53 protein-coding genes, 3 tRNA genes and 2 riboswitches (2 of these 58 running past the window's edge) are annotated in these 57020 nt (G+C 58.9%); of the genes, 25 read left to right on the forward strand and 31 right to left on the reverse strand.

Annotated features, from left to right (window positions below; translation table 11 throughout):
• Window positions 1-345: the 3' portion of a TonB-dependent receptor family protein gene (locus tag ACVVH8_RS16640; protein WP_475224978.1), read on the forward strand. It extends 1785 nt beyond the left edge of the window; 345 of the gene's 2130 nt are visible here — the last part of the coding sequence; its start codon lies beyond the left edge, outside the window; it ends in the stop codon at window positions 343-345.
• Window positions 346-420: 75 nt separating this feature from the next.
• Here ACVVH8_RS16640 and ACVVH8_RS16645 read toward each other — a convergent pair whose 3' ends face one another.
• A complete protein-coding gene (locus ACVVH8_RS16645) occupies window positions 421-936 on the reverse strand; it encodes a hypothetical protein (protein ID WP_212809120.1) in 516 nt (171 codons plus the stop codon).
• Between the two features lie 168 nt (window positions 937-1104).
• A complete protein-coding gene (locus tag ACVVH8_RS16650; RefSeq protein ID WP_212809121.1) occupies window positions 1105-1404 on the reverse strand; it encodes a hypothetical protein in 300 nt (99 codons plus the stop codon).
• A 177-nt stretch (window positions 1405-1581) separates the two neighbouring features.
• On the opposite strand from ACVVH8_RS16650, the gene sseB reads away from it, so the two are divergent.
• Window positions 1582-2382, forward strand: coding sequence for an enhanced serine sensitivity protein SseB (sseB, locus tag ACVVH8_RS16655; protein WP_475224980.1), 801 nt, complete (start codon window positions 1582-1584; stop codon window positions 2380-2382).
• Window positions 2383-2418: 36 nt separating this feature from the next.
• On the opposite strand, the gene ACVVH8_RS16660 is transcribed toward sseB, so the two are convergent.
• The gene (locus tag ACVVH8_RS16660; protein WP_475224983.1) at window positions 2419-2814 is read right to left on the reverse strand and encodes a GFA family protein; all 396 of its coding nucleotides are present in this window, start codon (window positions 2812-2814) and stop codon (window positions 2419-2421) included.
• Between the two features lie 59 nt (window positions 2815-2873).
• On the opposite strand from ACVVH8_RS16660, the gene ACVVH8_RS16665 reads away from it, so the two are divergent.
• Complete coding sequence (locus tag ACVVH8_RS16665) at window positions 2874-3089, forward strand: hypothetical protein (protein WP_475224986.1); 216 nt, start codon at window positions 2874-2876, stop codon at window positions 3087-3089.
• A 401-nt stretch (window positions 3090-3490) separates the two neighbouring features.
• Window positions 3491-3808, forward strand: coding sequence for a hypothetical protein (locus tag ACVVH8_RS16670; RefSeq protein ID WP_475224988.1), 318 nt, complete (start codon window positions 3491-3493; stop codon window positions 3806-3808).
• Window positions 3809-4065: 257 nt separating this feature from the next.
• Here ACVVH8_RS16670 and ACVVH8_RS16675 read toward each other — a convergent pair.
• From ACVVH8_RS16675 to ACVVH8_RS16710, 8 genes are all read right to left on the reverse strand, one after another.
• A tRNA-Leu gene (locus ACVVH8_RS16675) sits at window positions 4066-4152 on the reverse strand.
• 194 nt (window positions 4153-4346) lie between these two features.
• A tRNA-Cys gene (locus tag ACVVH8_RS16680) sits at window positions 4347-4420 on the reverse strand.
• Between the two features lie 46 nt (window positions 4421-4466).
• Window positions 4467-4542: transfer RNA gene (locus ACVVH8_RS16685), tRNA-Gly, on the reverse strand.
• 60 nt (window positions 4543-4602) lie between these two features.
• Window positions 4603-5163 (reverse strand): CDP-diacylglycerol--glycerol-3-phosphate 3-phosphatidyltransferase, encoded by a 561-nt coding sequence (gene pgsA, locus ACVVH8_RS16690; protein WP_008080159.1) that lies wholly within the window; start codon window positions 5161-5163, stop codon window positions 4603-4605.
• A gap of 32 nt (window positions 5164-5195) precedes the next feature.
• A complete protein-coding gene (gene uvrC / locus ACVVH8_RS16695) occupies window positions 5196-7019 on the reverse strand; it encodes an excinuclease ABC subunit UvrC (RefSeq protein ID WP_212809125.1) in 1824 nt (607 codons plus the stop codon).
• A 2-nt stretch (window positions 7020-7021) separates the two neighbouring features.
• Entirely contained in the window at window positions 7022-7663 is a 642-nt protein-coding gene (gene gacA, locus ACVVH8_RS16700) for a response regulator transcription factor GacA (RefSeq protein ID WP_016984198.1), read from the reverse strand.
• Between the two features lie 127 nt (window positions 7664-7790).
• Window positions 7791-8234, reverse strand: a complete 444-nt coding sequence (locus ACVVH8_RS16705; RefSeq protein ID WP_475224991.1) for a GNAT family N-acetyltransferase — start codon at window positions 8232-8234, stop codon at window positions 7791-7793.
• Window positions 8235-8993 (reverse strand): carbon-nitrogen hydrolase family protein, encoded by a 759-nt coding sequence (locus ACVVH8_RS16710; RefSeq protein ID WP_475224994.1) that lies wholly within the window; start codon window positions 8991-8993, stop codon window positions 8235-8237.
• A 153-nt stretch (window positions 8994-9146) separates the two neighbouring features.
• On the opposite strand from ACVVH8_RS16710, the gene ACVVH8_RS16715 reads away from it, so the two are divergent.
• The gene (locus ACVVH8_RS16715) at window positions 9147-9275 is read left to right on the forward strand and encodes a hypothetical protein (RefSeq protein WP_401297111.1); all 129 of its coding nucleotides are present in this window, start codon (window positions 9147-9149) and stop codon (window positions 9273-9275) included.
• 337 nt (window positions 9276-9612) lie between these two features.
• Window positions 9613-10689, forward strand: coding sequence for a 3-deoxy-7-phosphoheptulonate synthase (locus ACVVH8_RS16720; RefSeq protein ID WP_475224996.1), 1077 nt, complete (start codon window positions 9613-9615; stop codon window positions 10687-10689).
• A gap of 55 nt (window positions 10690-10744) precedes the next feature.
• Here ACVVH8_RS16720 and ACVVH8_RS16725 read toward each other — a convergent pair whose 3' ends face one another.
• Window positions 10745-11824 carry a hypothetical protein gene (locus ACVVH8_RS16725; RefSeq protein WP_475224998.1) on the reverse strand — a complete coding sequence of 360 codons (1080 nt, stop codon included), beginning with the start codon at window positions 11822-11824 and terminating at the stop codon, window positions 10745-10747.
• 335 nt (window positions 11825-12159) lie between these two features.
• On the opposite strand from ACVVH8_RS16725, the gene ACVVH8_RS16730 reads away from it, so the two are divergent.
• The 10 genes from ACVVH8_RS16730 to ACVVH8_RS16775 all read left to right on the forward strand — a co-directional run bounded on the left by ACVVH8_RS16730 (window position 12160) and on the right by ACVVH8_RS16775 (window position 25125).
• Window positions 12160-13029, forward strand: a complete 870-nt coding sequence (locus tag ACVVH8_RS16730) for an esterase/lipase family protein (protein ID WP_103302469.1) — start codon at window positions 12160-12162, stop codon at window positions 13027-13029.
• A gap of 96 nt (window positions 13030-13125) precedes the next feature.
• The gene (locus tag ACVVH8_RS16735) at window positions 13126-13407 is read left to right on the forward strand and encodes a peptidylprolyl isomerase (protein WP_007912303.1); all 282 of its coding nucleotides are present in this window, start codon (window positions 13126-13128) and stop codon (window positions 13405-13407) included.
• Between the two features lie 133 nt (window positions 13408-13540).
• A complete protein-coding gene (locus ACVVH8_RS16740; RefSeq protein ID WP_475225000.1) occupies window positions 13541-15409 on the forward strand; it encodes an extracellular solute-binding protein in 1869 nt (622 codons plus the stop codon).
• Window positions 15409-16470 carry a microcin C ABC transporter permease YejB gene (locus ACVVH8_RS16745; RefSeq protein WP_475225003.1) on the forward strand — a complete coding sequence of 354 codons (1062 nt, stop codon included), beginning with the start codon at window positions 15409-15411 and terminating at the stop codon, window positions 16468-16470. Before ACVVH8_RS16740 ends, ACVVH8_RS16745 begins: the two co-directional genes overlap by 1 nt.
• Entirely contained in the window at window positions 16470-17492 is a 1023-nt protein-coding gene (locus ACVVH8_RS16750; RefSeq protein ID WP_103302334.1) for an ABC transporter permease, read from the forward strand. Before ACVVH8_RS16745 ends, ACVVH8_RS16750 begins: the two co-directional genes overlap by 1 nt.
• 9 nt (window positions 17493-17501) lie before the next feature.
• On the forward strand, window positions 17502-19076 hold the full coding sequence (locus ACVVH8_RS16755) for an ABC transporter ATP-binding protein (protein ID WP_212809132.1): 1575 nt from the start codon (window positions 17502-17504) through the stop codon (window positions 19074-19076).
• 166 nt (window positions 19077-19242) lie between these two features.
• The gene (locus ACVVH8_RS16760; RefSeq protein WP_475225005.1) at window positions 19243-20649 is read left to right on the forward strand and encodes a sigma-54 interaction domain-containing protein; all 1407 of its coding nucleotides are present in this window, start codon (window positions 19243-19245) and stop codon (window positions 20647-20649) included.
• Window positions 20650-20934: 285 nt separating this feature from the next.
• Window positions 20935-22326, forward strand: a complete 1392-nt coding sequence (locus tag ACVVH8_RS16765; protein WP_077573126.1) for a GntP family permease — start codon at window positions 20935-20937, stop codon at window positions 22324-22326.
• A gap of 7 nt (window positions 22327-22333) precedes the next feature.
• The gene (gene hbdH / locus ACVVH8_RS16770; protein WP_103302337.1) at window positions 22334-23107 is read left to right on the forward strand and encodes a 3-hydroxybutyrate dehydrogenase; all 774 of its coding nucleotides are present in this window, start codon (window positions 22334-22336) and stop codon (window positions 23105-23107) included.
• 62 nt (window positions 23108-23169) lie between these two features.
• Window positions 23170-25125, forward strand: a complete 1956-nt coding sequence (locus tag ACVVH8_RS16775) for an acetoacetate--CoA ligase (protein ID WP_475225007.1) — start codon at window positions 23170-23172, stop codon at window positions 25123-25125.
• A gap of 4 nt (window positions 25126-25129) precedes the next feature.
• Here ACVVH8_RS16775 and ACVVH8_RS16780 read toward each other — a convergent pair whose 3' ends face one another.
• The gene (locus ACVVH8_RS16780) at window positions 25130-26242 is read right to left on the reverse strand and encodes a PilT/PilU family type 4a pilus ATPase (RefSeq protein WP_475225010.1); all 1113 of its coding nucleotides are present in this window, start codon (window positions 26240-26242) and stop codon (window positions 25130-25132) included.
• A 128-nt stretch (window positions 26243-26370) separates the two neighbouring features.
• On the opposite strand from ACVVH8_RS16780, the gene ACVVH8_RS16785 reads away from it, so the two are divergent.
• Together ACVVH8_RS16785 and ACVVH8_RS16790 are read left to right on the forward strand one after the other, a co-directional pair.
• Entirely contained in the window at window positions 26371-28908 is a 2538-nt protein-coding gene (locus tag ACVVH8_RS16785; protein ID WP_315448133.1) for a PAS domain-containing hybrid sensor histidine kinase/response regulator, read from the forward strand.
• Between the two features lie 51 nt (window positions 28909-28959).
• Window positions 28960-29235 carry a peptidylprolyl isomerase gene (locus ACVVH8_RS16790; protein ID WP_025112520.1) on the forward strand — a complete coding sequence of 92 codons (276 nt, stop codon included), beginning with the start codon at window positions 28960-28962 and terminating at the stop codon, window positions 29233-29235.
• Window positions 29236-29347: 112 nt separating this feature from the next.
• On the opposite strand, the gene ACVVH8_RS16795 is transcribed toward ACVVH8_RS16790, so the two are convergent.
• The 8 genes from ACVVH8_RS16795 to ACVVH8_RS16830 all read right to left on the reverse strand — a co-directional run bounded on the left by ACVVH8_RS16795 (window position 29348) and on the right by ACVVH8_RS16830 (window position 36117).
• Window positions 29348-30280, reverse strand: a complete 933-nt coding sequence (locus tag ACVVH8_RS16795; RefSeq protein ID WP_475225012.1) for a sugar kinase — start codon at window positions 30278-30280, stop codon at window positions 29348-29350.
• A gap of 154 nt (window positions 30281-30434) precedes the next feature.
• Window positions 30435-31649, reverse strand: a complete 1215-nt coding sequence (locus ACVVH8_RS16800; protein WP_475225014.1) for an amino acid deaminase — start codon at window positions 31647-31649, stop codon at window positions 30435-30437.
• A gap of 43 nt (window positions 31650-31692) precedes the next feature.
• Window positions 31693-32457 (reverse strand): IclR family transcriptional regulator, encoded by a 765-nt coding sequence (locus tag ACVVH8_RS16805; protein WP_103302343.1) that lies wholly within the window; start codon window positions 32455-32457, stop codon window positions 31693-31695.
• 212 nt (window positions 32458-32669) lie between these two features.
• A complete protein-coding gene (locus tag ACVVH8_RS16810; RefSeq protein WP_007912330.1) occupies window positions 32670-33059 on the reverse strand; it encodes a RidA family protein in 390 nt (129 codons plus the stop codon).
• A 30-nt stretch (window positions 33060-33089) separates the two neighbouring features.
• On the reverse strand, window positions 33090-33887 hold the full coding sequence (locus tag ACVVH8_RS16815; RefSeq protein ID WP_475225017.1) for an amino acid ABC transporter ATP-binding protein: 798 nt from the start codon (window positions 33885-33887) through the stop codon (window positions 33090-33092).
• Window positions 33884-34546 carry an amino acid ABC transporter permease gene (locus ACVVH8_RS16820; RefSeq protein ID WP_103302346.1) on the reverse strand — a complete coding sequence of 221 codons (663 nt, stop codon included), beginning with the start codon at window positions 34544-34546 and terminating at the stop codon, window positions 33884-33886. The genes ACVVH8_RS16815 and ACVVH8_RS16820 overlap by 4 nt, the downstream gene beginning before the upstream one ends.
• A 9-nt stretch (window positions 34547-34555) precedes the next feature.
• Window positions 34556-35218, reverse strand: a complete 663-nt coding sequence (locus ACVVH8_RS16825; RefSeq protein WP_059405928.1) for an amino acid ABC transporter permease — start codon at window positions 35216-35218, stop codon at window positions 34556-34558.
• A gap of 50 nt (window positions 35219-35268) precedes the next feature.
• Window positions 35269-36117 (reverse strand): transporter substrate-binding domain-containing protein, encoded by an 849-nt coding sequence (locus ACVVH8_RS16830; protein ID WP_475225020.1) that lies wholly within the window; start codon window positions 36115-36117, stop codon window positions 35269-35271.
• Window positions 36118-36533: 416 nt separating this feature from the next.
• On the opposite strand from ACVVH8_RS16830, the gene ACVVH8_RS16835 reads away from it, so the two are divergent.
• The 3 genes from ACVVH8_RS16835 (at window position 36534) to ACVVH8_RS16845 (ending at window position 37955) form a co-directional block, all read left to right on the forward strand.
• Entirely contained in the window at window positions 36534-36938 is a 405-nt protein-coding gene (locus ACVVH8_RS16835; protein ID WP_475225023.1) for a hypothetical protein, read from the forward strand.
• 94 nt (window positions 36939-37032) lie between these two features.
• Complete coding sequence (locus ACVVH8_RS16840; RefSeq protein WP_475225025.1) at window positions 37033-37461, forward strand: thioredoxin family protein; 429 nt, start codon at window positions 37033-37035, stop codon at window positions 37459-37461.
• Window positions 37462-37529: 68 nt separating this feature from the next.
• Window positions 37530-37955, forward strand: coding sequence for a hypothetical protein (locus ACVVH8_RS16845; protein WP_103302350.1), 426 nt, complete (start codon window positions 37530-37532; stop codon window positions 37953-37955).
• A gap of 181 nt (window positions 37956-38136) precedes the next feature.
• On the opposite strand, the gene ACVVH8_RS16850 is transcribed toward ACVVH8_RS16845, so the two are convergent.
• The 7 genes from ACVVH8_RS16850 to cobW form a co-directional block, all read right to left on the reverse strand.
• A complete protein-coding gene (locus ACVVH8_RS16850; RefSeq protein WP_475225028.1) occupies window positions 38137-39696 on the reverse strand; it encodes a TerC family protein in 1560 nt (519 codons plus the stop codon).
• Between the two features lie 331 nt (window positions 39697-40027).
• The gene (locus tag ACVVH8_RS16855) at window positions 40028-41674 is read right to left on the reverse strand and encodes a phospholipase D-like domain-containing protein (RefSeq protein WP_475225030.1); all 1647 of its coding nucleotides are present in this window, start codon (window positions 41672-41674) and stop codon (window positions 40028-40030) included.
• A gap of 202 nt (window positions 41675-41876) precedes the next feature.
• The gene (locus ACVVH8_RS16860; protein WP_475225032.1) at window positions 41877-42479 is read right to left on the reverse strand and encodes a vWA domain-containing protein; all 603 of its coding nucleotides are present in this window, start codon (window positions 42477-42479) and stop codon (window positions 41877-41879) included.
• 53 nt (window positions 42480-42532) lie between these two features.
• The gene (locus ACVVH8_RS16865) at window positions 42533-43546 is read right to left on the reverse strand and encodes a magnesium chelatase ATPase subunit I (protein WP_475225034.1); all 1014 of its coding nucleotides are present in this window, start codon (window positions 43544-43546) and stop codon (window positions 42533-42535) included.
• Window positions 43547-44046: 500 nt separating this feature from the next.
• Window positions 44047-45189 (reverse strand): IS481 family transposase, encoded by a 1143-nt coding sequence (locus ACVVH8_RS16870; protein WP_213026430.1) that lies wholly within the window; start codon window positions 45187-45189, stop codon window positions 44047-44049.
• Between the two features lie 134 nt (window positions 45190-45323).
• Window positions 45324-49172 (reverse strand): cobaltochelatase subunit CobN, encoded by a 3849-nt coding sequence (gene cobN / locus ACVVH8_RS16875; RefSeq protein WP_475225037.1) that lies wholly within the window; start codon window positions 49170-49172, stop codon window positions 45324-45326.
• A gap of 3 nt (window positions 49173-49175) precedes the next feature.
• Window positions 49176-50249: a cobalamin biosynthesis protein CobW gene (gene cobW / locus ACVVH8_RS16880; RefSeq protein WP_475225039.1), complete on the reverse strand. Its 1074-nt coding sequence runs from the start codon at window positions 50247-50249 to the stop codon at window positions 49176-49178.
• A 97-nt stretch (window positions 50250-50346) separates the two neighbouring features.
• Window positions 50347-50558: riboswitch (cobalamin riboswitch) on the reverse strand.
• A 1039-nt stretch (window positions 50559-51597) separates the two neighbouring features.
• Window positions 51598-51820, forward strand: a riboswitch (cobalamin riboswitch).
• A gap of 124 nt (window positions 51821-51944) precedes the next feature.
• Here cobW and ACVVH8_RS16885 point away from each other — a divergent pair.
• From ACVVH8_RS16885 to cobM, 4 genes are all read left to right on the forward strand, one after another.
• Window positions 51945-52139: a CbtB domain-containing protein gene (locus ACVVH8_RS16885; protein ID WP_475225041.1), complete on the forward strand. Its 195-nt coding sequence runs from the start codon at window positions 51945-51947 to the stop codon at window positions 52137-52139.
• 11 nt (window positions 52140-52150) lie between these two features.
• Entirely contained in the window at window positions 52151-52852 is a 702-nt protein-coding gene (locus ACVVH8_RS16890; RefSeq protein ID WP_475225044.1) for a CbtA family protein, read from the forward strand.
• Complete coding sequence (locus ACVVH8_RS16895) at window positions 52849-53262, forward strand: cobalamin biosynthesis protein (RefSeq protein ID WP_475225046.1); 414 nt, start codon at window positions 52849-52851, stop codon at window positions 53260-53262. Before ACVVH8_RS16890 ends, ACVVH8_RS16895 begins: the two co-directional genes overlap by 4 nt.
• Before the next feature lie 80 nt (window positions 53263-53342).
• On the forward strand, window positions 53343-54089 hold the full coding sequence (gene cobM / locus ACVVH8_RS16900) for a precorrin-4 C(11)-methyltransferase (RefSeq protein WP_475225048.1): 747 nt from the start codon (window positions 53343-53345) through the stop codon (window positions 54087-54089).
• Window positions 54090-54309: 220 nt separating this feature from the next.
• Here the strand turns inward: cobM and nfuA are convergent, their stop codons facing one another.
• From nfuA to ACVVH8_RS16915, 3 genes are all read right to left on the reverse strand, one after another.
• Window positions 54310-54894 carry a Fe-S biogenesis protein NfuA gene (nfuA, locus tag ACVVH8_RS16905; RefSeq protein ID WP_003225494.1) on the reverse strand — a complete coding sequence of 195 codons (585 nt, stop codon included), beginning with the start codon at window positions 54892-54894 and terminating at the stop codon, window positions 54310-54312.
• A 58-nt stretch (window positions 54895-54952) separates the two neighbouring features.
• On the reverse strand, window positions 54953-55966 hold the full coding sequence (locus ACVVH8_RS16910) for an acyltransferase family protein (protein WP_475225051.1): 1014 nt from the start codon (window positions 55964-55966) through the stop codon (window positions 54953-54955).
• A 181-nt stretch (window positions 55967-56147) separates the two neighbouring features.
• On the reverse strand, window positions 56148-57020 hold the 3' end of the coding sequence (locus tag ACVVH8_RS16915; RefSeq protein ID WP_475225054.1) for a fatty acid cis/trans isomerase. It continues 1422 nt past the right edge of the window; the window shows 873 of its 2295 coding nt (coding positions 1423-2295); the start codon falls outside the window, past its right edge; its stop codon occupies window positions 56148-56150.

Consider the following 57020-nt stretch of genomic DNA (forward strand, 5'->3'; position numbering starts at 1 on the left):
GATAACCGCCTGCCGGGATTGCCGATGCACTACTACCAGGGGGAATTACGCTACGACTGGCCGCAAGGATTCTTTGCGGCGATGAATACCCAATTGGTGTCGAAAGTTGCCGTGGATTACGCCAATAGTTACTACGCCGATCCGTACGCGCTATTTGGCGCGACGCTGGGTTACAACGCACCGAAGGGCGACTGGCAGACCTGGCTGGACCTGCGCAACCTGACCAACAAGCACTACGCAGCAACGGTGACGCCGGGGTATGACGACAAAGGGCTGGATGCCGCGCGGTCTACGCCGGGTGAGGGAATGGGGGTGTATGTCGGGGTGTCGTGGAGTTTGCTCTGAGGGCACTGCTCGGCGCGGTATCCATGCCGACGCTGCGATTTTTGAGAAGATCGCAGTCGCCCAGAAACGTTTAACTCAGCGAAACATTCGTTCCTGCATCAGCGTGCTCGGGATCAGCAGCGTCTGGGTGTAATAAGCCTTGTAGCCATACGCCGTAATACGCACTTTGCACGGAATAAAAGACTGCTTGATCAGTAAAGGCCTGATGGCTTCGTAGTCATTCAGATCGTGTTGAGTTCCGTCGGGTCTGACATTATAGAAAAGAAGCTCAGTGGTGAATTCATAGCCGGATGGATTCTCGCTGTTTTCCTCGACACGACCTTCGGCTTTTACGTTGATAGCGTGTTCTGATGAGAACTCCATATCTCCGTCTAATGAACAGATCAATGTCGGATTGAGTTGATTGGATCTTTCGTAATGATTGAAAGCAATCAACAAATTCACGGTCGAGCTGAAATTCACAATAAAAGAATTATTGGCGCTTTTCTCGAAAGACAACAGCGCAAGTTCGGCTGGAGGTATGACAGGTGTTTTGGCGCACCCGGCGCAGAGCAGCATCAAGAAGACACTAACGCAATGAGAGGAATTCATGGATCAGACCCGCTTTCAAGGTCGCGGCGCCCGATAGATCAGGGTCACGGGGAGAAATTCTGCCACCGCTGAGTTCATTAAGCGATCAGGGAAACCCTGACAGGGACGATCGCAAAAGAGCGCGTGGCCGTCATGAAAGACCACGCGCATCCTGTTTACCTTTTGTACTTAGTGCAGGTTGAGCAAGGCGAACAGCCCAACGATAACCATCAGCACCGACATGTACTGCATCGGCACGAAGAACAACGTGTGCTTTTTGCGGAAAACGACTTCGCCACCAGTGGCGGGGTCAATGTAGGTTTTGCCCGGTGCGTTATTCAGCTTGTGACCAATAAAGGCATTAGCTGCAGCGGCAACCAGTAAGCCAACACCGACACCCAGCCCATTTGGAAGTCCGGCGAAAGAAATCAGACCCACCAATGGAATCAGAATAGAAAGAATGCCCCAGCCTTGCCAGATAAGAAACATAACGCGTCCCTGTTAATTTTTGAGGCGCGCAATCTAACAAACAACTATGCGTTGCGGCAACAACTAGTAATATCTTTGTCCAGCCGATGACGGTACGTTTTTTTTGTGAGCGATGACAGGCAGAATGAAGCGCCCTTGTTGCCTTCCCGTTCATGTCTGATTTCAGGGAGTAGTCGAATGGACATCACGAATCACCCACAAGAGAACTCACTGGAGCAATCGCTCAGACTGGCCGCCGACGAGCCTGCCCATCGGCCCGAGTTCTTCCGGATTTTGCTGAACTCCACTGTCTACGTTCTCGGTTCGACGGACGCTGAGGACGGCACAGTGGATCTGGAGGCCGGCAGCAAAGTCAGCATCGCGCATTGGGAAAAACCGGACGGTACTTCTGTCATCCCGTTTTTTTCCTCGCTGCAAACGCTACAGAAATCGATAGACAGCGAGGAGTCCTACCTCGAGCTCCCGGCCAGATCCTTGTTCGAGATGACGCAAGGCACCCACCTCTTCCTGAATCCGAAATCGCCTTATGGAAAAGAGTTCTTCCCGGAAGAGGTACGCAATCTGCTATCTGACCAAGTCGGCCAAAAGGCGACAGTCCGCACGGTAGAAAAAGAAACCAAAGTGCTGCTCGGGCAACCGGCCAAGTACCCGTCGAAGATGGTGCAGTCGCTGACGCAACTACTGGCCAGCCACCGCAACGTGAAGCGTGCATTTCTTGCGCTGATGCACGACACCTCGGTGGACGAAAAACCGCACCTGATCATCGGCATCGAGGCTGACGGCGACATTGAACTGGTCTTGCGCGAGGCAGGCAATGTCGCGGGAGATACCGCTCCTGACGGTGAGCCGGTCGACCTCTATCGCGTGTCTGAAAGCGAGTCAGGGCTTAGCGATTACTTCCTTAAACAGACGACGCCGTTCTACGAACGCAAACAATCGAGCAAGTGGCGTTCGATATTTGGTTTTGGCAGGGGCTGATAGAATCCGCGCACCCCGGTCCCGGTAAAGTCACCATTACCGGCCGGGCTGCCACTGGGAATACTTGGGGAGCCCTTCCCCATCCAGCCAGGCGGCGTCATGCTCGGTCCAGATGTGATATTCAGCCCTGGCACGAGGATCTTCGTCCAACGTGGCAACTCGCACGATCATTGCAGCTGAGCCGACTCGCTCAGCCACGAGATGCGATCCGCAGCTGGAGCAGAAGTGTCGGATCTTCCCCGGAGACGATTCGAAAGCCTTCAGTGCCGCCAGGCCCTGAGTCCATCTGAAATGCTCCCTTAGAACTCCAGCCGTAGAGACATACGCCGCTGCATGGGTCTTGCGGCAAGTCATGCAATGACAATGGCTGATCGGCATATCAATGCTGTCGATCTCATAACCTACAGCCCCACAGGCGCAGCTTCCTTTCATCCATCCTCCGACTGAAGTGTTCGTTTAATATGCAATCAAATCGTTGCAGCGAGCCACTTATGCAGACCATTCTCACTGGAACAATCATGACGGGTGAGCAGACGGGCTGGAAGGTCAATATTAAAGATGACAGCGCGGGCGAAACAGGAGGATTTTTCCTCTACTTGATACTCGACCGGCACCACGGGATCGATTCCTGGTTTGAAACACTGGAGCAGTTGAAGCGCGAAATATCCGAACTCGAAATCCGCTGGGACTCATCACAGAGACTTTGACCATTTTGATGAAACCCGACTGACCGCTTTAGACCAGAAACAGACGATTGATCCAGCTCGTTCGTCCCCTGACATCCTCACGCATGGACGCATGCATGGTCGAATCCTCTAAACTCGTATGCAGCTCTATCAATCTCAGGTTTGATTTTGCTTTCCAACGCGGACTCCATTGATGATGAGTATTCGGAGGATCCTGCGACGCGGATAATACCGGCGCAAGGTGCGTCGATCTCGGTGACCGCGTTGGCCGACAGGCGCCATTCGACTAGCCGCTATCGGCCGTATTATTGAGGCGACATCGGTACCAGCGGATCGCGCGGGCAGTGCTTGAATGGGTGGGGGGGGGTTACGGGTATTTCCCAAGCCATATCACATCGCTAACAGTAGCCCTGGAGAAAGGGATGAAAACTGTCGCACTGATCGGTTTGCTGTTATTCATTTCGTTCTGTTTGTTTATCAAGATTCGCCAAGTGCGGCAATGGAAGCTAGACGTTGCAACGGATTTCGAAGCAGCTCTTGCGAGCATGCAGATCACCGCTTACGACCTACTTGTGAGCCGAAGCAAAGCACCCACCAGGCAGCAACCAGCTGAGATTTATCGAATCCTGCGCGACCAGCATGGCCGCTACTTTCTGTACCTGCACTCAGGCGTAAACCCAGGGATCTTCCAGCCGCTTACAGAGGATCGTGCGCTCTCGGCGGCCAAGGTTAATGGCTAACCTTGCCCTCACCAGCTCCGCCCTGGACAACTTCCCCGGCAACGCATAGAGAACGGCGAGTGCCTGCCCAGATGCCAACGGCAAGGAAGCTACAAGCACGAAGGAAGGCTACACCCGAAGTAGCTCGCCAGCCTTGGGTGCTGGCTAACGGAAGCAAAAACTGACGGTCAGGTGAATTGCGGATCAAGTCCAAAATTGCGAGCCGAAAACAAACAAGGGTTTGCATCAGCTTTCGCCCGCAAACCCTTGATTTAAGATGGTGCCCGAAGCCGGAATCGAACCGGCACGCCCTTACGAGCGGGGGATTTTAAGTCCCATGCGTCTACCAGTTTCGCCATTCGGGCGGTAGCGCGGTGTTGCTCTGTTCAACTGCCGAGTCGTAATCCTAAAGGATCAGGCTCTAGCGGCAGTGCGGGAAATATATACATCACTCCCCAGTGAAGCAAGTTCGCAATGGCCGATTTTCAAGACTAAATCTTGCAGCACACTGGAAATAAAAAAGCTCCGTAAATCATGGATCTACGGAGCTTGTTTATAGTGGAGGCCGAGGTCGGAATCGAACCGGCGTAGGTGGATTTGCAATCCACTGCATAACCATTTTGCTACTCGGCCTCAAAGCATTTGCTGTCAGTAGCACAACAACAAACACTGTACAAATTGGAGCGGGAAACGAGACTCGAACTCGCGACCCCGACCTTGGCAAGGTCGTGCTCTACCAACTGAGCTATTCCCGCTTGGTGTGGCGCATTCTATAGATTTCAGAAGCCCCGTCAACCCTTTGATTCAAAAAAGTTTTATTTCTTTTCAACATCGGTTTTCAGATGTGGCCAGGCGGCACGAAGGTATTGAACCATCGACCACAAAGTCAGGCCGGCCGACACCATCAGCAAGGCATAACCCAACACAACCCAGAAGCTGAAATCCCTTGGATTGGCCAAGAGAATCACCAGCGCGAGCATCTGCGCAGCGGTTTTCCACTTTCCGAGATTTGAAACGGCCACATGAGCACGAGCGCCGAGCTCGGCCATCCACTCGCGCAATGCCGATACGACAATCTCGCGACCGATGATGACGGCAGCTGGCAACGTAAGCCAGAGATTGCCGTGCTCTTGCACCAGCAGTACCAGCGCAACCGCAACCATGAGCTTGTCGGCGACCGGATCAAGGAACGCTCCGAAAGGAGTGCTTTGTTCGAGACGGCGGGCGAGATAACCATCCAGCCAATCCGTGGCTGCCGCAAAGGCAAACACCGAGGCGGAGGCCATGTAGCTCCACTGATAAGGCAGATAGAACAGCAAAATGAAGATCGGGATGAGCAGAACGCGTAGAACGGTAATCAGATTAGGGATATTCATCGGCACAACTGGCTACGAGGTGAAGGGGCATTCTACTCGCTATGCAGGTTTGCATAAATCGACTCTGCGAGCTTTTTACTGATCCCCGGGGCTTTGGCGATCTCTTCGATGCTTGCACGAGACAGCTCCTGCAATCCACCGAAATGTTTCAACAAGTCGCGACGACGGGTTGGGCCGACGCCGGCAACGCCCTCCAGGGTTGACGTTCGGCGGGTTTTGCCGCGACGGGCTCGGTGTCCGGTAATTGCAAAACGGTGGGCCTCATCGCGAATCTGCTGGATCAGATGCAGCGCCGGGGAGTCACCGCGCAAGGTGAACTCGTGCGCCGCATCATTCAGATACAAAGTTTCAAAACCAGCTTTGCGGGTCGCGCCCTTGGCGACACCCAGCAAGATCAGGTCCGGCACGGCCAGTTCGTTGAGAACATCACGGGCCATCGATAGCTGCCCCTTGCCGCCGTCGACCAGCAAGATATCCGGCAACTTGCCCTCGCCGTCCTTGAGTTTGCTGAAACGCCGCGTCAAGGCCTGATGCATGGCGGCATAGTCATCCCCCGCCGTGACACCCTCGATGTTATAGCGACGGTAGTCCGACTTGATTGCACCTTCCGGACCAAACACCACGCAGGACGCGACCGTCGCCTCACCACTGGAGTGACTGATGTCATAGCATTCCAAGCGCTGCGGAGGCTCATCCAGCTTCAGTACTTCAGCCAAGGCCTCAAAGCGTGCCGCGGTGTGCTGACGATTTGCCAGCCGCGCGCCCAACGCCTGCTCCGCATTGGTGACAGCGAGTTGCTGCCAACGCGCTCGCGTGCCCCGCACCCGATGACTGATGGCCAGTTCCCGGCCACGCAATTCATGAATCGCTTCGATCAGCGTCGGGAAATCCTCGTGTACGACGTTGACAATCAGTTCACTCGGCAAGTCGCGTTCCGGACTGCTGATGAAGTATTGGCCGAGGAACGCGGCCATGACTTCCGACACGTCCTCTTCGATACCTACTTGCGGAAAGAAGTTTTTGCTACCCAATACGCGTCCGCCACGGACACTGATCAAATGCACGCAGGCACCACCCGGGTTGACGAATGCAGCGATGACGTCGATATCGCCAGTGCCGCCCTCCATGCTTTGTTGATCCTGTACGCGGCGCAACAATGCAATCTGATCGCGCAACTCGGCGGCGCGCTCGAACTCCAGGTTGATCGCTGCCTCCTCCATCGCCGTGGACAGTTCATTGGTCAGTGCGTGACTGCGCCCCTCGAGAAACATCACCGAGTGACGCACGTCTTCGGCATAAACCTCAGGCTCGACCAGACCGACGCAAGGCGCCTTGCAACGCTTGATCTGATATTGCAGGCACGGGCGGGTTCGATTCTTGTAATAGCTGTCTTCACACTGTCGGACGAAAAACGTCTTTTGCAGCAGGCTCAGACTTTCGCGAATGGCACCCGCGCTCGGATAAGGCCCGAAATATTTGCCTTTGGCTTTTTTCGCCCCGCGATGGATGCTGAGGCGCGGAAACTGTCCGTCCGAGAGAAACACGTAAGGATAGGATTTGTCGTCGCGCAACAGGATGTTGTACGGCGGCCGCCATTCCTTGATCAGCGTCTGCTCAAGCAACAGCGCTTCGGTTTCGTTGGCGGTAATGGTCGTTTCGACCTGCGCAATGCGACCGACCAAAGCAGCGGTTTTCGGCGCCAGACCGGTCTTGCGAAAGTAACTCGCCAAGCGTTTCTTGAGGTTCTTGGCCTTGCCGACATACAAGAGACGCGCATCGCTGTCGAACATGCGATACACGCCGGGGCGCCCGCTGACGGTCGACAGGAAGGCGCTGGAATCGAATGCTTCAGTCATGGTCAGAGGCTGGCATCAACCATGCCGTGACGAACCGCCAACAGCGTCAACTCGACGTCGCTGCTGATCGAAAGCTTCTCGAAAATACGGTAGCGATAGGTGTTCACGGTTTTCGGCGACAAACACAACTTGTCGGAAATGATCTGTACCTTCTGGCAGCCGACAATCATCAACGCGATCTGGATTTCTCGCTCGGACAACGCATCGAACGGAGAATCATTGGACGGTTGAAAGGACTTGATCGCCAACTGCTGAGCAATCTGCGGGCTGATGTAGCGCTGCCCGGCAAACACCAGCCGAATGGCCTGCACCATTTCCGGCAACCCGGCACCCTTGGTGAGATAACCCGCAGCGCCGGCTTGCAACAAGCGAGTAGGAAAAGGATCCTCCTCACATACAGTAACCGCGACCACCTTGATGTCAGGGTGACTGCGCAGCAGTTTACGCGTGGCTTCCAGGCCGCCGATGCCAGGCATCTTGACGTCCATCAGGACCACATCGGGTTTCAACTCTCGGGCCTTGATCAGGGATTCTTCCCCGGACTCGGCCTGGCCCACTACCTGCAAGCCATCAATATCGGCCAGCATCCGTGTAATGCCTGTACGAACGAGATCATGGTCATCGACCACTAGCACCCTAATCAAGCAGACACCTCGCGATATGGTCTTATTGGGATGCCGGACACCTTAGCAAAAAGTGCCCGACAGACCTAGCGGCAAGCAGCATTTAAAAAGTTTCAATTCATCATCGAAGGCTTGCCGGCCGTGGGTTTCAGAGCACAGGTGTACTGATATCCAGCTGCATTCGCAGAAAACACTCGTCCTCGCCTTGTACGTGTAGTCCTTTTCTTTCATACAAATGTTTCGCCGGATTGTTTTCGAAGACTGTCAAGCGCAAAGCCGGCCGCAGCTCTTCGTGGGCCATGCCGATAACCTGATCAATCGCCCAGGAACCCGCGCCCTGGCGGTGAAAGGGTTCAGCAATCTGCAGTTCACGAATGTATAACGCCCGCCTGTCCCGGCTGAGACTGAAAAAACCTATCGCCACATCATCACGCAATATCAGCCAGTTCTCGCGTCCCGACCAGGCTACGTCGAATGCTTCGTCCTGCCACAACAGATCATGATGAATGTAGTAACGCAGCATGTTCTGGCAAGTGAGATTGCGTGAAAATGCCAGATCCTCTGGCGCCGCTTTCCGCAACTGGAATGTCATTCAGCCCGCCATCACAGGAACGACCCGCCCCTGCCAGGTTCCGGTGTCTCGTTGGGCAACCAGCAAAAGGTCACCCACTCCCGGCGCGGAAGCGACCAATGAACCGTTTTCGGACCATATCGCGCTGCGCCCTGCCGACTGCCATCCGCCAGTAAGGCCACCGTGGTTGGCCATCAACACGGCCATCGCGTGTTGCCGTGCATAACCCTGAAGCAGCGCGTTGTCTGCCGCGTAACCTTTTTCGCTGATCAATACGCCTGCTGCGTACAGGTCAGCCCCTTGTTCAGCCGCCGCAGCCGCGTGACTGGCGTGGGAAAAATCGGCGCAGACTGCCAGCGCAACCTTGTGGTTGCCGATGTCCAGGGCAGGCCCTCCGAACCCAGGGGCGAAAACAAGCTCTTCGCCCGGGTGCAAATGCTGTTTGCTGTACACCACGAGCGAGCCATCAGCACCCAGAATCAGAGCACCAATCAACACTCCAGGATGATTTTCCAACCGGACAGGCATGCCGACGACCGTCGTTATGCCATGCTCACGAGCAACTTCGCGCAACGGCTGAAGGACTGCGTCTTGCGGGTCGACGGCCAATGCTGCAGCCTCCTTGCCTTCATAGCCCGTCAGGGACAATTCCGGAAAAACCAGCAGCTGCACGCCCTGCCCCGCTGCAGCTTCGATGAAGCGCATATGGCGAGCAATGTTGGCGGCAAGATCACCGGCAATGGAGGTTGCCTGGGCAGCGGCAATGGTCAGTGTCGACATGATTCTTCCATGGTCATCAGGCAAAGTGCCGAGTGTGGCACAACTGACGCTGCGCTCAAGCAATAGGCGTTTTGTTGCTCACGCGATAGCAATTTCTGATTGCTGAGGCATATCGGGCTCTAGTAAGCTCGGCGCATTCATCGGAGACAGACCATGTTCAACGCCCTTTCACAGCTTCTTGCCGTCAGCGCCATGCGCTCGGTTACGGCTGCCCGGGTGAACGACGTTTGCGCTCCGGTCAGCTTTTATTTTGGGTATTGGTTTAGCCACTGGCGCGCCTGATACCCACACGGCGCCCATGAAAACGGGTCGCCTACCAGAGATTTCTCAACCCCCGGTCGGCTTCCCGATCGGGGGTTTTGTTTTTTCAGGCCCAGACTTTTTCCGCAACACACCAGACACTTTTGAGGATTCACAAAATGAACTACGCCACTTATTACCGTTACGACAGCTTTAGCGCCTGGCGATTTACCAGCCTCCGCTCGGGACAGCCTGCCGCCTCCGATCGGTCACCCACAGGTGGCAAACACGCCCATGTAGCCAATACGGCCAATTGTCGAACACCCCAGTAGGGCTGAGCGAGCGGGAACAACCCGCCGCCTGCCCAGGAAGACCGAATATGAACTCGTCCGTTTCTGCTCTGCCGCTGTCCACCCTCAATTCCGCCAACGAAGCACTGACCCTGCGTCTGCCCAGCTCGTTGCAACTCAAACAGCAGTTGCCATTGAGCAACGCCTTGAGCCAACAAGTCGCCGCCCACCGCCAAGCGGTCCGCGCAATTCTCAATGGTGAAGACCAGCGCCTGCTGGTAATCGTCGGCCCTTGCTCCATCCACGATCCTCAGTCCGCCCTTGAATACGCTGGCAAGCTCGCCCGACTGGCTGAAGCCGTCAGCGGCGAGATGCTGCTGGTGATGCGTGCCTATGTCGAAAAACCGCGCACCACCGTCGGCTGGAAAGGTCTGGCCTACGACCCGCACCTGGATGGCAGTGACGACATGGCCGGCGGCCTGACACTGTCCCGCGAGCTGATGCTGGAAATGATCCGCCTCGGTTTGCCAGTGGCGACCGAACTGTTGCAACCCATGGCTGCGGGTTACTTCGATGACCTGCTCAGTTGGGTGGCCATTGGTGCACGTACCACCGAATCACAAATACATCGTGAAATGGCCAGCGGCCTGAGCATGCCGGTGGGCTTCAAGAATGGTACCGACGGCGGAGCGACTGTTGCGGTTGACGCCATGCGCTCGGCAGCCCATCCACATCGGCATTTCGGGGTCGATAGTCAGGGACACCCGGCGATTATTCAAACGCCAGGCAACCCGGATACTCACCTGGTGTTGCGCGGCGGGCACCACGGACCCAACCATGATCGTGAGAGCGTGGCCAGAATCCACGCTGACTTGAACCGATTGAAAATCCCCAGCCGCATCATGGTCGATTGCAGCCACGCCAACAGCGGCAAGGATCCATTGCGCCAGCCGGGAGTCTTCAACGAGGTCCTGGAGCAACGCTTGCAGGGTGATCGCTCACTGATCGGCATGATGCTGGAGTCTCATCTTTTCGAGGGCTGTCAGCCGCTGAGTGCATCGCTGCGTTACGGCGTTTCGATTACCGATGGTTGCCTGGGTTTCAGCGCAACGGAGCAACTTCTGCTCCAGGCAGCTCGACGTCTTGGCGCGTGCACCATAGGCTGATCGCACGGCCCACCTTCCGGTTCAGCAGAGAATCGGAGGGTGGGCCAGGTTCAACCTACGCCTCTACCCGCACCTGTGTCGCCGCGGACGCCTGACTGACATCGTCCAATCGCTCTACCGTGTAGGAAACACGTACAGTCGATCCCTGGTGTTCGCGCCAGAAGCGCTGTGGAACGATAAAAATCAGCGGTTTCCCTGCGGTTTCCCGAGTGATGTCGCGATCATCCCTGTGACTGAAAAAATCACCGTCACACTTGAGATAGACCAGTTCACCCTCCTGGGTCCGGGCATTGCCGATCACCACGGTGACGCCATCAGTTGAATCCTCTGCCAACAGCACGCCATCTTCTGCCTCCAGCACATCGGGCGCGTCCAGCTCGCTTTGCAAGAACGGGGTGACGAGAACTCTCGCAGTATCGGACTCGCGAACCGCACCATTCGCCTGCTCGACTCGGTAACGAACCGTCACCTCGCCACCGAGGTGCGCTGCGATGTACTCGGCAGGTACCCAGAAGGAAAGGGTTTCTGCGACAGCAAAGGCCTCGACCTTCAATCGATCGCTGAACGCCAACGGCGAGGCGTCCCCTGACCACATCAACGACACCTGGTCACCTACCGCCATTTTGCCGTACGGCTGGAGAGTGACGAGTACACCTTCCACCACCCGTGCCGGATCCAGTGTCCCGCTTATTGCTCCCTCGACCTGCGGAGCAAGCAACTGCGCACGCGTATCTCCCACAGTCAATTGCAGGGGCGCAGACAATGCGGGCTCGGGCAGACCCGCGCTGGCAAGCGTCCAGTAGATATCCAGAGCGCCGCCATCCAGAGCGGCAACGTGCATGCCTTTGATCACGAAAATGACGTCTTTGCCAACTTGCGCCGCGCTGACATAGCGAACCTTTTCATGCTGGTAAACAAAGCCCTCGATATCCAGACCCTCCCATCTCAGCAGCAACCGATCTCCACACGCCATATTTGTATAAGGAGCAATACGAACGACGACCTGACTCAGCGAAGGGTCGAGCACATCGCCCTCCAGTGAGTCGAGTGTTGCGGCAGGCAATAGCTGATTTGTTGTGCAGGGGCTGACGGGGTGGCGCATCCGGTAGCAAAACTCGATTTCATGGGTGTTCATTCGTGGCTCGACTCCTTGGACAAAACGCTGCCTTCATGACGGCGTCGACAGCCCACATTGAACGAGATTGCTGATGCAACCGGTATCAGCCCAATACGCCGCATACATGACGCAAAGGCTACGAGCGCAGTAGGCAACCTACGCAAAATCGAGTCACTGCAGGCGTAAGACGGCCAGAACTTCCGATTCGGACTTCACATGTATCCGAAACGTCGTACAGCCCCTAGTCCATATTCAACGGCCAAGTGAAGCCTCTTCGTACTTCCTCAGCGGGACGGGTGTTTTAGAGTGACCCACAGATTTCCCCAATGAACTTCTGCGAAAAAGGTAAGAACATGCAACGGAATGCTACAACTCGTTATCCCGTGCTTTTGGTACACGGCCTGTTCGGATTCGAGCGTATCGGCCATTTCGAGCTGTTTCATGAGGTCAAGGACGCTCTGAAAACAGCAGGCAGCCGAGTGTTTGTTCCCCACCTCTCCGCCACTCACGACAACGAAGTAAGAGGTGAGCAACTACTGAAGCAAATCGAAAGCGTCCTGAGAGGCACAGGAGCCGCTAAAGTCAACCTCATCGGACACAGTCAGGGCGCATTGGCCGCTCGCTATGCTGCGGCGCTTGCGCCACACAGCGTGGCCTCGGTGACATCGGTCAGTGGCCCGAACCACGGCTCGGAACTGGCTGACTTCCTGCGCAAGGCGCTGGTGCCGGGCCGACTGCCGGAAGTTGTGGCGCAAAACGTGGCGACACTGTTCGCTGATTTCATTTCGCTGGTCAGTGGTAGCCCCACCCTGCCGCAGAACGCCCTGGCGGCACTCAATGCACTGACAACCGAGGGCGTGGGTGCCTTCAACGACAGGTTTCCGCAAGGCCTGCCCCACACGTGGGGCGGGCAAGGTGCCGCACAGGTCAATGGTGTGCGCTATTACTCCTGGAGCGGCGTCCTGCCTGCAACAGGCCTGCCATCATTCGACCCGATTCAAGGCGCCTGTCAGGCGCTCTCGCAATATTTCATGACCGAAGGGGATCAGAATGACGGCTTCGTCGGGCGCTTCAGCTCGCATTTGGGCCAGGTTATCCGTTCCGACTATCCGCTGGACCACTTGAGCACTCTGCGCCGCAGTGCCGGCACCGTCGCCAGCCTGCTCGACCCGATTGCGCTTTACGTCGAACATGCCGCGCGCCTGCGAGCAGTGAATCTCTGAACAGGCTGCTGACAAACGAGCGGAACTTTGCCGAGAATTCGCCCACTGAATCCGGTAGGCTCCGCACTTTACTGAAATAGATTGGAGAGTTTTCCCATGGCTAAAGCCACTGCCCGCCACATCCTGGTTTCCAGCGAAGACAAGTGCAACGAACTCAAGGCCCAGATCGAAGGCGGCGCTGATTTCGCCGAAGTTGCCAAGGCCAACTCCACCTGCCCGTCCAGCCGTCAGGGCGGTGATCTGGGCTCGTTCGGTCCTGGCCAGATGGTCAAGGAATTCGACACTGTCGTGTTCAGCGCGCCAATCAACGTCGTGCAAGGCCCGGTGAAGACCCAGTTCGGTTATCACCTGCTGGAAGTCACCAGCCGTCAGGACTGATCCATCGCCTGATTGCTGTGCCAACGGCCCGCCTTTTGGTGGGCCGTTGTATTTCAGCAACACATACGACTGGCGACTGGCGCGCCTCTCGCGTACAACTTGCGCATATCGACTACCCGTTCCAAGGCTGACAATGCGACTGGTTTTCCCCACATTGATGCTCACCGCCCTCGCCCTGCTGTCGGGCGCCGCCGGTGTGAACGCTGCACCGCAACATGCGTTGACCGTGTATGGCGAACCTGCCAGGTACCCCGCAGGCTTCAGTCACTTCAACTACACCAATCCGCAAGCCCCCAAAGGCGGGACGATGCGCCGCTCGGCGATCGAAATCGGTCACTTCGACCATGTGCTTCCTTATATAGACAAGGGCATCGGTGTCACCCAGATCGACGGCCTGCTGTATTCGCCGCTGGCCCAGCGCTCGATGGACGAGCCTTACACCGTTTACGGTCTGGTCGCACAGAAGATGGAGCGCTCGGACGACGGTCTGTCGTTGCGCTTCTTCATCAATCCCAAGGCCCGCTTCGCTGACGGCAAACCGATCACCGCCGAAGATGTGCGCTACAGCTACGACCTGTTGATGACCCAGGGCAGCCTGCGTTATCGCACTCAGTTCGCCGACGTCAAAGGTGTCGAAGTGGAAGCGCCGCTGACCGTGCGCTTCGATTTCAAAAGCAACGAAAACCGCACCCTGCCACTTGATATCGCGACCCTGCCGGTATTCCCCGAACACTGGTGGAAGAGTCGCGATTTCGCTGGCGGTGGCGGATACGAACCGCCACTGGGCAGTGGCCCCTATCGCGTCGGCAAAGTCGACTCGGGGCGCAGCATCACGTTCGAACGCAATCCCGATTGGTGGGGCAAGGATTTGCCCGTAAGCCGCGGCCTGTACAATTTCGACCATTTCAGCATCGAGTATTTCGGCGACACCGATGTTGCGCGACAAGTGCTGCGCGGCGGTGCCTATGACTACAACCGCGAGTTCTCCGCCACCGGTTATTCGATCGGCTATGACAGCCCCGCCCTGAGCGACGGCCGCCTGCAAAAGGCGCATCTGGCCACCGAAGCACCGCAATCGGCGCAAGGCTTTGTGTTCAACCTGCAAAAACCGATGTTCCAGGATCGTCGCGTGCGTCAGGCACTGGCGATGCTCTGGGATTTCGAGTGGAGCAACCGGCAGATGATGCGCAACCTGTACATCCGCCAGCAAAGCTACTTTTCCAATACCGACCTTGCGGCGCGAGAACTGCCCGATGCCCAAGAGCTGAAAATCCTTGAACCGCTGCGCGGACAGGTTCCCGACGAAGTTTTCACAAAAGTCTTCGAGGCGCCGAAAACCGATGGCAGCGGCCTGATCCGCGACAAACAATTGCAGGCTCTTGAACTGCTTGAGCAGGCCGGGTGGACACCGGATGGCGATCAGCTGGTGAATGCCGAGGGCGAACCGCTGAGCTTCACCTTCCTGGTCAGTCAGAACGGCATGGACCGCTTGTTGCTGCCATACAAACGCACACTGAAACAGATCGGCATCGACCTCAATATCCGCCGCATCGACTCCTCGCAGTACGTCAACCGCTTGATGAGCCGCGACTACGACATGATCGTCACCGGCTACCCCGTCACCACCTCTCCGGGCGGCGAATTGCTCAACTATTTCGGATCGGCGTCAGCCAACGATCCGGGCGCCAACAATTACATGGTGCTGAAAAACCCGGCGGTCGACACATTGATCAATGGCCTGATCCGCGCCTCGACCCAATCCGACATGCTGCACTACGCCCACGCGTTGGACCGGGTGCTGCAATGGAACTACTACTGGATCCCCAATTACTACCCGCCGGGCACCTCGACAGTCTGGTGGAACCGTTTCGGCATTCCGTCGGTGCAGGCCAGCAACGACGAAGCCATCGAGAGCTGGTGGGAAATAAGCAGCACGCCGCTGACCAATCAACAGATGACGGCTGAAAAAATCGCCCGTGGCAGACCCGGAGGACCACGCTGATGTGGGGTTACATTCTGCGGCGCCTGCTGCTGATCATTCCGACGCTGGTGATTATTCTGCTGGTCAATTTCGTCATCATTCAAGCGGCGCCCGGTGGCCCGGTCGAGCAGGCGATCGCGCACCTGCAAGGCATTGGCGGGACCAATGTCGGCAGCGGTTCGAGCGAAACCATGAGTGGCACATCGCGCGCCAGCCGTGGCCTTGATCCGCAACTGATCAAGGACATAGAAAAACAGTACGGCTTCGACAAACCGGCCCATGAACGCCTGTGGCTGATGCTCAAGAACTATGCGCAGCTGGACTTCGGCAAGAGCTTCTTCCGTGGCGCAACGGTCACCGACCTGATCCTGGAAAAAATGCCGGTTACCATTTCCCTCGGTCTCTGGGCGACGCTGATTACCTATCTGGTTTCAATCCCGCTGGGCATTCGCAAGGCTGTACATCACGGCAGTCATTTCGATATATGGAGCAGCACGGCGATCATCATCGGCTACGCAATGCCGGCGTTCCTGTTCGCGATGTTTCTGATCGTGGTGTTTGCCGGTGGCACTTCGCTGAACTGGTTCCCGGTGCGCGGCCTGGTGTCGGACAACTTTGAATCGCTGTCGACCCTGGGCAAGATCGCCGACTACTTCTGGCATCTGGTCTTGCCGGTGACGGCACTGGTCATCGGTGGTTTTGCGACGTTGACCATCCTCACCAAGAACTCGTTTCTCAATGAAATCACCCGCCAATACGTCGTCACTGCCCGGGCGAAAGGCTTGAGCGAGCGTCGCGTGCTTTACGGCCACGTATTCCGTAACGCCATGCTGCTGGTGGTGTCGGGTATTCCCCAGGCGTTCATCAGCGTGTTCTTCGCCGGCTCCTTGCTCATCGAAGTGATTTTCTCCCTCGACGGCCTCGGCCGCATGAGCTACGAAGCGGCAGTGTCGCGCGATTATCCGGTGGTGTTCGGCTCGCTGTTCATCTTTACCCTGTTCGGCCTGCTGATAAAACTGATCGGCGACCTGTGTTACACCCTCGTCGATCCGCGCATCGACTTCGCCGCGAGGAATGCCTGATGTTCAAGCTCTCGCCGTTGGGTCGTCGCCGCTTCGAGCGTTTCAAGAAAAACCGCCGTGGCTGGTGGTCGTTGTGGCTGTTCATCGGACTGTTTGTCGTCACGCTGGGTGGCGAGTTGATCGCCAACGACAAGCCGTTGGTGGTCAGCTATCAGGGCCAATGGTATTTCCCGGTCTTCAAACGCCACACCGAGCAGGAGTTCGGCGGGCAACTGCCGTTCCAGGCCGATTACCGCAGCGACTATGTGCAGAACCTGATCCGCAAGGACGGTGGCTGGCTGCTGTTTCCGCCGATTCCGTTCAGCGACGACACGCCGAACTATGACCTCAACAAACCGGCACCGAGCCCGCCGACTGCAGTCAACTGGCTGGGCACCGACGATCAGTCGCGGGACGTGCTGGCCCGGGTGATTTTCGGCGCGCGTGTATCGATTCTGTTTGCGTTGATGCTGACGTTTGTCAGCGCCTTGATCGGTATCGCGGCCGGTGCCTTGCAGGGTTATTACGGGGGCTGGGTCGACCTGCTCGGGCAACGCCTGCTGGAAGTCTGGTCGGGATTGCCGGTGCTCTATCTGCTGATCATCCTCTCCGGTTTCGTCGAGCCGAATTTCTGGTGGCTGCTGGGGATCATGGCGTTGTTTTCCTGGCTGGCACTGGTCGACGTGGTGCGCGCCGAGTTCCTGCGCGGGCGCAATCTGGAATACGTCAAAGCCGCGCGCGCCTTGGGCCTGACTGACCGCAAAGTGATTGTCCGGCACATCCTGCCAAACGCCATGAATGCGACGTTGAGTTATTTGCCGTTCATTTTGACCGGAGCCATTTCCACGCTCACGGCGCTGGACTTCCTCGGCTTCGGCATGCCGGCCGGCAGTGCTTCACTGGGCGAACTGATCGGCCAGGGCAAACAGAACCTGCAGGCACCCTGGCTGGGGCTGACAGCGTTTTTCACTCTGGCGCTGATTCTTTCTTTACTGGTGTTCATCGGCGAAGCGTTGCGTGACGCCTTCGACCCTCGATCCTGAAGCGTGGCCATGACTGACAACCTGATTGAAATCCGAAATCTCAATGTCGCCTTCCATGGCCAGACCGTGGTGCGAGACCTGTGCCTGGATATCCGCGCCGGCGAGTGCCTGGCCCTGGTCGGCGAATCCGGTTCGGGCAAATCGGTAACGGCCCATTCGATTCTGCAATTGCTACCCGAATCGGAAGCGCAAACCACCGGCAGCATTCGCTATCGCGGGCAGGAACTGGTCGGGGCTGACCCCAAGGTCTTGCGCGAGCTGCGCGGTAATCGCATCGCCATGATCTTTCAGGAGCCGATGACCTCGCTCAATCCGCTGCACACCATCGAAAAGCAGATCGGTGAAACCCTGTTGCTGCACCGGGGCCTCGGTGGCAAAGCGGCGCAACAACGGATTGTTGAACTGCTTGGCCTCGTCGGCATCCAGAAACCCGAGGAACGGCTCAAGGCGTATCCGCATCAACTGTCTGGCGGACAACGGCAACGGGTGATGATCGCCATGGCACTGGCCTGCGAACCGGAGCTATTGATCGCCGACGAGCCGACCACCGCCCTCGACGTCACCGTGCAACGCAAGATCCTGCTGCTGCTCAAATCCTTGCAACAACGCTTGGGCATGTCGCTGCTGTTGATCAGCCACGACCTCAATCTGGTGCGCAGCATTGCTCAGCGCGTTTGCGTGATGAAGGCCGGTGAGATCGTCGAGCAAGCGCCGTGCGAAACCCTGTTCACCGAACCGAAACATCCTTACAGCTGCGTTCTGCTCAACGCCGAGCCCGAGGGTGAAGCCCTGCCCCGGGATGAGCGTGAAAACGTGCTGGAAGTCGATGATCTGCGGGTTGATTTTGTCGTCGGCGGCGGGCTGTTTCAGCGCAAACAATACCTGCGCGCGGTGGATGGCATCAGCCTGAACATCCAGCGCGGCAAGACCCTGGGCATTGTCGGTGAATCCGGTTCAGGCAAGTCGACGCTGGGCCAGGCGATCCTGCGGCTGCTCGATTCCAAAGGCAGCATCCGCTTCCAGGGCGAAGCGCTCGATGGCCTCAACCAGAAACAGCTACGCCCGTGGCGGCGGCAGATGCAGGTGGTGTTTCAGGATCCGTTCGGCAGCCTCAGCCCGCGAATGTCGGTGGCGCAAATCATCAGCGAAGGCCTGGAAGTGCATTGCGAATCGACCGCCGATGAATGCGATGAGCAAGTGATCCGCGTACTTAAGGAAGTGGGCCTGGATCCGCAAAGTCGCCATCGCTACCCCCACGAGTTTTCCGGCGGTCAGCGCCAACGCATCGCCATCGCCCGGGCACTGGTATTGAAACCGGCGCTGATCCTGCTGGACGAACCGACTTCGGCACTCGACCGCACGGTACAAAAACAAGTGGTCGCCCTGCTCCGCCAGCTTCAGGAGAAACATGGTCTGACCTATCTGTTCATCAGTCACGACCTGGCGGTGGTCCGCGCCCTCGCCCACGACATGATCGTGATCAAGGACGGCAAAGTGGTCGAGCGCGGGGCCAGTCACGAGGTGTTTGATTCGCCGCAGCATCCGTACACCAAAGAGCTGTTGGCGGCGGCGCATCCGGGGTAGGCATAATCGGCACTCGATTTGAAACCGAGTCGCGGCCATCGCTGGCAAGCCAGCTCCCACAGGATTTTCGGTCGCTCACAGATACTGTGCTCACCAGAAAAACTGTGGGAGCTGGCTTGCCAGCGATGGCGTCGGCACTGTCAACCAAAACCGCGGATCAGCCTTCATGAACACCACCGAAAGCCTCAAGGACTACCAACGGGTTCGCACCCTGGCGATCCGCTCGTTGTTCGAGATCATCGAGCAATCGAGCGAAGGCACGGTGATTGTCGATCGCGATGCCAACATCGTCTGGATGAACGAGCGCTATGCCCGCCGGTTTGGTCTGGAATCCGCCGCAGGCGCCATCGGCAAGCCGTGTGAAAGTGTGATCCCCGGCAGTCTCTTGCGCGAAGTAGTGCGCACCGGCCGGCCGATCTTGCTCGACATGCAGGACACGCCAAAAGAGCCGTTGGTGGTCATGCGTCTGCCGATTCACGACGACGCCGGCAGCGTGATCGGCGCCATCGGTTTTGCCTTGTTCGATGAGTTGCGCACCCTCTCGCCGATGCTCAAGCGTTATCTGAGCATGCAGGAAGAACTGGCGTCGACTCGTTCATTGCTGCGGGCGCGACAGACCAAGTACAACTTTGCGCATTTCATCGGCACCAGCGCCGCCAGCCTCGAAGTCAAACGCCGTGCTCGGCGCAGTGCCAGCGCCGAGTCGCCGGTGTTGCTGCTCGGCGAAACCGGCACCGGCAAAGAGCTGCTGGCCCAGGCCATCCACAGCGCCTCGCCCCGGGCGCACAAAGCGTTTGTCAGCATCAACACCGCGGCGATTCCCGAAGCCCTGCTGGAAGCCGAGTTTTTTGGCACAGCGCCAGGCGCTTTCACCGGGGCCGATCGCAAGGGCCGCACCGGCAAACTGCAAATCGCTCAGGGCGGCACGTTGTTCCTCGACGAAATTGGCGACATGCCGCTGCCGCTGCAAAGCAAACTGCTGCGCGTGTTGCAGGAAAAGGAGTTCGAGCCTGTGGGCTCCAACGAAGTGATTCAGAGCGATGTGCGGGTGATCGCCGCCACGTCGACAGATCTGCAAGCGGCGATCAAACGCGGCGAGTTCCGCGCCGACTTGTATTACCGACTCAACGTGCTGCCGATCAACGTGCCGCCGTTACGGGATAGGCTGGATGACCTGCCAGCGCTCAGCGAAGCCATTCTTGAAGAACTGCGCAGCCAGCATGAACTGAACCGCGAAGCGCTGGCCCTGCTTGGCCAGCATGCCTGGCCGGGCAATATTCGCGAGTTGCGCAATGTGCTGGAACGGGCGGCGCTGCTCAGTGACGACCTGATGCTGACGGAAAATGACATACGCGCGGCCATTGGCACGTTTTCCCCGGTGGAGCGAACCTCGGCACCGATGGTTGAAGCGCTGACCGAAGAAACCTTCGCTCAGGCGCGGGAACGATTTGACCGGCAGTTGATTCAATCTGCCCTCGCGCAATGCGCAGGCAAGGTGCCGGAGACAGCGGCTCGACTGGGGCTTGGACGCTCGACCCTGTACAAAAAAATGGTGGCACTGGGAATCGCTTAATCCCACTAATGAGACTTAGCTCTCTAAATAAAGACAAAATCAAAAACATCGCTGGCAAGCCAGCTCCCACAGGTTGATTGCCGTTCCTGTGGGAGCTGGCTTGCCAGCGATGACGTCAGCAAATCCAAAAAAAATCTCTATACAGAGACAATTTAATCTTCCCGCCATCCAGAAACCTCATTAAATCCATATATTTCAATAGCTTACCTATCTGGCACAAAACTCGCTAAGCGCTCTCCTACACCCGTTTCAACCACAAAAATAACAATTCCGGAGAGACACACCATGAGTGTGATCATTGCCCTGGCAGCCCTCGCGCTGCTGATGCTGGCGGCCTACCGTGGCTATAGCGTCATCCTTTTCGCCCCGATCGCCGCCCTCGGCGCGGTCCTGCTCACCGACCCCTCCGCTGTCGCCCCTGCCTTCACCGGGGTGTTCATGGAAAAAATGGTCGGTTTCATCAAGCTGTACTTTCCCGTGTTCCTGCTCGGCGCCGTGTTCGGCAAGTTGATCGAGCTCTCGGGGTTCTCGCGTTCGATCGTTGCGGCAGCGATTCGCCTCTTGGGCACCAAGCAGGCGATGCTGGTGATCGTGCTGGTCTGCGCCCTGCTCACCTACGGCGGCGTGTCGCTGTTCGTGGTGGTCTTCGCGGTTTACCCGTTTGCTGCCGAGATGTTTCGCCAGAGCAATATCCCCAAACGCCTGATCCCGGCCACCATCGCCCTCGGCGCGTTTTCGTTCACCATGGATGCCCTGCCCGGCACGCCGCAAATCCAGAACATCATCCCCAGCACCTTCTTCAACACCACCGCGTGGGCGGCGCCGTGGCTGGGGGTGATCGGCACGATCTTCGTGTTCTGCGCCGGCATGCTGTTTCTCCAGCGCCAACGCAACAAGGCCCAGCGCGCCGGTGAAGGCTATGGCACCGAGCTGCGCAACGAACCGGAAACCGCCGAAGACCTGAAGCTGCCGAACCCATGGATTGCGCTGTCGCCCCTGCTGGCGGTGGGCATCATGAACCTGTTGTTCACCCAGTGGATTCCACAGTGGTACGGCAAGACCCACAGCCTCGCACTGCCGGGCATGGCCACACCGGTCACCACCGAAATCGCCAAACTGACGGCGATCTGGGCGGTGCAGGCGGCATTGCTGGTCGGGATTCTGATGGTACTGGCGTTCGGCTTTCAGGCGATTCGCAGCAAACTCGCCGAGGGCAGCAAAAGTGCGGTCAGCGGTGCGCTGCTGGCGGCGATGAACACCGCTTCGGAATACGGCTTCGGCGCGGTGATTGCGTCGCTGCCGGGCTTTCTGGTGCTGGCCGACTGGCTCAAGCAAATCCCCAATCCACTGGTCAACGAGGCCATTACCGTGACGTTGCTGGCCGGTATCACCGGCTCTGCCTCGGGCGGTATGAGCATTGCGCTGGCGGCGATGTCCGAGCAGTTCATCAGCGCGGCACACGCAGCGAACATTCCGCTGGAAGTGCTGCACCGCGTGGCCGCGATGGCCAGCGGCGGCATGGACACCCTGCCGCACAACGGCGCGGTAATCACGCTGCTGGCGGTCACCGGCCTGACCCATCGCGAAGCTTATAAAGACATTTTCTGTATTACGCTGATCAAGACCCTGGCGGTTTTTGTAGTGATCGGCACTTTCTACGCCACTGGCATTGTGTGAGGCATTCATGACGACTCTTTCTGGCAAGACTGCATTGGTCACCGGCTCCACCAGCGGCATCGGTCTGGGCATTGCCCTCGTGCTGGCAAAGGCCGGGGCCAACGTGATTCTCAATGGTTTCGGCGATGCTGCCCCGGTGATTGCCGAGGTCGCGCAGTTCGGCGGCAAGGTCGGCCATCACCCGGCCGACGTCAGCGATCCGGCGCAGATCGCCGACATGGTCGACTACGCCGAGCGCGAATTTGGCGGCGTCGACATTCTGGTCAACAACGCCGGCATCCAGCATGTCGCCGCCGTTGAAGAGTTCCCGATCGAGCGCTGGGACTCGATCATCGCCATCAACCTCTCGTCGGTGTTTCACAGCACGCGCCTGAGTTTGCCGGGCATGCGCGCCAAGGGTTGGGGCCGAATCATCAATATCGCCTCCGTGCACGGTCAGGTCGGCTCAACCGGCAAGGCTGCTTACGTCGCGGCGAAACACGGGGTGATCGGCCTGACCAAAGTGGTCGGTCTGGAAACCGCGACCAGCAACGTCACCTGCAACGCGATCTGCCCGGGCTGGGTTCTGACGCCGCTGGTGCAGAAGCAGATCGACGACCGTGCTGCCACGGGTGTCGATCCACAGCAGGCGCAACACGATTTGCTGGCCGAGAAGCAGCCGTCACTGGCGTTCGTCACGCCGCAGCATCTGGGTGAACTGGTGTTGTTCCTGTGCAGCGAGGCTGGTAGCCAGGTGCGCGGGGCGGCGTGGAATATTGATGGGGGATGGCTGGCGCAGTAAATCTTCAACTGACCCTGTGTGATCCTGACTCTGTGCGTGAATCAGATAACAAGAGGCAAACAATGTCCGACATCCTCTGGCAACCCGACGCCAACCGTATCGCCCATTCGCGCATGGACACGTTCCGGCGCTTGGTCAATCAGCGCCACTCGCTGAACCTTGACGACTACCCTGCCCTGCACCAGTGGAGCATCGATCAGCGTGAAGCGTTCTGGCAGGCCATCGTCGATTTTTTCGGCATCAGCTTCCATACCCAACCCGACGCGGTCCTGCGTGAAGGCACGAAAATGCCCAGTGCCGAATGGTTTCCCGGCGCCACCCTGAACTTCGCCGAACACCTGTTGCGGCGGCGCGACGATGCCGTTGCGGTCATCAGCGTGGCGGAGAACGGTCAGCGCGAGCAATTGACCTGGGCCGAACTGGCCAGTCAGGTCGCAGGATTCCAGGCCAGTCTGCAAGCAGCGGGCGTTGGCCTCGGCGACCGGGTGGCGGCATGCATGCCCAATACCTGGCAGACGCTGGTGGCGATGCTGGCGACCACCAGCCTTGGAGCGATCTGGTCGTGTTCCTCTCCGGATTTCGGCACCCATGGGGTGATCGACCGTTTCGGCCAGATCGAGCCGAAAGTGCTGATCACCTGTGCCGGTTATCGCTATGCCGGAAAAGAAATAGACCAGACAACCAAGCTCAATGAAATTCTGGCGCAACTGCCGACGCTGCAACAGTTGATCATCGTGCCCTACGCGCGCCCGCAGGCTCGCGTGCAGGATTACCGGACGCAGGCGGATGTCACGCTGTGGGAAGAGTTTTACCGACCCGGCGGTGAGCCGCGTTTCGTGCCGGTGCCGTTCGCGCATCCGCTGTATGTGCTGTATTCCAGCGGCACCACCGGCGTGCCGAAATGCATCGTGCACAGCACCGGCGGTGTACTGCTGCAACACGTCAAGGAACACGGGCTGCATGTCGACCTCGGCCCCGGCGATCGCCTGTTCTACTACACCACTTGCGGCTGGATGATGTGGAACTGGCTGGTCTCGGCGCTTGCGGTCGGCAGTGCTGTGGTGTTGTACGACGGCTCGCCGTTTCATCCGGACGAACAGCGCTTGCCGGATCTGCTTCAGGACGAACGTGTCAGCGTCTTCGGCACCAGCCCGAAATTTCTCGCGACGCTGGAGAGCAGCGGCCTCAAGCCTCGCGAAAGCCACGATCTGAGCCACCTGAAAACCTTGCTTTGCACGGGTTCAGCGCTGTCACCACAGAGCTACGACTTCGTCTACCGCGATTTCAAACCCGACGTCTGCCTGGCCTCGATGTCCGGCGGCACCGATATCGTTTCCTGCTTCGTCAACGGCAATCCGCTGTCGGCGGTACGTCGCGGCGAAATCATGGGCAAAAGTCTGGGCATGGCGGTTGAGGTGTGGAATGACGCCGGCCAACCGCTGATCGGCGAGAAGGGCGAACTGGTTTGCACCCGGCATTTCCCGGCGATACCGATCGGCTTGTGGAACGATGCCGACGGAGAAAAACTGCGCAAATCCTATTTCAGCCTGTTCCCCGGCGTCTGGGCGCAAGGCGATTACGCCGAACAACTGCCCCACGGCGCGATGGTGATTCACGGTCGATCCGACGCCGTGCTCAATCCCGGCGGCGTGCGCATTGGTACAGCGGAGATTTATCGGCAGGTGGAAAAAGTCCCGCAAGTGCTCGACAGCGTGGCAATCGGGCAGCAGTGGCAGGATGATGTGCGCGTGGTGCTGTTTGTGCGGTTGCAGGATGGCGTCGCACTGGATGCCCCCCTGCAGGAGCAGATCCGTCAGGTGATCCGCGCGAACACCACACCCCGTCATGTACCGGCGAAGATTGTTCAGGTCACGGACATTCCGCGCACCATCAGTGGCAAGGTCGTGGAACTTGCCGTGAGAAACGTGATGCACGGGGAACCGGTGAAGAACACCGATGCGCTGGCCAACCCACAAGCTTTAGAGCAATTTCGCAACAGAAGCGAATTGAGCTGTTGACCCTCTAGTCCATCAATCCCCACTCACCCGAGGAGGATGGCGGCAACCCGGAACCGGTATCGTCATGCAATTTCAAACGCAACCGCAGGTTGTTTACCGAGTCCGCATGTTTGAGCGCCTCTTCCTCACTGATCACTTTCTCCACCACCAGCGCAAACAGTGCGGCATCAAACGTCTGCATGCCGAGCTCGGCAGACTTCTCCATGATGCCCTTCAACTCGGTGAATTCGTTTCGACGAATCAGGTCCGTCACTGTCGGTGTACCCAGCATGACCTCGACCGCGGCCCTGCGCTGTCCGTCCAGCGTGCGCACCAACCGCTGTGAGACAAAGGCCCTCAGGTTGTTGCCCAGCGCATGCAACAACTGCGGGCGACGCTCTTCGGTGAACATGTTGGTGATCCGGTCCAGCGCCTGATTGGCGTTATTTGCATGCAGGGTTGAAAGCACCAGATGCCCGGTTTCGGCAAACGCCAGCGCATGCTCCATGGTTTCGCGGTCACGAATTTCGCCGATCAGCACCACGTCCGGCGCCTGGCGCAGAGTGTTCTTCAATGCGGCGTGAAAACTGCGGGTGTCGACGCCGACTTCACGCTGGTTGATGATTGAACGTTGATGCCGGTGGATGTACTCGATCGGATCTTCGATGGTGACGATGTGCCCGCTACTATGGCGATTGCGGTGGTCGATAAGCGCTGCCAATGACGTCGACTTACCGGAATCGGTAGCACCGACAAACAGGATCAGGCCCTGTTTGAGCATCACGTTTTCAAGCAGTATGGCCGGCAACTTCAAATCTTCGAAACGCGGGATGTCGAGTTTGACGTTACGGATCACGATCGACACATCATTGCGCTGTTTAAAGATGTTGACCCGGAAACGGCCAACCCCCGTACGCGAGATCGCCAGGTTCATTTCCAGATCCCGGTCGAACTCCCGGCGCTGCTCGGCGTCCATCAGGGAGGTGGCGACAGTCGCCACCTCGCCGGGTTTGAAGGGCTGCTCGCTCAACGGCGTCAGCACGCCGTCGAACCTTGCACTGGGTGGTGCGCCGGTGGACAGAAACAGGTCCGAACCGTGACGGCTTGCCAGTTGTTTAAGCAGTGCGTCGATTTCCATGACAAAAAGCACCCGTGAAGCTTGCAATGAACAGAGAGGGCCCGCGCCGTGACGCAAGGGGCCAAACCGCGTCTACCGAACTAGGATAGTAGACGCCGTCTCACCGACTGATGCTCAGGACTGATGTAATGAACGCTGTACCGACCACTGACGATGCTCAAGTATTGATCGCCCGAACGGATTGGAGTCGTACTCCGTTGGGCGCGTCTGGCACCTGGCCGCAGAGCTTGCGAACCGCGGTGGACATCGTGATTCACTCGCCGATGCCGATGTTGCTGCTGTGGGGCGCGGAGCTGACGCAGATCTACAACAACGGCTTTGCCCTGCTCGCCGGGAGCAAGCATCCGCACGCTTTCGGACAACCTGCGCACCAGATATGGCCAGAACTTCGAGACTTTACTGACCCGATTTACAGCGCCGTCCTACAAGGCCAGGTGCGCACCTACAGTGAGCGGCGTTTCACCTTGCAGCGTGAGGGCAAGGAATCGGATTTCTGGCTTGATCTGACTTACAGTCCGATCCGCGATGAGAGCGCGCAAGTCGCCGGGATTCTGGTGACCGCCATCGAAACCAACGAGCGCCGGCGCATCGCGCTGGAACTGCAACAGCGCTCCGATGACAGCCTCAAGGCCCAGCGCGAAACCGAAGAGCGCCTGCAACTGGCGCTTGCCGCAACTGATGCAGTCGGCACCTGGGACTGGGACATCGGCGAAGATCGCTTCATTGCCGACGCCCATTTCGCCCAGTTGCACGGCATCGATCCGGCGCGCGCCGCGCAGTTGCCCATCAGCGATTACCTGCACGGCGTGCATCCCGAAGACCGCGCGCTGGTCGCCCGCAGCATCAAGCATTGCATCACTCACGGCACTGAATATGCGGAGGAATACCGCTTGTTGCTGCCTGGTGGCGAACAGCGTTGGGTGTTTGCCCGCGGGCGCTGCTACAAGGATCACCATGGCCGCCCGATGCGCTTCCTCGGTGCCGCGCTGGACCTGACCGAACGCAAACATACCGAACAGGCGTTGCGCCAAAGCCAGACCGAGCTGCAGTTGATCATCAACGCCATGCCGATCCTGATCAGTTACGTCGACCACGAAGAACGTTTTCGCCTGAACAACGCGGCGTATCTCGACTGGTACGGGCTGACTCCGCAGGAGCTGTACGGCCGCACGATTCGCGAAGTGATCGGCGAAGAGGCCTATTTTCTGCGCGCAGCGTATATCGCCGAAGCGCTGGCTGGCCGCCCCTGCTCGTTCAGCCTCTATACCCATCACCGTGACGGCAGCGCCCGGCATGCGCTGATGAATTACTTGCCGCGTCACGGCCCCGATGGCGCGGTCAACGGTTTCTACATTTTCGTGATCGACGAAACCGAACGTAAAAAGACCGAAGAAGCACTGCGCAATCTCAACGAGACCCTTGAGGAGCGAGTCAGTGCCCGCACGGATCAACTGGCGCAGGCCAATCAACGTTTGCAGAACGAGATGTTCGAGCGTGAGCGCGCCGAAGATGCGTTGCGCCATGCGCAGAAGATGGAAGCGGTCGGCCAGCTCACTGGCGGCATCGCCCATGACTTCAACAACATGCTCACCGGGATCATCGGCAGCCTCGACCTGATGCAACGCTATATCGCCAATGGTCGGGCCGACGAGATCGGCCGTTTCACCGAAGCAGCGGTGTCCTCGGCCAACCGTGCAGCCGCCCTCACCCACCGTTTACTGGCGTTTTCGCGGCGCCAGTCGCTGGATCGCAAGACCCTGAACGTCAACGAGCTGATCCATTCGCTGGAGGATCTGATCCGTCGCACCAAAGGCGATCCGATCGAACTCACCTTGCGTCTGGCCGAAGACGTGTGGCCGGTCAGCACCGATGTCAGCCAACTGGAAAATGCCCTGCTCAATCTGGTGATCAACGCCCGCGACGCCATGCCCGAGGGCGGTGAGCTGCTGATCGAGACGGCCAACGTCTATCTCGATGGCAGTGACCTTACGACGCTGGAACCGGTCAAGGCTGGCGACTACTTGATGTTGGCGGTCAGCGACAACGGCACCGGCATGACGCCTTCGGTGCGCTCCAAGGCCTTCGATCCGTTTTTCACCACCAAACCCATCGGCCAGGGCACCGGCCTCGGGTTGTCGATGATTTATGGTTTTGCCCAGCAATCCGGCGGCCATGTCAGCCTCGACAGTTTGCCGGGCCAGGGCACTTGCGTGCGCCTGTACTTGCCGCGTTTGCATGGCATCGAGCCTGAATGCCCGTCTGTCGAGCCGATCGAGCAGACGTCACCCACTGCAACAGGTGAAACCGTGGTGGTGGTCGAAGATGACCCGGCGGTGCGCATGCTGGTCACCGATCTGTTGAAGAGCCTGGGTTACCAGGCTCATGAAGCGGAAGACGCCAAGACCGCCCTGCCGCTGCTGGAGTCGGATTTGCGCGTGGATCTGCTGGTCACCGACGTTGGCCTGCCGGGCATGAATGGTCGGCAACTGGCAGAGATCGCCCGCCAGCGTCGCCCGACGCTCAAAGTGCTGTTCATGACCGGGTATGCGCAGAACGCCGCCGAGCGTCAGGGCTTCCTGGAGGATGGCATGGACATGGTGGCCAAACCGTTTTCGATTGAACTGCTGGCCAGCAAGATCCGCACGATGATCAGCCAAACGCCTTGAGTTGAGGCATAATCCGCGCCCCGCCGTCACCCCGTTATCAGGTACCGCAAGATGAAAGCCCAAGCCCGCCACATTCTGGTGAAAACCGCCGAAGAGGCCGAACAGCTCAAACAACGCATTGCCAAGGGCGAAGCGTTTGATGTGCTGGCGAAGAAATACTCGACCTGCCCGTCCGGCAAGCGCGGCGGTGATCTGGGTGAAGTGCGGCCGGGGCAGATGGTCGGTGCGATCGATGCGGTGATCTTCAAGAAGCCCTTACGCACGGTGCATGGGCCGATCAAGAGCAAGTTTGGTTATCACTTGGTGCAGGTGTTTTACCGGGATTAGGGTTGTCTTTAGGCCCCCATCGCGGGCAAGCCCGCTCCCACAGGAGAACGTATTCCAATGTGGGAGCGGGCTTGCCCGCGAATCGATTGCGAAGCAAGCGGCCACTCACCGCCTATTTCGGAATCAATGCCCCCGGCACTTGAATCACCCGACTGGCCAACTGATGCCCTGCCTCTGCCGCCTCGGCCGGACTGCAACCCATCAAACGGCTGGCCAGATACGCCGCACTGAACGAGTCCCCCGCCGCCGTGGTGTCGACCACTCTTTCGACCTTCTGCGCCGGCACTTCAAACGCTTCGCCATCACAGCGGATCAGGCATGCTTCGGCGCCGCGCTTGAGCACCACTTCCGGCGTGCCGATCTGCGCGTAAGCCTCGAATACCGCAGCGCAATCGGCAAAACCGAACAGTGCCTGCTCGTCATCCACCGTCAATAACGCCAGGTCTATGTGCGGAAGAACGCTGCGGTAAGCCGCCCGTGCCTCTTCCGGTGACGCCCACAAACGGGGCCGGTAGTTGTTGTCGAAGACGATCCGCGCATCGCGCTGGCGGGCTTCGATCAGGGTCTGGATCAAACGGTCGCGGCCCTGGGCACCAAGAACGGCCAGGGTGATGCCGCTGAAATACAGCACATCGTAATCCGCCAGCGCGGCCAGAATCGGTTCGGCGGCCGGCGTGGTGAAGCAATCGCGCACGGCGGCTTCGTTGCGCCAGTAGAGAAAACGCCGTTCGCCATTGGCATCGGTCTGGATGCAATACAGGCCGGGCAGCCGCCCGGGCAGGCGTTGCACCCTTTGCAGGCCGATGCCTTCGTTGGCCCAACTGGCGCACATGGCGTCGCTGAAACTGTCATCGCCCAGCGCCGTGACGTAGTCGACCTGAGCCTTGTCGCCCAAGGCGCGGGACAGGTAGACGGCGGTGTTAAGGGTATCGCCGCCAAAGCTTTGCTGCAGGCTGCCGTCGGCACGCTGCTGGAGTTCGATCATGCATTCGCCGATCAGGGCGATGCGCGGGGTGTTGGGGCCCAGTGGGCTCAGGCTGGTCATCTTGTGGTGTCTCTGGTTGATCGATGGTGTCTGGTCTGGCCTCATCGCTGGCAAGCCAGCTCCCACAGGGTTTTCGGTTGTTCACAAATGTTGTGTACACCAAAAAACTGTGGGAGCTGGCTTGCCAGCGATGGCCGTTACACGGTTTCGAGACTTAGAAACAGGTTTCCATGCTTTCGATCACCGACAACTGCTCGTCCACCAGCAATCCCACACGCCACTTGTCGAAGGTCAGGCACGGGTGCGAAGTGCCGAAGGAAATGATGTCGCCCACGCGCAGTTCAACCCCCGGCGCTACGGTCATGAATGCATGCTGATCCATCACCGCCGTGACCTTGCACGCACCGACATCCTCGCCCACCGCTGGCACCACTGCGGCTTTGTAACGCAACAACGGCACCGGCAGACCGGCATCGAAGGCGACATCACGCTTGCCCAGGGCAATCACCGCAACCCCAGGCTCGGGAAGCGATTGCACGTGCGCCCAGACTTCCAGCGCCGGACGCAGGCCTTCGTGCAGATCGCTGCGACGGTCGAGCACGCAGCATTGCGCTTCTTTGTAGATACCGTGGTCGTGCGCCACGTAACTGCCCGGACGCAACACGCTGAGGAAGCGGCCGCCCGCGTTCTGCGCTTCGAACGATTCGGCGATCAGGTCGTACCACGCCGACCCCGAAGCCGTGATGATCGGCTTGGCGATGGCAAACGCGCCGCTGTCCTGCAACTGCACGGCCAGACGCACCAGTGACGCGGCGAATTCGCGGATGCCGCTGACCGCGTGATCACCATGAATCACGCCTTCATAACCTTCGATACCGGTCAGGGCCAGCGCCGGTTGCGCGTTGATCGCCTTGGCCAGCTCGATGACTTCCTGCTCGCTGCGGCAACCGCAACGGCCGCCGACTACGCCGTACTCGATCATCACGTTGAGCTTCACGCCGCGCGAGGCGAAGTAAGCGCCAAGATCGGCGACGTTGTCCGGGTGATCGACCATGCAATAGAAATCAAACGTCGGGTCGGCGAGCAGATCGGCAATCAGCGCCATATTCGGTGTGCCAACCAGTTGGTTGGCCATCAGCACCCGCCGTACACCGTGGGCGTAAGCAGCGCGGGTCTGGGTGGCGCTGGCGAGGGTGATGCCCCACGCGCCGGCGTCGAGCTGACGCTTGAACAGTGCCGGGGTCATGCTGGTCTTGCCGTGAGGCGCGAGTTCGGCGCCGCTGTCGCTGACGAACTTCTGCATCCAGCGAATGTTGTGCTCCAGCGCTTCGCGGTGCAGCACCAGCGCCGGCAGGCTGACGTCACGCACCAGGTGCGCGCCGATGGCGGCGTCGCCCTTTTCCACAGCAGTATTGATGGCAGTCGTCATGGTCAAACTCCTCGCGTTCATTCGCGGCCGCAGGCAGTCGCGATTATTCGTTGATCCGCCGGGCGAGGCTGTTGGCGCTCTCGATCAGTACCCGGCGATAGTCGTTGTAATTGTTCTTCGCATCGGCCCGTGGAGCGACGATGCACAGGGTGCAGATGGCCACGCCGTAAAGGTCTTTGACCGGGGCGGCGAAGCAATGAGTGAAGGTGTCGGCGACGCTGTCGAAAGAAAAGAATCCGTCGATGCCGGCCTGACGGATTTCCGCCAGAAAGCGTTCCAGCGGCAAGCGTTCGCCGTCGGGCAGGATGTAGTCGTCTTCGTCGATCAGGTCGATGATCTGCTGGTCGCTCAAATGCGCCAGCAACAGGCGCCCGGAGGCGGTCCACGGGATCGGCGCGTTTTCGCCGATGTCGGAAGAAATGCGGAAATGCCGCTCGCCCTCCTTCATCAACGCCACCGTGTATTTGCGCCCGTTGAGCAGGCACATCTGCGCGGTCTCGCGGGTCTGGCTGACGATCTCCTGCAAAGCGTGATCGGCCTCGCGACTGAGGTCGAAATGACGCAAATGCGCCTGCCCGAGGAAATACAACTGACGGCCGAGATAGACGTGACCGTCCTTGCCCACCGGTTCCAGAATCCGCCGTTCCAGCAAGGAAGCGACCAGTTCGTAGACCGTGGATTTCGGGCTGCCGATACCGTTGGCGATGTCGTTGGGACGCAGCGGCTGGCCGATTTCCTTGAGGAAATCGAGGATATCGAACGCCCGGTCCAGACCACGGGCCCGGCGCTTGATGGTGTCTTCGGTCATGTCAGTGGTTCCCATAAAAGTTGCCGGGATGGTAACGGGCTCGTGAAGTTGTGTCAGTTGGATCGTCACCCTCACCCCCCGCCCTCTCCCAGGGGGAGAGGGAGCCTGACCGTATCGATGCATGACTAGCTGACAAACGCTGGAGTCTGCATCGATAGAGATCAGTCCCCTCTCCCTCCGGGAGAGGGTTAGGGTGAGGGAGAGCCTTTGACTCAAGCCTTCTTCTTGTACGCAATGCAATCAATCTCGACCTTGCAGTCGACCATCATGCTCGCCTGCACACAGGCCCGCGCCGGGGCATGTTCCGGTTTGAAGTATTCGCCAAACACCTTGTTGAAGCTGCTGAAATCCCGCGGATCATCCAGCCACACTCCGGCACGCACCACGTCTTCCAGGCCATAACCGGCCTCTTCGAGAATCGCGATGAGGTTCTTCATGGTCTGGTGGGTCTGCTCGACGATGCCGCCAACAATGATCTCGCCATCCACCGCCGGCACCTGCCCGGACACATGCAGCCAGCCATCCGCTTCAACAGCGCGGGCGAAAGGACGTGGCTGACCACCAGCGGCGGTGCTGCCGGTGCCGTAACGCGTAATGCTCATGGGTATTTCTCCTGATTACAAAACGAAAATTTAAAACCGCGTGCTTTTCAGAAACTCAGCCAGACGCGGCGATTGCGGGCGCTCGAACAGTTCCTTGGGAGGCCCCTGCTCTTCGATGCGCCCCTGATTCATGAAAACGATCTTGTCTGAAACCTCGAAAGCGAAACGCATTTCGTGGGTCACCAGCAGCATGGTCATGCCGTCTTCGGCGAGGCCCTTGATCACGTTGAGCACTTCGCCGACCAGTTCCGGGTCAAGGGCTGAGGTCACTTCGTCGAACAGCATCAGGCTCGGGTTCATCGCAATCGCCCGGGCAATCGCCACGCGCTGTTGCTGACCACCGGACAGCTGGCCGGGAAAATGATTACGGCGTTCCAGCAGACCAACCCGATCCAGCCATTTCTCGGCCAGTACCACGGCTTCGTCCTTGTGCATTTTCTTCACCTTGAGCAGGCCCAACGTGACGTTCTGCAACGCCGTCAAATGCGGGAACAGGTTGAATTGCTGAAACGCCATGCCGGTCATCGCACGATGCCGGGCGATGACTTTTTCGCCATGACGTACGCGTTTGCCGTTGACCTCGTCGTAGCCGATGGACTCGCCGTCGAGCAGGATCTGCCCGCCCTGGAACTCTTCAAGCATGTTCACGCAGCGCAGCAGCGTGGTCTTGCCGGAGCCACTGGAACCGATCAGCGTCACCACGTTGCCGCGTTGCATGCTGAGGTCGACGCCGTTGAGTACTTCGACCGCGCCGTACTGTTTGTGCAGGCCACGAATGTCCAGCAGTGGCTGGCCGTTTGGAACGTTGGAAACTTGAGCTTCAGTCATGGCAAGGCCACCCGCTTTTCAATGTGCCGGCCGAGTAACTCGATGCCGTAGTTGATGACGAAAAACAGAAACCCGGCGAACAGATAGAACTCCAGGGTCATGAAGGTTCGGGCGATGATCTGTTGGGTGCTGAGGAGCAATTCGGCGACGCCGATCACCGAAAGCAAGGTCGAGGCCTTGACGATCTCGGTGGACGAGTTGACCCACGTTGGCAGGATCTGCCGCAGTGCCTGAGGCAACAGCACGTAGCCAAGGGATTGATAAAACGTCAGGCCGATGGCCTTGCTGGCTTCCATTTGCCCACGAGGCAAGGCTTGCAAAGCCCCGCGCACAATCTCGGCAACGTGGGAGCCGCAGAACAGCGTCAGGCCTAAAGCGCCGGCCTGAAACGCGCTGATCTGCCAACCCAGCGCCGGCGCCATATAGAAGCACGCGAGCACCAGTACAAACACCGGGGTGCCGCGAATCAGGTCAACGTAAAAGCGAAACGGCGCGCGCATCCAGAACCTGCCGTAGGTCAGCACCAGGCCGGTGACGACACCGAGCAGCGTGCCGAACAGAATTGCCAGCGCCGACACCTGCACACTGGTCAAAAAACCTTGCAGCAGCGTTTCCCGCGCCACCCACAACTCATGCAACCAACTAGGTGATTGGTACATCGCAGCCTCCTATCGGCGGATCGCCAGACGCTGCTCGAGGTAACGCAGCAGCATGGCAATGAGGTAACAGGCCGCGACATAGAGCGCCGTGGTCACCAGCCAGGTTTCGATCACCCGGTAGCTCTCGACATTGATCTTGCGCGCGTAATAGGTCAGCTCCGGCACCGCAATCGCGGCGGCCAGCGAGGTGTCCTTGAACAGCGAAATGAAGTTGTTCGACAACGCCGGCAACACGTTGCGCAGCATCACCGGCACCGTGACATAAGCCTTGACCTGCCATTCGCCCAGACCAATCGCCAACCCGGCTTCGCGCTGGCCCTTGGGAATGCTGAGCAAACCGCCACGAAACACCTCCGTCAGGTACGCCCCGGCATACAGCGACAGGGTGATGATGAACGACGGAATCTTGTCCAGCCGGATCCCCAGGCTCGGCAACGCAAAGTAGATCAACAGAATCAACACCAGAATCGGCGTGTTACGGATCACCGTGACGTACACCGAGGCCAGCACCCGCAGGGCGCGATGCTTTGACAGCAAGGCAAACGCCATCAGCAGGCCGATCACGCAGCCGATGGCGATCGACACCAGCGCCAGTTCAAGACCCAGACCGAGCCCCGCCAGCAAGGTGTCGAAATCGCGCCACACGGCGGCAAAGTTCAACTGATAGTTCATGGTCAGCAGTACCTTGAGCGGGGCGATGGGCTCGCCCCACTCTCACGGGATCATTTGAATTCGACAGGGAAACCGATTGCGGGCGACGGCAGATCAACGCCGAACCACTGTTTAAACGATGCCGCATAGGTCGGGAATTCAACGCCGGTCATGGCTTCATGCAGCGCGGTGTTGACGAAGTTCAGCCAGTCCTGATCGCCGCGTTTGACCGCGCAAGCGTAGGTCTGCGGGCTCCAGGCGTAAGTCGGGCTGCGGTAGCGGCCAGGGTTCTGCACCATCAGGTATTTGACCGAAGACTGGTCGGTGGCGGCGGCATCGGCACGGCCGGAGTTAACCGCCTGATACATCAGGTCGACGCTGTCGTACTGATCGACCTTGGCCTTGGGCAGTGCCTGATGCACCAGTTCTTCGGCATAGACGTTTTGCAGCACCGCTACGGTGACGCTGTCGCCGCCGGCCTGCAAATCTTCGATTTCCTTGTACTTGCTGTTGTTCGGCAGCAGTAAGCCAACGCCTTCGCGGTAGTACGGCAGGGTGAACGCAACTTGCTGCGCACGGCTGGCAGTAACAGTGATGAACTGGCAGCTCATGTCGACTTTGTCGGTGAGCAGATTGGGAATCCGCGCATCGGACGACTGCACGACAAACTCGACTTTGCTCGGATCGTTGAACAGACCTTTGGCCACCATCCTGGCGATGTCGATATCAAAACCCTGCAACTTGCCGTCCGCGCCCTGAAAGTGCCACGGCGCATTGGTGCTGCCGGTGCCCACAATCAATTTCCCACGGGCCAGAACCGCATCGAGCTTGCTGTCGGCTGCCTGGGCCATACCCATGGCAGCGGACGAAGCCGCAAGAACAAAAACACACGCATTGAACAACGAAGGACGGCGATGCATGGCAAGCACTCCAGGATGGTGTTTATTCCGCTATACCGGAACACAGTTTGTTACTACGGAATAGACAGCAGAAAGTGTGCCACAGGATTGATTCAAAATCCTCGGCGAATCGAAAAACCAATCAGTTCAAACGGTTAGAAAAATTCGGGAATGCAAAAGCAGCCGACACATTTCCCGGGTTCGCGCTACCGGAGGCAACCCGATGGGAAGTAACGTCACATTTGTGTGCATCTGGTTGCTCGATTGAGACCACAACGAAGTCCGATCCGGGAATCAGAAGGCGTCTGAGCAGCGACAGCCGTTCATCGGATTTATGGCTGCACCTGTCAGAGTTGACAGTTGTCGAGTGCCGGGTTTACGAGCCTACTTCGCAGGCCAAACATGGCTTTAAACCACTCCCGATAAGGATATTCGTAATGGCTAATCTCATTAAGAACGGCGATTTTTCTCAGCAAGGCGCGCATTGGACGGCGACCGATCCAGAGAATGTGAGATTTGTAACCGGTCATTGCATTATTGCTGCACCAGACTCAATCAGTCAGAACGTTCCCGCTGGCGCTGGCGGCGGAGGACAATTCATGCTTTTCGCCAGAGTGAAAACACTTTCTGGCCATGGTGCTCGTATCACTGTGCAGCCGCTTCCCACAGGCGAGCCAGTTCACCTTGACCTTCATGGCGGTGCGGAGTGGGACGTGCTGTCGGCGAAATTCGAGGTACAGATCTCGACAATCGCTTTCAAGGTCACACTGGAAGCCAGTGATGGCGAGTTTGGTGTCCCAGGCTCTTATTTTGGCGATGTGACGCTCTCGAAACTGCTCTGACACTGAAGTCTGACAAAAGGGGTCATCGGCCAACGGTGACTCGTTTCTTCGTCCTGGGTATGCATTGCCGACGTAGCGAGAAAAGGAGTTTCCAATGAGTTCGACAGGCCTTCACTCAATGCTGCCGCCGACCTACCGCAAAGCCCTGAAAACCTGGCGCCCGGTGATCCTCTACTTCGCCAACGAACACTGCCCCGCGTGCGAATGGGCCGGGCCGGTGTTCCGGCAGATCGCCGAGCCTTATCGGCATCGCGCCAATATCTACATGCTCAACACCAGCGAATCGCCGCGCCATCCGCAGGTGATGGGCACGCCAACGGTGCTGTTCTACAAGGACGGCAGGCTGGTGAAAAACCTCAAAGGCATCGGCACTGAAGAAACCCTCGCACGGGATTTCGCCGAGCATATCGGCAGGACCAAAGCCCCCGCTGCGCCCCTTAAACGACTACATGACCTGCTTTGGTTACGCCAGATACTTCGCACTCTGCGCACTGTTCCACGTGCGCGCCTGCGGGTTCTGTAATGAACGTGCCGCCTGAATGAACAGACTTGAAGCAGCGGTAACAACCAGACATCAACAAGGGATTGGATATGACGAATTTAATCAAGAATGGCGAGTTCACCGAAGGCGAAGATAATTGGTCAGTTACCCATCCAGAGCATGTGCGTATCAGCGACGGTGAGTGCACGATCGCTTCCCCCGGCTCCATCAGCCAGGAGGTCGCTTTTCATTCTGAAGTCGAAGAGTATGCGCTGTCCGCCAGAATGAAGACTGCGCCCGGCTTCACGACTCGCGTTTTATTGACCCTACATCCTGCTGGCGACGAGCTTGAGCTGACGCTAAAAGACGCTTCGAACTGGCAAGTGTTGACTGACTGGATCATCGCGCCACCAGGAACGACCAGAGCCACGGTCACGCTTCAGGCAGACGGAGCAACCGGAGTAGCCGCCTCGCAATTTGGCAGTCTGGTGCTTCTGAGTCTAAACAAGAAAAAGCCGAAAAACGTACCGGCCTGAATTGTCGCGTGGTGGCGATCTCTTTTTGGTGGTTGAACACATGGACTGTGTTGCCAGCGTCTCCAAACAAGCGCATTCGCGTTCAGGCTCGCTCCCGCATTGGAATGCATTTCCCTGGGGCAGCGAGCCTGCTCGCGAAGAGCTCATAAAAGTCCATAAAAGTCGGTAAAAAGCTTCGGCATTACGCGGCCTCTCGCACCAACAACACCTGCGTCACACGACGCTCTTCAACCGCCACCACAGTCATGTACCAGCCCGCATGCTCCAGACGGTCACCTTTAATCGGCAATCGATCCAGGAGGCTCATCACCAACCCCGCGACCGTCTGATAGTCCTCGGTCGGCTCGGCACCGAAGCCGGTGCGCTGGCGAACTCGCGCAAGGTTCAGTGCACCACTGACCATAAAACCGCCCTGCGCCTCGAGCACATCCGGGCCTTCAATTTCACTGGCATCAGGCAGCTCACCGGCAATCGACTCCAGAATGTCGGTCATGGTCAGCACGCCGACGAAGTCACCGAATTCGTTGACCACGAAAGCAATGTGGGTCGACGCCGCGCGCATCTGCTCCAGTGCGTTGAGGATCGAAAAGCTGTCGAGCAGGTTGATGGTCTTGCGTGCCAGATGCTCCAGGTTGGGCTCGGCGCCAGCCAGGTATTCCTTGAGCAATTCCTTCTTGTGCACGAAGCCCAATGGTTCATCCACCACACCGTCGCGGATCAGCGGCAGACGCGAGTAGGACGAGTGCATCAACTTCGTGCGAATCGCCTCGGCATCGTCGGCCAGATCGATGGTGTCGACGTCCGCGCGCACGGTCATCAGGCTGCGGATCGGCCGCTCGGCCAGTTGCAGCACGCCGCTGATCATCACGCGCTCACGGCGGTCGAACAGTTCGGCGCTCGGCGCGTCACCATCGTCCAGCAGGTCGGAAATCTCTTCGCCGACCTCCTCCACCGCCAGCTTGCGACCGCCCAGCAAACGCATCACCGCATGGGCCGTACGTTCACGTATCGGCCGCAAGCCCTGCATCGAACGTTTGCGTCGGGCCCGGGCGATCTGGTTGAACACCTCGATCAGGATCGAGAAACCGATGGCCGCGTACAGATAGCCTTTCGGGATGTGGAAACCCAGACCTTCGGCGGTCAGGGCGAAACCGATCATCATCAAGAAGCCCAGACACAGCATGATCACCGTCGGGTGTGCGTTGACGAAGCGGGTCAGCGGCTTGCTCGCGACAATCATCAGGCCGATGGAGATGATCACGGCGATCATCATCACCGCCAGTTCATCGACCATGCCCACGGCGGTAATCACCGCGTCCAGCGAGAACACCGCGTCGAGCACCACGATCTGCGCGACGATCGGCCAGAACAGCGCATAAGCGGTGTTGGTCGAGCGCCCGCCGACATGGCCTTCCAGCCGTTCGTGCAATTCCATGGTGGCTTTGAACAGCAGGAACACGCCACCGAACAGCATGATCAAGTCACGCCCGGAGAAGCTCTTGTCGAACACCTCAAACAACGGCTGCGTAAGGGTGACCAGCCAGGAAATACTCGCCAACAGGCCCAAGCGCATGATCAGCGCCAGCGACAGGCCGATGATTCGGGCTCGGTCGCGCTGATGCGGTGGCAGTTTGTCGGCAAGGATTGCAATGAACACCAGGTTGTCGATACCCAGCACCAGTTCCAGCACGATCAAGGTCAACAAGCCTAACCAGGCCGTGGGATCCGCTAACCATTCCATAAAATGTCTCTATCTCTCTTCAGTGAATTCAGGCTGCCGGACACGGCAAAGCGCAACGCGAAGGCTGTGAAGCCGCGTTATCAACGATAGTCAGGTGTCGGAAAACTGGATGCTGCGAGTGCGTCAAGACCGCGCCGTGGCGCGAAGGGAAGGTACGACTGGGAGGCTCCAAGAGGGTGTTCATGTAGATCCTGAATGAAAAAAGGCCTTGAAGCGTACAGGCAGGAGTGACTTTTCCTACAGTGCGAAATCATTTCAAAATCTGTACGCCAGGGAACTGAGTTGTTTGTGACGACGCCTGCTCGCGAAGAGGCCTGTAAAAACAGCGCCATCAGCGGCCGGCGAAGCGCTGGCGGGACAGCGCCCGCAAATCCCCTTCAACGTAATAATCATTGGTCCAGCTGTCATCCACCGCCAACGGACTGACCTGCTTCAACGCCAGTTTTTTCGCGAAATATCGAAACCGGTAATGCTCATAAAACCGCAACAGCTCCAGGCCATAACGATCAGCCAGATCGGTATCACCGCGAATGATCAGGTAGTTCTCGTCGTTGCCATTGCTGGCCGAAGCACTGAGGTTGTGACTGCCACTGATGATGGTCGGAGCGTCCGTGGTGAAGTCAGTGACCACGGCTTTGGTGTGCACCAGCAAATTACCTTTCTGGCCTTTCATGTTTTCACGCAGCCAACCTTCCAGACCGGTGTTGAGCAACGCCGTTGCGGCGAACTCGGCCGTGCGGTCGGCGTGGAATCCGGTGATGCGGCTGACCGTGTTTTGCAGGCCATAACGCAAAATGTCGTCATGCGGCCGGCCGAGCAAGGCGTTGAGGATGGCGTCGGGCAAAGCGAACGCGGTCACAAACAACACATCCTTTTTCGCCGCTCCGATAATCTCGACAAATTCGCGCAAATCAGCGCCCCCGGTACGTGGCGAGAATCCGGCGAACAGCGGCTGCGTGGCGTCCATCGGGTTGTGTTCGGTGATCCACGTACGGGTCGCGCCGACGTCTTCCGGTGTCGCCCAGACTTCTTCGAAGGTTTGCAGGTAACGACTGGCGACGGTCGCCTCATCGAGGACATGAACCACGTTGGCCTGCCGATAGACGCCATTGGCAGTGAAGTTGGTGCTTCCGCACAACACCACTTGGGGCTGGCGCTGGCCCGCCGCATCGAGCCGGCTGAGGACGATAAATTTGTTGTGGAAGATGTTGTGCGTGACGCGCCCGCGCTTGCTCGACGCGGGCAGTTTAGCCAGGCTCGCTTCGTTGATTGTGGTGTCTTCGTCATCGGGTCGGGCGTGATACAGAACGCGAATCCGTACACCACGCTCGAAGGCTGCATTCACGGCGTCGACGATGGCTTGCAACTGATATTCGTAAATGGCGATGTCCAGTGCCCACTGCCCATCGACCGCGCGCTCGATAAACCCCAGCAAACGTGCGAGCAAGCCGTTCTCCAGCCATTGTCGCGCCGCATCAGGCCAGGCTTCGATGGGCATGTTTTTGTTGGCGCTGATCTGCGCATCGAGGTCGGGAAACTTGCGCTGGAACGCCTGACTGGCGGCCACGGCACGATTGAAAATCACGCTTTGATCGGCTGGATGACCGTCGTCGCTGATGACGGTCAGTTCCAGAAACTCACCCAGTTGGGGAGCCTCCGGCGTGCCATAAGCGAGGTGGACGCGATAGTGAATGGTCATCCCCGGATTCACCGCGTAATCGGCCCAGCGAAATTTCTGCAGCGGGGCCTTATCGCTGGGGGTGGCGTGAAACTGCGGGAACGTGTGGGTTTTTCCGGGGAAGGTCAGGCTGTTGAAAAGAAACAGCCAAGGCTTGTCGCCTTGCTGTTTTTCGATGGCGAATCCGAGCAGACCTCTGCGCCGGGGTTCGGCCAGATCCATCGCCAGCAGCACGCCGTTGGTACCGGCGTAGGCTTTGACGCGGAAGTCGTCCTGAGGGTTCTTGACCAGAATGCGCATCGCTCACTCCTTGTGATTGCGGCTGGGGTGCAGCATAGAGCAGTGCTGCGAATTGTGGTCAATAGATCCGAATCCGAGTGGAGGCCATCGCGGGCAAGCCCGGCTCCCACAGTTCCCGAGGCGGACACAATGCCTGGGGTCAACAGAAAAACCTGTGGGAGCGGGCTTGCCCGCGATGAGGCCCGGTCAGACGACACCAGAATCAAAGGTCGTCGATGTGCCGATAATCTGCGGCCAATGCCTCCGCCAGATCCCTCGCCCGCCCTAACCGAATCGGCCCGCGTTCGATATCGATCAACAGACCCGGACAATCCAGCGTCGGCAAGCCTGACCAGGCTTTCAAACGCCCGTCCGTGACCACCAGCAAGCGTTGCTGCTCGGCCGGAAAACGCTTGCGCCGCACCGTAAGCCATTGCTGCGCCTGCGCCAGTGCCGCGAGCAACGGCGTCCCGCCCCCCGCGCCCAAAGCATCGAGCCAGACACGCAAACCGCTGGACGCCTTCAAGCCCTGCACCTGCCACTTCGGCGCCGCGCCACTGGCGGTCAGTAACGCCAGCCGCGCACGCTGGCGATAGGCGTCATCAAACAGTTGCGCGAGCAGGCCTTTGGCATCGCGCAGCGCGTGATGGCGGCGCGTCGAGGCCGAAGCATCGACGATCACCAGCCACAACTCATGGGGCGAGCGGGTGCGCAATTGAAACAACAAATCTTCCCGGCTTTGCGGGCGGCCGTTAAGCAGCGTTCCCGGCCAGTTCACCGCGCCACTGCGAGCCGCATGACGTTTGCCCTGGCGTCCGTTATCCAACCGTCCGGCGCGGGGTCTGGCATTCGCCCCCGCGTCAGACCGGGGGCGAATGCCTAGGGCTTTTTTTCCAGCGGCCAGCTCGGCACTTCGCGGCGGGCACCGGTGGCAAGTGCCGGGGCCGGCATGTCGCCCCACTGGCCCTGCCCTTCGCTCGGGTTCGGACTGGCCGCCGCGTTTGCCGGGGATTGCGCGGGTTGTTGAGGAGTGGAAGGCATTTGTTCGCGACGACGATGGCGCAGGGCAAATTCGGCGACAGCGTCGATATCCTCTTCGGCGATGGCCGTGGCACCACGCCATGCCGCGTGAGCGCGAGCCGCGCGCAACCACACCAGATCAGCACGCAAGCCATCGACGCTGGCGGCGAAACAACGCTCGGTGATGTGCGCCAGCGCGGCATCGTCCAGAGGAATGCCGACCAACGCGCTGCGGGCGTTTTCACAACGCTCACGCAGGGCCTGTTGTGCGCTTTCCCACTGGGCACAGAATCCTTGTGGATCGCTGTCGAAATCCAGCCGCCGGCGAATGATCTGCCCGCGCTCGGTCGGTGCGGTATGGCCACTGAGCGCGACGTTGAGGCCGAAGCGATCAAGCAACTGCGGGCGCAACTCGCCCTCTTCCGGGTTCATGGTGCCGATCAGTACAAACTTCGCCGAATGCCGGTGGGAAATACCGTCGCGCTCGATCAGGTTGGTGCCGCTGGCAGCGACGTCGAGCAACAGATCGACCAGATGATCGGGCAGCAGATTGACTTCATCGACATAGAGCACGCCGCCGTCAGCCTTGGCCAACACGCCGGGGGAAAACTGCGCGCGGCCGTCGCTGAGGGCGGCATCGAGATCGAGCGTGCCGACCAGGCGCTCCTCGGTCGCGCCCAGCGGCAAGGTGACGAACTGGCCGCTGGCGAGCAGATCTGCGAGGCCTCGGGCCAGGGTGGATTTGGCCATGCCACGCGGGCCTTCGATCAGCACACCGCCGATTTTCGGGTCGATGGCGGTGAGGCACAGGGCGAGTTTCAGGTCATCGGCGCCGACCACGGCGGAGAGCGGGAAATGTGGGGTGTCAGTCATTTGGGCTTTTCTCTTTCGTGGTCTTTGGTGTGCTTGAGGGTTGCCGGGTGTCAGGTAGAAATACCCTCACCCTAGCCCTCTCCCAGAGGGAGAGGGAACTGACCGTGGTGCTCTTTTGAGGTCCGCCGACTTGAGCTATCCAGTCGAACTCAAGTTTTTAACAGCACACAGATCGGCTCCTTTTCCCGTGGTGCTCTTTTGAGGTCCACCGACTGAACTTTCCAGTCGAACTCCAGTTTTGAACAGCACACAGATCGGCTCCCTTTCCCGTGGTGCTCTTTTGAGGTCCAACGACTGAACTATCCAGTCGAACTCCAGTTTTGAACAGCACACAGATCGGCTCCCTTTCCCGTGGTGCTTTTTTGAGATTCACCGCCTGAACTATCCAGTCGAACTCAAATTTTGAACAGCACACAGATCGGCTCCCTTTCCCCCTCTCCCCCTTGGGTGTATGTACCGGAGACATGGTGGACACATGTTCGGAGACATGGTGGACGGTTTTAGATCTTCTTACCTGCCGTAACGATCTGCAAGTTCAAGTCGATTCGGGCAATACGATGTCTACTCCAGTAGACATCGTGGATGCCATCTTCCGTCGTTTCCCGGATAGCTACTGACCTCCCATAAAAAGCTTTTCCGACTGTGTATTCACGGTTCCGCCAGTAGATCTCGCCCTTCACCTGAACCTTCCTGACCACATCCCCATCGTCGTACTCCGGCGCCGCGGGCTGCTCCTGATATTCCCGTGGGCTGCTGCTGTAGCGAGTAGCAGGCACCTGCATGTCCAACGCTTGATGTGGACGCTTCTGGTTGTAGATATCACGCCAGATATCAAACGCCCGTTGTGCACCGTTGAGATCAATAAAATGTCGGTCTCGCAGGACTTCATTTTTCAGGCTGCGGTGGAAGCGTTCCAGCTTTCCTTGGGTTTGCGGATGATAAGGTCGAGAGTGCCCGACCTTGATGCCCTGACTCATCAGCCAGACCTCCAGCGCGGTATAAACGCCAGTCTGGTCACCCCAGGGTGAACCGTTGTCCATCGTCATGCGCAAAGGCAGACCATGACGCCGAAAGACCCGGATTAGATGCTCCTGAACGGTTTCACGTCGCTCATCGAGGCAGGCCGCGATACACAGCGAAAACCGCGAATGATCGTCCAGTATCGTCAACGGATGGCAACGTCCCTGAGCCAGGCTGATATGGCCCTTGAAGTCCATCTGCCAAAGATCGTTGGGCGCTTCATGCTCGAAGCGGATAAACGGTTTAATCTCAGCGGCCTTTGAATCAACGCGTGAATGACGCTGTAAAACCGCATGCACGGTACTGACCGAAGGCATTACTGCGCCGCTGTCTTCCAGCACACGTTTGAGCTTGCGAGCGCCCCAAGCCGCGTATTCCTCACTCACGGTCAGAATCTGCTGCTCAACCTCTTCAGCGCAGCGTTTGGGTGACGTCTTCGGTCGTCGAGACTGATCGATCAAGCCCTCTGCACCTGAAGTTTCAAACCTGTTGAGCCATTTGTAGGCAGTGCTTGGGCTGATATTGAATCGGCGGCAAAGCTGCCGGACATTGGCTCCTTCTTGCCGAGCCAAATGCACAAACTCTGAACGAAGCTGCACGGTGGACACCTCTTCCCAGGACACAGGTCATCTCCTTGGTGATGAGCAATGTGTCTATTAAAAAGTGTCCACCATGTCTCCGAACACCTGTCCACCATGTCTCCGGTACATACATTGGGGGAGAGGGCTGGGGTGAGGGGGTGGCGTTCTTGAGTGCGTTACATATCTTCTTCTATATCCAGCAACAGATTCTCCAGCGCCTCTTTATAAGCACCAGGTTCCTGCCACATCCCCCGCTGCTGCGCTTCCAGCATGCGTTCGGTCATGTCGCGCAATGCATGCGGATTATGCTCGCGGACAAATTCCCGGGTCGCCGGATCCAGCAGATACGCGTCCGCCAACAATGCGTACTGGTGATCGTCGATCAACTGCGTCGTCGCATCGAACGCAAACAGATTATCGACCGTCGCCGCCAGTTCGAACGCGCCTTTATAGCCGTGCCGCTTGACCCCGTCGATCCATTTCGGGTTCGCCGCCCGCGAACGGATCACCCGGTTCAGCTCTTCTTTCAAGGTGCGGATCTTCGGCAGATCCGGCTGGCTGTGATCGCCGTGATAACTGGCCGCCGCTTCGCCGCGCAGGGTTTCCACGGCGGCGAGCATGCCGCCCTGGAACTGGTAATAGTCGTTGGAGTCGAGCAAGTCGTGCTCGCGGTTGTCCTGATTCTGCAGCACCGCTTGCACTTGACTCAAACGCTGGACGAACTGTTCGCGAGCGGCGGTGCCTTCGTCCGCACCGCCATAAGCGTAGGCGCCCCAGTTCAGGTAAACCTCGGCCAGATCCTCGCGGCTCTGCCACAGTCGACCGTCGATGGCGCCCTGCACGCCTGCGCCATAGGCACCCGGTTTGGCGCCGAAGATCCGCCATCCGGCCTGACGCCGTGCAGCGTCTTCATCGAGGCCCGATTGCAGCAGTGCCTCGCGTTCGGCGCGGACTTTGGCGGCCAGCGGATTGAGATCGTCCGGCTCGTCCAGTGCAGCGACTGCTTGCACTGCAGCATCGAACAGGCGAATCAGGTTGGCGAAGGCGTCGCGGAAGAAACCCGAAACCCGCAGGGTCACATCGACACGCGGACGGTCGAGCAGGCTCAGCGGCAGAATCTCGAAGTCATCGACCCGTTGGCTGCCGGTGGCCCACACCGGACGCACACCCATCAGCGCCATGGCCTGGGCAATGTCATCGCCGCCCGTGCGCATGGTCGCGGTGCCCCAGACCGACAGGCCGAGCTGGCGCAGGTGATCGCCGTGATCCTGCAAGTGCCGTTCAAGAATCAGCGTGGCCGACTGAAAACCGATGCGCCAGGCAGTGGTGGTCGGCAGGTTGCGCACGTCCACCGAGTAGAAGTTGCGTCCGGTTGGCAGCACATCGAGACGGCCACGGCTAGGAGCGCCGCTCGGGCCAGCGGGGACGAAACGCCCGCTCAAGGCGTCGAGCAGGCCGCGCATTTCGGCGGGGCCGCAGGCGTCGAGGCGTGGGGCGACGACTTCGCGCAGGTTTTCGAGGATCGCGTCGACTTCAGCCCCACGCGGACCCTGTAGGAGCGAGCCTGCTCGCGATGGCGTCAGGTCGGACAATTCAGTTTTGAATGACACACCGCTATCGCGAGCAGGCTCACTCCTGCAGGGGTTGTGCAATGTCTGGGAGATCAGTTCGGCGGCAAACAATTCGAGGCGTTCTCGGGTATCGCCGGCGGTGCGCCAAACCTCGTCGCTGACCGATACCAGTTCCTCCGGCCGCGGGCCAAGCCACGAATCGGCCAGTGCACAATCGAGTGGATCGAAACCCAATTCAAACGCCTTCGCCAACGCCCGCAGCAAACTCGACTGCGCACCCTTGCCATCGCCACGGGGAATTCTCAGCAATGCCAGCAAGGTATCGATACGCAAACGCCCGGTCGGTGACTCACCGAAAATATGCAACCCATCGCGGATCTGCGATTCCTTCAAGTCGCACAAATAGGTATCGAGACGCGGCAGCCAGATTGCGGCATCGGCATCCCTGTCCAGCGCCGCATCGAGTTGCAGCTCACGGTCGATTTGCGTGTCGCGCACCAGTTGCAGAATGTCCCGCTGCAGTTCACGGGCGCGGCGCGGATCGAGCAGTTGCGCCTCGTAATATTCGTCGGCCAGCAGTTCCAGATTACGCAGCGGGCCGTAGGTTTCGGCGCGCGTCAGCGGCGGCATCAGGTGATCGATGATCACCGCTTGCGTACGCCGTTTGGCCTGGGCGCCCTCGCCCGGGTCGTTGACGATAAATGGATAGATATTCGGCAGCGGCCCGAGCAATGCATCCGGCCAGCAGTTCTCGGAAAGCCCGACGCCTTTGCCCGGCAGCCATTCGAGGTTGCCGTGTTTGCCGACGTGGATCACGCCGTGGGCACCGTAGTTACTGCGCAGCCAGAAGTAGAAGGCGAGATATCCGTGGGGCGGCACCAGATCCGGATCGTGATACACCGCGCTCGGATCGACCTGATACCCCCGCGCAGGTTGAATGCCGACGAAGGTCAGGCCAAAGCGCAGGCCAGCGATCATCATGCGCCCGTCGCGACACATCGGATCGTTTTGCGGCGGCCCCCAACGCTCGATCACGGCAGCGCGATTGGCCTCAGGCAGCGCGTTGAACATGGTCAGGTAATCATCCATCGCCAGGCTTTGCTGGCATGGGCGCAAGTCAAGCGTATCGAGGTCATTGCTGACGCCGCCAAGCAATTGCCGGATCAGCTCGGTGCCGCTCTCCGGCAGTTCCGGTGTGAGCGGATAACCTTCGGCCTGCAAGGCGCGCAGGATATTCAGCGCCGCCGCCGGCGTATCCAGACCGACACCGTTGCCGATGCGTCCGTCACGAGTCGGGTAGTTGGCGAGAATCAGCGCAATGCGTTTCCCGGCATTCGGCACCCGCGCCAGATCGATCCAGCGCCGCGCCAGTTCGGCGACGAAATCCATACGTTCAGGTTGCGCGCGATAACAGACCACATCCGACTGACTGCGCTCACTGCGCCAGGCCAGATCCTTGAAGCTGATCGGGCGGCTGATGATGCGCCCGTCGAGTTCCGGCAAGGCAATGTGCATCGCCAGATCCCGTGGACCGAGGCCCTGCTCGCTGTCACGCCAGCCGGGCTCGTTGTCCTGGGCACAGATGGCCTGGATCACCGGAATATTGCGACGAAACGGCCGTAAATGCGGCGCTTCAGGGCTGGACTGGGCGAAACCGGTGGTATTGAGAATAACCCCTGCCTCGACCTCATCCAGCCAATCTTCGACGACCGACAGACAGCCGGGCTCTTTCAGACTGGCCACGGCAATCGGCAACGGATTAAGCCCCGCCGCTTGCAAGCGCTGACAGAAAACATCGATGAAGGCGGTGTTCGCCGCTTGCAGGTGCGAACGGTAAAACAGCACCGCCGCGACCGGTTGCTCCGACAGCCAATCGGCTTGCCAGTCACTCAGCGCAGCGGTGTTTTTGTTCGGGTGGTAAATCGCCGTGCGCGGCAGGGTCTGCGGCTCATCCCAGGCGTAATCGCGGCCGAGCCAGCGGTTGCCCAGACAACGGAAGAAATCCAGCGCATTGCCCATGCCGCCCTGACGCAAGAATTGCCAGAGACGATCACGATCCTCGGCGCCGACGGTGCTCAAGTCGCTGAGTTCCGGATCGGGGCGATCATCACCCGGCACCAGAATCACCTGTACACCACGCTCGGACAGTTCGATCAAACGCTCGACGCCGTAGCGCCAATAGGCAATGCCGCCGTGCAGCGAAATCAGAATGACCTTGGCGTGACGTAGCACTTCATCGACGTACAAATCGACCGAAGCATGATTTTGCACCTGCATCGGGTTGGCCAGACGCAGGCTCGGATAATCCTCGGGCAACTGCTGCACGGCTTCGGCGAGCAGCGCCAGACTGGAGTCGCCGCTGCACAGGATCACCAGCTCGGCGGGGGTTTGTCCAAGGTCGGCAATGTTGTCATCCGACACGAAACCGCCGGGCTGGGTCCTGAGCAGGTGCATGGTTTAAACGCTGAGCGCGGCGCGCAGTTGCGCTTCGAGTTGCGCCGCGTCGAGCTCCTGACCGATCAACACCAGGCGCGTAACGCGCGATTCATCGGCGCCCCACTGACGGTCGAAGTGCTTGTCGAAACGCGTGCCCACACCTTGAATCAGCAGGCGCATCGGCTTGTTCGGAATGGCCGCGAAGCCCTTCACGCGCAGGATGCCGTGCTTGACCACCAGTTGCGTCAGCGCGTCGAGCAGCAGGCTCTCGTCGGCTTGCGGCAGTTCGATGGAGATCGAATCGAAGGCGTCGTGATCGTGGTCATCGTGGTCGTCATCGCCTTCACCGTGGTGGTGATCGTGATGGCTGTGGCGGCTGTCGATGTGTTCCTCAGAACCGGCACCGAGGCCGATCAGCACGTCCAGCGGCAGGCGACCGTTGCTGGCTTCGATGATTTTCACCGCTGGCGGCAACTCTTCGGCGACTTCAGCGCGGACGCGAGCGAGATCTTCCGGGCTGGTCTGGTCGGCCTTGTTGAGGATTACGAGGTCGGCGCTGGCCAGTTGGTCGGCAAACAGTTCGTGCAGCGGCGACTCGTGGTCGAGGTTCGGGTCGAGTTTGCGCTGGGCATCGACCTGATCAGGGAACGCAGCGAAAGTGCCAGCAGCCACGGCCGGACTGTCGACCACGGTGATCACCGCATCCACGGTGCAGGCGCTGCGGATTTCCGGCCACTGGAAGGCTTGAACCAATGGCTTCGGCAGGGCCAGGCCGGAAGTTTCGATGAGGATGTGATCGAGGTCGCCACGACGGGCAACCAGTTCGCGCATCACCGGGAAGAATTCTTCCTGAACGGTGCAGCACAGGCAGCCGTTTGCCAGTTCGTAAACGCGACCGGTGGCTTCTTCTTCGGTGCAGCCGATGGTGCATTGCTTGAGGATTTCACCGTCGATGCCCAACTCGCCGAACTCGTTGACGATCACCGCAATACGGCGGCCCTGAGCGTTGTCGAGCATGTGCCGCAGCAGTGTGGTTTTGCCCGAGCCGAGGAAGCCGGTGACGATGGTGACGGGGAGTTTGGCCAGTGTTTTCATCGGATGCCCTTTGGCAAGGTGGCGGGCAAACGGGACGAGATCCGCGGCGCAGGCGCGCGCGGAAGAATTCGCCACCGGATCACCCCGCCCGGTTGTAGTGAGAATCTTTGACGAGGCAGGTCTCCTGGCTGACGGTGTTCAGGCCTTGGGCCTGGTATTCGCTGCGCCTTCCCGCTGGCTCATGGGTTGAGCTGGCAGTGGCGTGGCAGTGAATTTCACCGTTCACAGTTGCGGGGGCAGCCGCGGCTTGGACCGCGTTCCCTTCTTAGCTCCGGTTTGTGCCGGAGAACCTCGAAAGCGCAAGGCTACGCATGGTGTGGTGGCGGGTCAATGGGGTTGGGTTTTAGGTTTGGGGGCATATCCGTTGCTGCGGGTGTTGCTGATTAGGGTTCCGCCCTTACGGCGGGTCACTTTTTCCAGACGCCGAAAAAGTAACCAAAAAGGCTGCTCCCGGACGTACGGCACTTCGCCTAGGCTCAGTGTTCCCTCGCTACGGCGTCCATCCGGGGGCATCGCCTCCGGTTTGCTTCGCTGCACCTCCTCTCGATGTGTTTGGCTTCGCCAAACGGCGCTGCGCGCCTACCCCGGATGAACACCTCCGCTCGGCCTGCCGATGGGCCTGAAGATCAAGAGCAGGATCAACAGCCAGATCAAGAGCCAGATCAAGAGCCAGATCAAGAGCCAGATCAAGAGCCCCTCACCCTAGCCCTCTTCCGGAGGGAGAGGGGACTGACCGAGGTGTTTGGGAGAGGTACACCGACTCGAAATACCGAGTCGAACTCAGATTCTGAAAGGCTCAAAAATCAGCTCCCTCTCCTTGGGGAGAGGGCTGGGGTGAGGGGCAAATCCAACACAAAACCAAAGCCGACCGCACGCTTCTCAACACTCAACACTCAACACTCAACACTCAACACAATGAGCGTCAGCTCAAGTACCGCTCTTGACCTTAACCAATCAACACAATGAGCGTTAGCTCAAGTACCGCCCTTGATCTTCACCACTCAACACAATGAGCGTTAGCTCGAGTACCGCTCTTGATCTCAGCGCCCGTCGGAAGGCTGAGCGGAGGGATTGATCCGGGGTGGGAGCGCAGCGACCGTTTGGCGAAGCCAAACACATCGAGAGGAGGTGCAGCGCAGCAAACCGGAGGCGATGACCCCCGGATCGATCCCGCAGCGAAGGAACCCGAGCCACAGCGAGGGCCGTACGTCAGGGTAAAGCCTTTTTGGTTACTTTTTCGGCGTCTGGAAAAAGTGACCCGCCGTAAGGGCGGAACCATAGGCAGCCGTTACCGCAGCACCGGATCCACCCCCGCAAAAAATTGACTAAAAACCCACCCCCATGCTCTCCTACACAACTTGTTACGGGTGCCCTTCACAGGGTGAAACGGGAAACCGGTGAATCATGTGCTTTACTCTTAAGCCATGTCAGTCCGGTGCTGCCCCCGCAACGGTAAGCGAGCGAAGCGTCAAAACCACTGTGCCCGCAAGGCATGGGAAGGTGACGCTTGCAGGTCGGCCTGACGCCAACCCCTCGTGAGCCCGGAGACCGGCCCATAACACACAGCCGCGCATTTGTGCGTCGCTGAACATAACAAACCCGCGGTGGGCGGGCGCTGTTCGAACCTCTGCGTGCCCGACTCGCAGGGGTTTTCATGCGCTCTATTCACCCGCTGACACTCCAGAGGGAAGCGCCATGTCGATCATCAGCAGCACCGGCAGCAACACAGACAAAATCGCCAGCAGCACACTGAGCCAACGTCTGACCGCCGCCATCTTCGCGTCGATTCTCGGCGCCAGCCTCGTCTATTTCGCCGGTTTCTCGCACATCGAAGCGGTCCATAACGCTGCGCACGATACCCGCCACAGCGCCGCATTCCCGTGCCACTGAGACCTGCCGACATGATCAAGCGAATTGCACGAACCGCAGGTTTCACCGGCCTGCTGGCCGCCCTGCTCCTCACGCTGCTGCAAAGTTTCTGGGTGTCGCCACTGATTCTGCAGGCCGAGACGTTCGAGAAAGCCGAGCCTGTGGCTGAAGCTCACGAACACGCCGCCGGTGCAGCCGCACACACCCACGATGCCGAAGCCTGGGAACCGGAAAACGGCTGGCAGCGCGTCGTCTCGACCACTGGCGGCAATCTGGTAGTGGCCGTTGGTTTCGCTTTGATGCTCGCCGGTCTCTACACCCTGCGCGCGCCGACCAAGACCTCGCAAGGTCTGCTTTGGGGCCTCGCTGGTTACGCCACTTTCGTACTGGCGCCGACGCTGGGCTTGCCGCCTGAACTGCCAGGCACTGCCGCAGCGGATCTGGCTTCGCGGCAGATCTGGTGGATCAGCACCGCCGCCTCCACCGCTGCCGGTCTGGCGCTGATTGCGTTCAGCCGGCACTGGCTGATGAAAGTCCTCGGCGTGGCAATTCTCGCCGTGCCACATGTGATCGGCGCACCACAACCGGAAGTGCATTCGATGCTGGCTCCGGAAGCCCTCGAAGCCCAGTTCAAAATCGCTTCGCTGCTGACCAACGTCGCGTTCTGGCTGGCTCTTGGCCTGATCAGCGCCTGGCTGTTCCGCCGCAAAAGCGATGGTCAATACCACGCATGAGCAATGACAGCGCAGCGCCGACCTTTGTGGTCGGCCTGGGCTGCCAGCGCGGCTGCCCCGCCAGCACGCTGCGTGCGTTATTCGATCAAGCCTTGCAGGCTCATCGCATCGACCTTCTGGCAGTCAAGGCTTTGGCCAGCATCGACTTGAAGCGCGATGAGCCGGGTTTACAAGAGCTCGCCGCGCAACTGGCCCTGCCCCTGCAGTACTTCAGCAGTGAAGAATTGGCCAGCTACCAACAGCGACTGAGCCACCATTCGCAGATCGCCTACGAACGCACGGGTTGCTACGGCGTGGCGGAAAGCGCGGCACTGGCCCTCGCCGAGCAACTGATTCAGGCCCCGGCAAAACTGCTGATTTCCCGACAAAAATACGCACAGGCAACGTTGGCATTGGCCGGTGCCGCGTAAAATCCCGATAATCCCCGCCATCGATCATGAGCAATCTTCATCTGAAGCGTTGCCGTGCCTCTTTTTCAAAGGATTCAACGATGACTGTTTACTTCATCGGCGCCGGCCCCGGCGACCCGGAATTGATCACCGTCAAAGGCCAGCGGCTGATCCGCAGTTGCCCGGTGATCATCTACGCAGGTTCGCTGGTGCCGGCGGCAATACTTGACGGTCATCAGGCTGAAACCGTGGTCAACAGCGCGGAGTTGCACCTGGAGCAGATCATCGAATTGATCAAAACCGCCCATGCCAAAGGTCAGGATGTGGCGCGGGTACACTCGGGTGATCCGAGCCTTTATGGCGCGATTGGCGAGCAGATTCGCTATCTGCGCGAGTTGAATATTCCATTCGAAATCATCCCCGGCGTCACCGCCACCGCCGCCTGCGCGGCGTTGCTCGGCGCCGAACTGACGCTGCCGGACGTGTCGCAAAGCGTGATTCTGACGCGTTATGCCGATAAGACCGCGATGCCGGCCGGCGAAGAACTCGGAAATCTGGCGCAACATGGCGCGACCATGGCGATTCATCTTGGGGTCAATCACCTGGAGAAGATCATCGCCGAACTGTTGCCGCATTACGGCGCAGATTGTCCGATCGCGGTGATTCACCGGGCGACATGGCCGGATCAGGATTGGGTGATGGGGACGCTGGCGGATATTGCCGGGAAGGTTGCGGCCAAAGGGTTTCGGCGCACGGCGTTGATTCTGGTTGGACGGGTGCTGGGGAGTGAGGTGTTTAGCGAGTCATCGTTATATCGCGCTGGCCATGCTCACCTTTACAGACCGTGAATTGAATGACTTTTGTGGCTGGATACAAAACCTGTGGTGAGGGGATTTATCCCCGACGGGTTGCGAAGCAGCCCAAAAAAGAGGAACTGCTGCGCAGTTCATCGGGGATAAATTCCCTCGCCACAAAGTAGCCAGACCATGATCACTCTGGTGCATGCAGAAACAGGCATAAAAAAACGGCGCTCACGGGGCGCCGTTTTTCATGTCCGCAGCGAACACCTTAGTAGTAGGCGTTTTCTTTCTGCGTGTGGTCGGTCACGTCGCGAACGCCTTTAAGTTCCGGAATGCGCTCAAGCAGCGTGCGCTCGATGCCTTCCTTCAAGGTCACGTCGGCCTGGCCGCAGCCCTGGCAACCGCCACCGAACTGCAACACGGCGATGCCGTCTTCAACCACATCGATCAGGCTGACCTGACCGCCGTGGCTGGCCAGCCCCGGGTTGATTTCGGTTTGCAGGTAATAGTTGATGCGCTCGTTGACCGGGCTGTCGGCGTTGACCATCGGCACTTTGGCGTTTGGCGCCTTGATGGTCAGTTGGCCACCCATGCGATCGGTGGCGTAGTCGACGACGGCGTCGTCGAGAAACGCTTCGCTGAACGAATCGATATACGCGGTGAAGCTTTTCAGCCCCAGCGCTGTATCTTCGGGTTTTTCTTCGCCCGGCTTGCAGTAGGCAATGCAGGTTTCGGCGTACTGGGTGCCAGGCTGGGTGATAAAGACGCGGATACCGATGCCCGGGGTGTTCTGCTTGGACAGCAGATCGGCCAGGTAATCGTGGGCGGCGTCGGTGATGGTAATAGCGGTCATGGAAACTCCTCGCAGGCTTGTGGCGGAGTTTACGCCAATCGTTGCGCCGGACAAAGTCCTAGTATTTTTGTCGGGAAAGATTCTCGACAGGCGCGTCGTCAATCCGTGCCTTGAGCCAACGGTAACTGCGTTTTTCCACCCATTCGTAGCTCAACCACGAACCGACGCCGATCGCCAGCGCACACACGGCGAACATCAGATAGGGATTGATCCCGTAGCGGCGAGCGATAAATCCCCCCGCCGACAGCACCAATACATGCATCAGATAAACCGAATAGGAACAATCACCGAGCAATTTCAGCACTCGATTGCGCTCGACATAGCGCTCCAGTGCGATACAGGCCATCACCAGCACCGCACTCGGCACGCCCCAGTTCAGCAGCCGCGGTGCCGGAGCCAGATGATAAATCGCCAACAAGGCGCCGACGATCCCCAGCAACGGTAGCCACAATCCCACGCCGATCCACCCACGACGGTAGAGCACGCCAATGCCGATCCCCAGCAAAAATTCGTAGACGATGTCCGCCCGGTAAAACTCGTTGATCCAGCCGAATGCCTGGCAGGCACTAAACAGCAGCGCCGCCACCACAAGCAAGCGAACCTGCCAGCGAAACACCAGGGCACAGGCGAACAGCACGTAGAAAAGCATTTCGTAATTGAGGGTCCAGCCGACATTCAGTGTCGGATAGATGCCGTAACCGCCGGGATTCTCGGTTGGAATGAACAGCAGCGACAGCAGCAGATGAGCCCAATCCACCGTTTGATCCGGCAGCAATGGCTGGGCGAACACCACCAGCAACGCCATCAGCAACGTGTACAGCCAATACGCCGGGACGATGCGAAACAATCGATACAGCAGGAATTGCCCCGGCCGCAGGGTTTTGTCTTCGGTCGAGAGGAAAATCACCAGACCGCTGATGACGAAGAAAATGTCGACGCCCACTGCGCCCTTGTCAATGAACCACTGGCCCACCGGACCTCGCGCTTCAAAGTCGAAGAAAATCTGCATGAAGTGATGGCAGACCACCGTCCACGCGGCGAGCGCACGCAGGGCCTGCACTGAAATCAACATCGACCGCTCCCATCCACAATTGCTGAAGTGCCACTAAACCCTGTGGGAGCGGGCTTGCCCGCGATGGCGGAGTGTCAGGCCACATAAATGTTGAATGCGCCGCCCTCATCGCTGGCAAGCCAGCTCCCACAGGGAATTTGGATCTAGTCAGAAATTGGGACAGCAGATCACTCTCAAACGATCAAAGATTCTCGTAGCGGTTCATGTCCAGCACGCCCTCTTCCACCGGATCGGTTTCGTGGAGGTACTGGCTCAGATCGTGGAAATAGAACCAGAATTGCGGATGACTGCGGCGAATGCCCCAGCGTTCGACGATTTTCTCGAAACGATTGGCATCCTTGGCGTTTTCCATCGCATCGACAAACGCCGGAACCTGATCGGCCGGGATGTTGAAGATGAAGTTCGGATAACTGCTGAGCACGCCCGGATAAATGGTCAGCGTATCCAGCCCCGGTTGATAACGCAGCGACTCACCGAGCAAAAACGCCACGTTGCTGTGGGCACGGTTGCGCAACAGGCTGTAGACCTCGCGTTTGCCGCTGGCCGTTGCGATGCGCAACATGGTTGCTTCCGGCAATTGATCGATGACTTTCAGGCCAGCGGCCGGACGCGAAGCCAGGCGACTGAGGGCCTGTTCGGCATTTTGCAGCGCCGGATCAATGTTCGGCCGCGAGCAATACGCGCCATCACAGCGGTTGATCGGATCGGGCCGCGCATTGAGGTCGCCATAACGTGCGAGCAATTGCATGGCGAAGTCGTATTTCGGGTCTTTCTCGTCGAGCTTGAGCGCGGTCGGCTTGTCGTCGTCGATGGCTTCATAGTCGAGCCACATCTTGAACTGGCCGCTGCTCTGGTACCAATCGTTGAGGTAGTCCTCGCGGGAATCGGCCGGCATCAGGCGCAGGAAATTCTGTTCGGCGCCGTTGCGGATCAGGTCGAAATACAGACGCGTTTGCGCCTGATGGGAGACGTTACCGAATACATCGAAGTTGACCGCCAACTGGTAATACGTGCGTTCCAGCAACGGATAGTCGAACAGCCACAGGGTCTGCGG

The sequence above is a fragment of the Pseudomonas trutticola BRTCR10 genome (assembly GCF_056155105.1).

Excerpts from the sequence above, each read along its gene's own strand:
- ACVVH8_RS16645 (WP_212809120.1), bottom strand. The coding sequence starts at position 936 with ATGAATTCCTCTCATTGCGTTAGTGTCTTCTTGATGCTGCTCTGCGCC.
- ACVVH8_RS16650 (WP_212809121.1), bottom strand. The coding sequence starts at position 1,404 with ATGTTTCTTATCTGGCAAGGCTGGGGCATTCTTTCTATTCTGATTCCA.
- sseB (WP_475224980.1), top strand. The coding sequence starts at position 1,582 with ATGGACATCACGAATCACCCACAAGAGAACTCACTGGAGCAATCGCTC.
- ACVVH8_RS16660 (WP_475224983.1), bottom strand. The coding sequence starts at position 2,814 with ATGAAAGGAAGCTGCGCCTGTGGGGCTGTAGGTTATGAGATCGACAGC.
- ACVVH8_RS16665 (WP_475224986.1), top strand. The coding sequence starts at position 2,874 with ATGCAGACCATTCTCACTGGAACAATCATGACGGGTGAGCAGACGGGC.
- ACVVH8_RS16670 (WP_475224988.1), top strand. The coding sequence starts at position 3,491 with ATGAAAACTGTCGCACTGATCGGTTTGCTGTTATTCATTTCGTTCTGT.
- pgsA (WP_008080159.1), bottom strand. The coding sequence starts at position 5,163 with ATGAATATCCCTAATCTGATTACCGTTCTACGCGTTCTGCTCATCCCG.
- uvrC (WP_212809125.1), bottom strand. The coding sequence starts at position 7,019 with ATGACTGAAGCATTCGATTCCAGCGCCTTCCTGTCGACCGTCAGCGGG.
- ACVVH8_RS16705 (WP_475224991.1), bottom strand. The coding sequence starts at position 8,234 with ATGACATTCCAGTTGCGGAAAGCGGCGCCAGAGGATCTGGCATTTTCA.
- ACVVH8_RS16710 (WP_475224994.1), bottom strand. The coding sequence starts at position 8,993 with ATGTCGACACTGACCATTGCCGCTGCCCAGGCAACCTCCATTGCCGGT.
- ACVVH8_RS16715 (WP_401297111.1), top strand. The coding sequence starts at position 9,147 with ATGTTCAACGCCCTTTCACAGCTTCTTGCCGTCAGCGCCATGCGCTCG.
- ACVVH8_RS16720 (WP_475224996.1), top strand. The coding sequence starts at position 9,613 with ATGAACTCGTCCGTTTCTGCTCTGCCGCTGTCCACCCTCAATTCCGCC.
- ACVVH8_RS16725 (WP_475224998.1), bottom strand. The coding sequence starts at position 11,824 with ATGAACACCCATGAAATCGAGTTTTGCTACCGGATGCGCCACCCCGTC.
- ACVVH8_RS16730 (WP_103302469.1), top strand. The coding sequence starts at position 12,160 with ATGCAACGGAATGCTACAACTCGTTATCCCGTGCTTTTGGTACACGGC.
- ACVVH8_RS16735 (WP_007912303.1), top strand. The coding sequence starts at position 13,126 with ATGGCTAAAGCCACTGCCCGCCACATCCTGGTTTCCAGCGAAGACAAG.
- ACVVH8_RS16740 (WP_475225000.1), top strand. The coding sequence starts at position 13,541 with ATGCGACTGGTTTTCCCCACATTGATGCTCACCGCCCTCGCCCTGCTG.
- ACVVH8_RS16745 (WP_475225003.1), top strand. The coding sequence starts at position 15,409 with ATGTGGGGTTACATTCTGCGGCGCCTGCTGCTGATCATTCCGACGCTG.
- ACVVH8_RS16750 (WP_103302334.1), top strand. The coding sequence starts at position 16,470 with ATGTTCAAGCTCTCGCCGTTGGGTCGTCGCCGCTTCGAGCGTTTCAAG.
- ACVVH8_RS16755 (WP_212809132.1), top strand. The coding sequence starts at position 17,502 with ATGACTGACAACCTGATTGAAATCCGAAATCTCAATGTCGCCTTCCAT.
- ACVVH8_RS16760 (WP_475225005.1), top strand. The coding sequence starts at position 19,243 with ATGAACACCACCGAAAGCCTCAAGGACTACCAACGGGTTCGCACCCTG.
- ACVVH8_RS16765 (WP_077573126.1), top strand. The coding sequence starts at position 20,935 with ATGAGTGTGATCATTGCCCTGGCAGCCCTCGCGCTGCTGATGCTGGCG.
- hbdH (WP_103302337.1), top strand. The coding sequence starts at position 22,334 with ATGACGACTCTTTCTGGCAAGACTGCATTGGTCACCGGCTCCACCAGC.
- ACVVH8_RS16775 (WP_475225007.1), top strand. The coding sequence starts at position 23,170 with ATGTCCGACATCCTCTGGCAACCCGACGCCAACCGTATCGCCCATTCG.
- ACVVH8_RS16780 (WP_475225010.1), bottom strand. The coding sequence starts at position 26,242 with ATGGAAATCGACGCACTGCTTAAACAACTGGCAAGCCGTCACGGTTCG.
- ACVVH8_RS16785 (WP_315448133.1), top strand. The coding sequence starts at position 26,371 with ATGAACGCTGTACCGACCACTGACGATGCTCAAGTATTGATCGCCCGA.
- ACVVH8_RS16790 (WP_025112520.1), top strand. The coding sequence starts at position 28,960 with ATGAAAGCCCAAGCCCGCCACATTCTGGTGAAAACCGCCGAAGAGGCC.
- ACVVH8_RS16795 (WP_475225012.1), bottom strand. The coding sequence starts at position 30,280 with ATGACCAGCCTGAGCCCACTGGGCCCCAACACCCCGCGCATCGCCCTG.
- ACVVH8_RS16800 (WP_475225014.1), bottom strand. The coding sequence starts at position 31,649 with ATGACGACTGCCATCAATACTGCTGTGGAAAAGGGCGACGCCGCCATC.
- ACVVH8_RS16805 (WP_103302343.1), bottom strand. The coding sequence starts at position 32,457 with ATGACCGAAGACACCATCAAGCGCCGGGCCCGTGGTCTGGACCGGGCG.
- ACVVH8_RS16810 (WP_007912330.1), bottom strand. The coding sequence starts at position 33,059 with ATGAGCATTACGCGTTACGGCACCGGCAGCACCGCCGCTGGTGGTCAG.
- ACVVH8_RS16815 (WP_475225017.1), bottom strand. The coding sequence starts at position 33,887 with ATGACTGAAGCTCAAGTTTCCAACGTTCCAAACGGCCAGCCACTGCTG.
- ACVVH8_RS16820 (WP_103302346.1), bottom strand. The coding sequence starts at position 34,546 with ATGTACCAATCACCTAGTTGGTTGCATGAGTTGTGGGTGGCGCGGGAA.
- ACVVH8_RS16825 (WP_059405928.1), bottom strand. The coding sequence starts at position 35,218 with ATGAACTATCAGTTGAACTTTGCCGCCGTGTGGCGCGATTTCGACACC.
- ACVVH8_RS16830 (WP_475225020.1), bottom strand. The coding sequence starts at position 36,117 with ATGCATCGCCGTCCTTCGTTGTTCAATGCGTGTGTTTTTGTTCTTGCG.
- ACVVH8_RS16835 (WP_475225023.1), top strand. The coding sequence starts at position 36,534 with ATGGCTAATCTCATTAAGAACGGCGATTTTTCTCAGCAAGGCGCGCAT.
- ACVVH8_RS16840 (WP_475225025.1), top strand. The coding sequence starts at position 37,033 with ATGAGTTCGACAGGCCTTCACTCAATGCTGCCGCCGACCTACCGCAAA.
- ACVVH8_RS16845 (WP_103302350.1), top strand. The coding sequence starts at position 37,530 with ATGACGAATTTAATCAAGAATGGCGAGTTCACCGAAGGCGAAGATAAT.
- ACVVH8_RS16850 (WP_475225028.1), bottom strand. The coding sequence starts at position 39,696 with ATGGAATGGTTAGCGGATCCCACGGCCTGGTTAGGCTTGTTGACCTTG.
- ACVVH8_RS16855 (WP_475225030.1), bottom strand. The coding sequence starts at position 41,674 with ATGCGCATTCTGGTCAAGAACCCTCAGGACGACTTCCGCGTCAAAGCC.
- ACVVH8_RS16865 (WP_475225034.1), bottom strand. The coding sequence starts at position 43,546 with ATGACTGACACCCCACATTTCCCGCTCTCCGCCGTGGTCGGCGCCGAT.
- cobN (WP_475225037.1), bottom strand. The coding sequence starts at position 49,172 with ATGCACCTGCTCAGGACCCAGCCCGGCGGTTTCGTGTCGGATGACAAC.
- cobW (WP_475225039.1), bottom strand. The coding sequence starts at position 50,249 with ATGAAAACACTGGCCAAACTCCCCGTCACCATCGTCACCGGCTTCCTC.
- ACVVH8_RS16885 (WP_475225041.1), top strand. The coding sequence starts at position 51,945 with ATGTCGATCATCAGCAGCACCGGCAGCAACACAGACAAAATCGCCAGC.
- ACVVH8_RS16890 (WP_475225044.1), top strand. The coding sequence starts at position 52,151 with ATGATCAAGCGAATTGCACGAACCGCAGGTTTCACCGGCCTGCTGGCC.
- ACVVH8_RS16895 (WP_475225046.1), top strand. The coding sequence starts at position 52,849 with ATGAGCAATGACAGCGCAGCGCCGACCTTTGTGGTCGGCCTGGGCTGC.
- cobM (WP_475225048.1), top strand. The coding sequence starts at position 53,343 with ATGACTGTTTACTTCATCGGCGCCGGCCCCGGCGACCCGGAATTGATC.
- nfuA (WP_003225494.1), bottom strand. The coding sequence starts at position 54,894 with ATGACCGCTATTACCATCACCGACGCCGCCCACGATTACCTGGCCGAT.
- ACVVH8_RS16910 (WP_475225051.1), bottom strand. The coding sequence starts at position 55,966 with ATGTTGATTTCAGTGCAGGCCCTGCGTGCGCTCGCCGCGTGGACGGTG.